This is a genomic window from Pseudomonas sp. NPDC086581, assembly GCF_044746165.1.
Classification (GTDB): domain Bacteria; phylum Pseudomonadota; class Gammaproteobacteria; order Pseudomonadales; family Pseudomonadaceae; genus Pseudomonas.
This window is the reverse complement of sequence record NZ_JBIVBR010000014.1, coordinates 1-57,671: the sequence shown is the minus strand read 5'-3', so window position 1 is coordinate 57,671 and position 57,671 is coordinate 1. Positions and strand designations below refer to the sequence as shown.

Sequence of the window (57,671 nt, the reverse complement as noted above, 5' to 3'; positions counted from 1 at the left end):
GACGCGGGTCGGGGCCAGGTAGGTGAGGTGGCCGCCGCCGTCCACGGAGAGATTCTCGAAGGCCTTGTCCTTGAACTCCTTGAGCTTCTTTTCGTCCTTGCACTCGATCCAGCGCGCGGACCAGACGTTGATCTGCTCGTAGGCGCACTCGACCTTGTATTCCTCCTTCAGGCGGCTGGCGACGACGTCGAACTGCAGCACGCCGACGGCGCCGAGGATGATGTCGTTGTTGCGCTCGGGGAAGAACACCTGGGTAGCGCCTTCCTCGGCCAGTTCCTGCAGGCCCTGGCGCAGCTGCTTGGACTTGAGCGGGTCCTTCAGGCGCACGCGGCGGAACAGTTCCGGGGCGAAGTGCGGGATGCCGGTGAAGCCCAGCGCTTCGCCTTCGGTGAAGGTGTCGCCGATCTGGATGGTGCCGTGGTTGTGCAGGCCGATGATGTCGCCGGCGAAGGCCTCTTCCAGTTGCTCACGCTCGCTGGAGAAGAAGGTCAGCGCGTCGGCGATCTTCACGTCCTTGCCCAAACGCACGTGGCGCATCTTCATGCCCTTCTCGTACTTGCCAGAGCAAATGCGCATGAAGGCGATGCGGTCGCGGTGTTTCGGGTCCATGTTTGCCTGGATCTTGAACACGAAGCCGGAGAACTTCTCCTCGGTCGGCGCCACGGTGCGCTCGTGGGCGCCACGCTCCAGCGGTTGCGGAGCCCAGTCGACGATGCAGTCGAGCACCTGGTCGACACCGAAGTTGCCCAGCGCGGTACCGAAGAATACCGGGGTCATCTCGCCCTTGAGGAAGGCGTCCTTGTCGAACTCGTGGCAGGCGCCCTGCACCAGCTCCAGTTCTTCGAGGAAGTTGTCGTAGAGGTCGCCCAGGTGCGCGCGCGCCTCGTCCGAGTCGAGCTTGTCGATGATCTTCGTCTCGATGCGCTCGTGGCCGTGGCCCGGCACGTAGACGATGATCTTGTCCTGGGCGAGGTGGTACACACCCTTGAAGTCGCGGTAGCAACCGATCGGCCAGGTGATCGGCGCGGCCTTGATCTTTAGCACCGCTTCGATTTCGTCGAGCAGCTCGATCGGGTCGCGGATGTCACGGTCGAGTTTGTTGATGAAGCTGACGATGGGCGTGTCGCGCAGGCGGCAGACTTCCATCAGGGCGATGGTGCGCGGCTCTACACCCTTGCCGCCGTCGAGGACCATCAGCGCCGAGTCCACCGCGGTCAGAGTGCGGTAGGTGTCTTCGGAGAAGTCTTCGTGGCCGGGGGTGTCGAGCAGGTTGATCATGTGCTCGCGGTAGGGGAACTGCATCACCGAGGTGGTAATGGAGATGCCGCGCTGCTTCTCCATCTCCATCCAGTCGGAGGTGGCGTGGCGGTCGGATTTGCGCGACTTCACGGTACCGGCGACGGCAATCGCCTTGCCCATCAGCAGGAGCTTCTCGGTAATGGTGGTCTTACCGGCGTCGGGGTGGGAAATGATCGCGAACGTACGGCGCTTCGCGACTTCGGCGGCTTGGATGCTCATGGATGGGTGCCTGGTCGATTCGGTGAAGACGGGCGGTAAGCGGCCCGAAAAGCGCGGGATTATAGCGTAAACAGCAGCGTCGCCGGCAGACCCGGCGACGCAAGGCGCTTGGCCTTTGAAGGGGCCGTCAGTGGTGGTTGTCGGCGTCGGGCTCGGCGCCCTTGTAGATGCGCCGCACCAGCGGGCCGATGGACAGGCCCTGGAGCAGGATCGACACCAGCACCACCACGTAGGTCAGGCTGAGGATCAGGTCGCGCTGCTCGCCCAGCGGCAGGGACAGTGCCAGCGCCACCGACACGCCGCCGCGCAGACCGCCCCAGACAAGGATGCGGATGGTGCCGGCAGGCACCTGGCGGCGGCCATTCTCCCGCTGGCGCAGCACCAGGATGGCCGGGGCCACGGTGAGCAGGCGCGAGATCAGCACCGCTCCGCCGAGGGCGAAGGCAGCGACCACGTGTAGCCAGTTGAACGGCAGCAGGAGCAGCTCCAGGCCGATCAGGGCGAACAGCAGGGCATTGAGGATCTCGTCGATCAGCTCCCAGAACTTGTCGATATAGCGCCGCGTTTCGTCGGACATGGCGTACTGCCGGGCCTGGTTCCCGATGATCAGGCCGGCCACCACCATGGCGATCGGCGCCGATACGTGCAGCCGTGCCGCCAGTGCTGCGCCGCCGATGACCAGGGCCAGGGTCAGCATGACTTCCACCTGGTACTGGTCGATGCCGCGCATCATCAGGAATACCCCGTAGCCCAGGGCGGCGCCAAAGAGGATGCCGCCGATGGCTTCCTGTACGAACAGCCAGGCGATGGTGGATACGGTGGGCGTCTCGCCGGCCAGCAGGATGCCCAGCAGGATGGTGAAGACCACCACGGCGGTGCCGTCATTGAACAGCGACTCGCCGACGATGGTGGTGGCCAGCGGTTTGGGCGCGCCGGCGGACCTGAGGATGCCCAGCACCGCGATGGGGTCGGTGGGCGAGATCAGCGCGCCGAACAGCAGGCAGTAGATGAAGTCCACGTGCCAGCCGAAGAGGGCGAAGGTGTAGTAGGCCAGGTAGCCGATCACGGTGGTGGCGATCAGCACGCCGAAGGTGGCCAGCAGGCCGATGGGCCACTTGTAGTTGCGCAGGTCGGCGAGGTTCACGTGCAACGCGCCGGCGAACAGCAGGGCGGGCAGGAACCAGGTCATCAGCACGTCGGAGAAGTCGATGCGGCTGATGATCTGCTGCATCTCGACTTCCAGGACCGGGTAGCCGAGCAGCGACATGCCTTGGGCGATGAAGGAGAAGACCAGGGCGGTGGCCATGACGCCGATGGTCGGCGGCAGGCGGACGAAGCGGTAATTGACGTAGGTGAGCAGGGTGGTCAGCGCGATGAACGCCGCAGCCAGATCAAGCATGGCGATGGATCTCCGTGTTAGGCAAGACGCCGGCCCCGAGTGACCTATCCATGGGTCGGGGGCACGCGAAAGGAGCCCGATGATAACCGCTGAGCGAAACCTAATGCGTCTTCACCGGGCGCATTCGGCGTTGGGCAAGCGTAATTGGGTGATGGTTCATCCGAGTCGACGGCTTTCTTGAAAAAAAACTTTGTTGCCCACAGGCCACGGACCATGGGGGGTTACGGCAATTTCGCCTGCGCACGGTGGCACAAGGATGGCAATTTTATTGAACGTAAGCGCACGGACGGGGGTCCACCCCTTCGCGACGGTGATCCGCAAATGCATCCGCAAGTACTTGATTCCCGTCGCGTTTAATCACGGTCCCAACTAGCTTTCTGGACGGGATCGGGAGTCAAGTGAGCGTGGCGATGCCAGTCGCCGCGCACCCGAAGGGAGTCCCCCAACCATGGTGAAGTCCACCACGGGCAAGGCCCTGTTCGGCGTCTGCTTTGCAGTCGTTGTGCTGGCCCTGCTGATCCACTGGATCACCCCTGCCACCTTGTGGCAGTACCGCGATGACCTGCTGTTCTACCTGCAGGCGCACCTGTTCCTGGTGTTCGTGTCCATGCTGGCCGCCGTCGCGGTCGGTATCCCCGCCGGTATCCTGCTCAGCCGGCCCGCCCTGCAGGGGCAGGCCGAACGCCTGATGCAGGTGTTCAACGTCGGCAATACCATCCCGCCGCTGGCCGTACTGGCCATTGCCTTGGCGATTGTCGGGATCGGCAACGGTCCGGCGATCCTCGCCCTGTTCCTCGCCTCCTTGCTTCCCATCGTGCGCAACACCTACGAAGGCCTGCGCGCCGTGCCGGCCTCGCTCAAGGAAGCGGCTACCGGCATTGGCATGACGCCGCGTCAGGTGCTGCTGCGGGTCGAACTGCCCAATGCGGTGCCGCTGATCATGGGAGGCGTGCGTATCGCCCTGGCGCTGAACGTAGGCTCCGCGCCGCTGGCCTTCCTGATCGGCGCCAACAGCCTGGGCAGCCTGATCTTCCCCGGCATCGCCCTGGACGACCAGTCCAAGCTGCTGCTCGGCGCCGTGTGCACCGCGCTGCTGGCGCTGTTGCTCGATGGCCTGGTGGTGCTGTTCAGCCGAACCATGCTGGAACGGGGGCTGACGCAATGAATGCTCTCGATTTCAAAGGAACGGGTATGAAACGACTGCTCGGCGCGCTGGGCTTGCTGCTCACCGTCGCTACCGGGACGGCGCACGCGGCCGATGTGATCCGCATCGGCGGCAAGCCGTTCACCGAACAACGCATCCTCACCGCCATCACCGCGCAGTACCTGCAGAGCAAGGGCTACCAGGTTAAGGTCACCAACGGCCTGGGCAGCACCCTGGCGCGCAGCGCTCAGGAGAGCGGCCAGTTGGACCTGGTCTGGGAGTACACCGGCTCGTCGCTGATCGTCTACAACAAGGTCAAGGACAAGCTGGACGCCCAGCAATCGCTGGCCAAGGTCCGCGAGCTGGACGGCAAGAAGGGGCTGGTCTGGTCCAAGCCGGCGCCGTTCAACAACACCTATGCGCTGGCGATGCCTGAGGAGCAGGCCGAACAGCTCGGCGTGCGCACTCTCAGCGACCTGGCGCGGGTGATGAGGGAGCAGGGGGAGCAGAAAACCCACCTGTTCGCCATGGACCCGGAGTTCGCCGGGCGCCCCGATGGCCTCGGGCCGATGAGTGAGCTCTATGGCTTCCACTTCACCCGCGACGACGTGCGGCAGATGGACGCCGGGCTGGTCTACACCGCGCTGAAGAATCGCCAGGTGTTCGTCGGCCTCGTCTACACCACCGACGGCCGCCTGAAGGACTTCAAGCTGCGCGTGCTGGAAGACGACAAGCACTTCTTCCCCTTCTACAACGCCGCCCCGGTGCTGCGCGCCGATGCGCTGCAGAAGTACCCGGAGCTGAAGACCCTGTTCGAGCCCATCTCCGACCTGCTCGACGACAAGACCATGCAGGCGCTCAACGCCCAGGTCGACATCGAGCAGGAGCCGCCCCAGCGGGTGGCGCAGAAGTTCCTGCGCGAGCACGGCCTGCTGGGCGAAAAAACTCAGCCCACCGGGGAGGAAAACTGACATGGACTTCATGACCGTGATTTCGCGCCTGGACTGGGCGCAGGTCGGGCAACTGACGCTAGAACACCTGATGCTGGTGTCCATCGCCGTGGGCCTGGCGATCGTCGTCGGTGTGCCGCTGGGCGTGCTGATGACGCGCTTCCGCTGGCTCGCGGGCCCGCTGCAGGGTGCAGCCACCGTGGTGCTGACCATTCCGTCCATCGCGCTGTTCGGCCTGATGCTGCCGCTCTACTCGAAGATCGGCCAGGGCCTCGGCCCGCTGCCGGCGATCACCGCGGTGTTCCTCTATTCGCTGCTGCCAATCCTGCGCAACACCTACCTCGCGCTGACCAATGTCGAACCCGGCATCCGCGAAGCCGGCAAGGGCATCGGCATGACTTTCTGGCAGCGCCTGCGGATGGTCGACATCCCCATCGCCGTGCCGGTGATCCTCGCTGGCGTGCGCACCGCCGTGGTGATGAACATCGGCGTGATGACCATCGCCGCGGTGATCGGTGCCGGTGGCCTCGGCGTCCTCATCCTCAATTCCATCAGCCAATCCAACATGCCCATGCTGGTGGTCGGCGCCGTGCTGGTGAGCCTCTTGGCCATCGCCGCCGACCTGCTGCTGCAATGGTTGCAGCGTGCGCTCACCCCGAAGGGCCTGCGCCCGCAGACAGGAGACTGAACATGATCGAACTCGACCAACTGACCAAGACCTTCACCCTCAAGGACGGCAAGGAGTTCCGTGCCGTGGACAAGGTCAGCCTGACTGTGGAGAAGGGCGAGATCTGCGTGTTCCTCGGCCCCTCCGGCTGTGGCAAGACCACCACGCTGAAGATGATCAACCGGATCATCCAGCCCACCTCCGGGCGCGTACTGATCGATGGTCAGGACACCCGCGAGCTCGACGAGGTGACCCTGCGCCGCCACATCGGCTATGTGATCCAGCAGATCGGCCTGTTCCCCAACATGACCATCGAGGAAAACATCATGGTCGTGCCGCGGCTGCTCGGCTGGGACAAGCAGAAGTGCAAGGACAAGGCGCGCGAGTTGATGTCCATGGTCAAGCTCGAGCCCAAGCAGTACCTGTCGCGCTACCCGCGTGAGCTGTCCGGCGGGCAGCAGCAGCGCATCGGCGTGATCCGCGCACTGGCGGCGGATGCGCCGCTATTGCTGATGGACGAGCCCTTCGGCGCGGTGGACCCGATCAACCGCGAGTCGATCCAGAACGAGTTCTTCGAACTGCAGCGCAAGCTGGGGATGACCGTGATCATGGTCAGCCACGACATCGACGAGGCGATCAAGCTGGGCGACAAGGTGGCGGTGTTCAAGAGTGGCCGCCTGCTCCAGTTCGACCATCCGGACACCTTGCTGGCGCACCCGGCGGACGAGTTCGTCAGCGCCTTCACCGGCCAGGACAGTACCTTGAAGCGCCTGCTGCTGGTGCGCGCCGAGGATGCGGCCGACAGCAGCATCGTCACCGCCAGCCCGGACACGCCGGTGGCCGAAGCGCTGGAGAGGATGGAGGAGGACGACCGACGTTACCTGGTGGTGGTGGATGCCAACGGCAAGGGCCTGGGTTACGTGCGCCGCAAGGAGCTGCGTCGCCAGGATGGAGTATGCGGCAACTTCCTAAATGAATTCCGCGTGACGGCCAGCCATGACGAGCACCTGCGCATCCTGTTGTCGCGCATGTACGAGTTCAACAGCTCCTGGCTGCCTGTACTGGATGCCGAAGGGCAGTTCCTCGGCGAGGTGACTCAGGAGTCGATCGCCGATTACCTGAGCTCGGGGCGCTCGCGTGGGCGCAAGACCAACATCGTGTCGCCGGCGGAGGTTGCTCAGGCTTCCTGACTTTACAGGTGAAGGTTGGGCGTCTGATTCTTCGGTGCGAATGCTGATTTCGCTGCGGATGGCTGCCCTCTCCCTGCCCTCTCCCTTCAAGGAGAGGGCACACCCAGCTCCGATTTTCCCCACTGCACTCCTCACGAAATCACCTCTCGCACCACCCATCCCGAAACGCTGAACTCCCCCCTCTGTCACCGGTCGTTAACTCAGTAGGACGATGATGCAGAAACGCGTCGAAAGCCCCGTTCTGTGCGGTATTCCGTGCATTTTGTTGAGTATCCGAAACAGTCAACCGGCAGTGCGACAAAGGGATGTAAAAAAGCGGCAATTCAGGGTTGAACTCACGAACTTCAGGTCCTAAAGTTCGCGCCCGAACGTCCATGCTGGAAACGATCCATCCGGCTCAAGTACTGACGACGAGAGGCACCGGCGCCATTGACCGGTACCGGTGATACTCGGCGACATGCCTTGGGAAGTAGGCGAACCAAAGTGGGGAAACGGATTCGACGTTCAGCTTCACCCCTACGAATAACCTGTTCTGCCATTTGGAGTCCCAACCATGTCCATCAAGGTCGAGGATTACTTCGCCCCCGAAACCTTCCAGCGAATGAAGGCGTTTGCCGACAAGCAGGAAACCCCCTTCGTCGTCATCGACAAGCAGACCATCGCCGACGCCTACGACCAACTGACCGGTTGCTTCCCGTTCGCCAAGATCTACTACGCGGTGAAGGCCAACCCGGCCACCGAGATCACCGAGCTGCTGCGCGACAAGGGTTCGAACTTCGACATCGCCTCCATCTACGAGCTGGACAAGGTGATGAAGACCGGCGTGCGCGCCGAGCAGATCAGCTACGGCAACACCATCAAGAAAGCCCGCGACATTCGCTACTTCTACGAGAAGGGCGTGCGCCTGTTCGCCACCGACTCCGAAGCCGACCTGCGCAACATCGCCAAGGCCGCGCCGGGCTCCAAGGTCTACGTGCGCATCCTCACTGAGGGCTCCACCTCGGCTGACTGGCCGCTGTCGCGCAAGTTCGGCTGCCAGTCCGACATGGCCATGGACCTGCTGGTGCTGGCCCGCGACCTGGGTCTGGTGCCCTACGGTGTGTCCTTCCACGTGGGGTCGCAGCAGCGCGACATCGGCGTGTGGGACGCGGCGATTGCCAAGGTCAAGGTCATCTTCGAGCGCCTGAAGGAAGAAGACGGCATCGAGCTGAAGCTGATCAACATGGGCGGCGGCTTCCCGGCCAACTACATCGCCAAGACCAACAGCCTGGAAACCTACGCGGAAGAGATCATCCGCTTCCTCAAGGAAGACTTCGGCGACGAGCTGCCGGAAATCATCCTGGAGCCGGGCCGCTCGCTGATCGCCAACGCCGGCATCCTGGTCAGCGAAGTCGTGCTGGTGGCGCGCAAGTCGCGCACCGCGGTCGAGCGCTGGGTGTTCACCGACGTAGGCAAGTTCTCCGGCCTGATCGAAACCATGGACGAGTCCATCAAGTTCCCGATCCACGTAGAGAAGGCGGGCGAGCTGGAAGAAGTGGTGATCGCCGGCCCGACCTGCGACAGCGCGGACATCATGTACGAGCACTACAAGTACGGCCTGCCGCTGAACCTGGCCGCTGGCGACCGCCTGTACTGGCTGTCCACCGGCGCCTACACCACCAGCTACAGCGCGGTGGAATTCAACGGCTTCCCGCCGCTGAAGTCCTTTTACCTGTAAGCCTCGCTGTGCTGAAAGAGCCCCGCTGATGCGGGGCTTTTCTTTATCTGCCGGCGGCGCTTTTCGTAGGGCGAATAACCTGGAACAGGTTATTCGCCGCTGCCTGAGCGGCGGATAACGCTGGCGCGTTATGCGCCCTGCAAACTGAGCCATCGGGTCAGAGCAAAGCGAAACGCAACCTGTAGGAGCGAGCTCGCTCGCGAACAGCATGCCCTGCAGGTCGGTGGATTCGCGAGCAAGCTCGCTCCTACAAAAAGCCACGCTCATTCTCGATAGGCACAATGAAAAACGCCCCGCAGGGGCGGGGCGTTTCATGGCATCACGGGAGCCTCAACCCTCCTTGGGTTTCATCTGCTCCGGTGCCTGGGCTGTGGCCGGGGCGTTGGCATCTTTGGCGATTTCCTGCGGCGCGGGCTGGTCCTGCGGCAGCTGGTCGAACTCGTGCAGGCCGTCCTTCTTGTACGGGTCGCCGATCCAGCGCGGGGCAACGGCGAACTGCGGGCTCACCAGGCTCTTTGCCGGCTCGTAACGGTCGTAGCTCAGGCCGGCGAGGTCGGACAGGGTATGGATCAGGTGTGAGCTGCTGTAGGCGCGATCCGCCACCGCCTTCAGGTCGCGCGGGTGCTCGGCCTGCCAGCTTGGCGCGGTCCAGACCATGAATGGGATGGTGTACATCGGCCGGGTCGGGGCCATTTCGTTGCGGCCCAGGCGGTCGTGGTTGCCCGAGCTGTAGACGTCCTCGCCGTGGTCGGAAAGGTAGACCATGAAGCCGTTGGCGTTGGACTCGGAGTAACGCTTGATCAGGCTCGACACCACGAAGTCGTTGTAGCGCACCGCGTTGTCGTAGAAGTTGTAGGTTTCCACCTGGTCATCCGACAGCGCCGAGGGCACGCCCTGGCGGTCCTTGAAGTAGGCGAACTCGTCCGGGTAGCGGTAGCGGTAGTCCATGTGCGTGCCCAGCAGGTGGATCACGATGAACTTCTTCTGCGCCGGGTCCTGGAGGGCCTTCTCGAACGGCGCCAGTACCACGCCGTCGTACTGGCTGGCGTTCTGGTTGCGCTGGTTGTTCAGGTACACCGGCTCGTCCGTCTGCTGCGAGAAGGTGGTGAGCATGGTGTTGCGCTTGGTCATCGTCTGCTGGTTGGTGATCCAGAAGGTCTTGTAGCCCGCCTGTTTCATCAGGTTGATCAGCGACGGATCGGTGAGGAACTTGTCCGGGTTCTGCTCATCGCCGAAGGTGAGGATCTGCTGCATCACCTCGATGGTGTAGGGACGCGGCGCGACCACGTTCTGGAATACCGTCAGGCCCTGGCCGCTGGCCGCGAGGGCGTCGAGGTTCGGCGTGGTGTCGCGGCCGTAGCCGTACAGGTGCATGTGCTGTCGGGTGGTGGATTCGCCCAGCACCAGCACCAGGGTGCGCGGTTCGTCGCCGCTGCTGTCCTTGAGGTTCTGCAGGGGCGGCAGGGAGGCGTTCTGTTGCAGCAGCTTCTGCATATTGTCCAGCTGCTGGCGGTACTGGACGTAGCCCACCACCAGTTGCCACGGCACCGCCGGCTCCATGCGCGACTGCACCTTTTCCAGCGCCTGAGCGAAGGTACGCTCCTGGGTGACCATCTGCTTGTAGAAGGGGTAGAACAGGTTCAGCACGACCAGCAGCACGGCCAGCGGCACGCGGGCATAGGCCGGCATGCTGATCGGGCGAATGCGCTTCCACAGCACCACGGCGACCACGCTGTAGGCCAGCAGCGCCAGGCACAGCCAGAGGCTGAAGTACTGGCTGAAGTACTCGCCGGCTTCGGCGGTGTTCGACTCGAACATCACGAAGATGACGCTCTGCGAGAACTCCTGCTTGTAGATGCCGAAGTAGCTCAGGCCCACCAGCGAGGCGCCCCAGAGCACCAGGCCGATGACGGCGGCGATACCCTTGGTGAAGCGCGGCAGCAGCAGCGGCGGTGCGAGCCACAGGCTGCTGAGGAAGAATGCGTCGCGGAAACCGGCAAAGCCGGTGGTGCCGCTGAACAGGATCAGCGCCTGGGTAACGCCGGAGAAATACCAGAAGAACAGCAGGAGCCAGCCCAGGGCGGCCCAGTCCACGCGTTTGCGCGCTACGGGGGATGTGGTGTTCGACACTTGCGCCTCGTCGTTACGTGGCGGCTGCCGAACACTCCGGCAGCCAGGGTAGCCGGCGAAGCTAGCAAAGCGGGCGTGAAAATTACGTCAAGGGGCGTCAGGCGACGCCCATCTGCTCGGCGAGGTGACGCAGGTCCGACTCGTCGCCCAGTTCGGCGGCGCGCTGGAAGTAGGCCAGGGTCAGCTCGCGTAGGCGCGGCGGCATGGAGGCGGCGAGTTGGTGGCGGGCCACGCGCAGGAAGTTGAGGTTGCCGCCTTCCAGCGCGCGTTCCAGCCAGATGCGCGCGGCTGGCAGGTCGCCGCGCTCGGCGAGCACCGAAGCGTGGCTGAACTGACCACGGAAGTCGCCGGCCTCGGCCGATCGACGGTACCACTGGCGCGCCGTCTCCAGGTCGCGCGGCACCACCAGGCCCTCCTCGTGGAAGCGCCCGACCAGGTTCATCGACTTGGCGTGACCCAGCGTCGCTGCGCTCTGGTACAGCGCCAGTGCGCGGGCGTCGTCGCGTTCCACGCCACGGCCGGTGGAGAGCAGGTTGGCGAGGTTGTACATCGCCCAATCGAGTTTCTGCTGCGCAGCGATGGCGTAATGACGGGCGGCGCCGGCCTCGTCCTTCGCGCAGCCCCAACCATGCTCCAGGCAGCGGCCGAGCATGTTGCGCGCCATGGCGTGGCCGCGCTCGGCGGCAATGCCGAACCAGGTCAGGGCGAGGTCGACATCCTGCTTGATGCCGTGGCCGTCGAGGAGGATCTGACCAAGCAATGCCTGGGCTTCGAGGTCACCCTCGCGGGCGCCGGTCACGATCAGGCGGGCGGTCTGTCGCGGGTCATCGGCAAGCTGGCCGGTGAGGTCTTCGACGTTGATTTCTTCGGTGCGACGCAGGACGAAACTCATGGCGGGTCAGACGTCCACCCAGCGGCGCAGCAGGTTGTGGTAGGTGCCGGTCAGCTCGATCAGCGCCGGATGGTCCGGCACGTCGCGGGTCAGCGCCTGGATCGACTGGTCCATCTGGAACAGCAGGGCGCGCTGGCTGTCCTCGCGCACCAGGCTCTGGGTCCAGAAGAACGAGGCGATGCGGGCGCCACGGGTCACCGGGTTGACCTTGTGCAGGCTGGTGGCGGGGTAGAGCACCAGGTCGCCGGCCGGCAGCTTGACCTGCTGGGTGCCGTAGGTGTCCTGGATCACCAGTTCGCCGCCGTCGTAGTCCTGTGGGTCGCTGAAGAACAGGGTCGAGGAGACATCGGTGCGCACGCGCTCGCGGCCGCCCTGGGTGTCGCGCACGGCGTTGTCGATGTGGAAGTCGAACGAGCCGCCACCGGTGTAGCAGTTGAACAGCGGGGGGAAGACCTTGTTCGGTAGCGCGGCCGACTGGAACAGCGGGTTGTTCCATAGGCGTTGCAGCATGGCCTCGCCGATCTCGCGGGCCAGCGGGTGGTCCTGCGGCAGTTGCAGGTTGTGCTTGGCGCGGGACGACTGGTAGCCGGCGGTGACCTTGCCATCGCCCCATTCGGCCTGTTCCAGGGCGGCGCGGATGCGCGTCACCTCATCGCGGGTGAACACGCCAGGGATGTGCAGCAGCATGGGCCGGTTCCATCTGATTCGATAATTTGCCAATGATAATAATTTGCAACATTCCGGTACAACCGCCATACCCCTGCTTCCGACAGGGCGAAAGTGTAAAAGTTGTAAATCATGTGCGTATGGTAATGAATGTGAATTGATACAAATTCTCAATTGCAATAAATTGCGCGGCCTTCATGAACCCCTGGGGAGGGAGTTTCGATGTCGCGTCAATCCACCGAGTTCACCGGCAGCAAGCCGCGCCTTCTAGTCAGCGCTGTCGGCGTGGCGATCAGCGCCATGTCGGGCACTCATCTGGCCCACGCCGCCGAGGCGTCGCCGAAGCAGTCCGGCGAGGACGTGCTGTCTTTGGACGCCGACACCGTGTTGGGCACCCAGCAGCAGGACCCGACGACCTACAACGTCGAGAAATCTTCCAACGAGAAGTACACCGCGCCGCTGTTGGAGACGCCCAAGACTGTGACCGTGATCCCGCAGCAGGTGATCAAGGACACCGGCGCGCTGACCCTCCAGGACGCCCTGCGCACCACGCCCGGCATCACCTTTGGCGCTGGCGAGGGCGGCAATCCGGCGGGAGACCGTCCGTTCATCCGTGGCTTCAACGCCGAGAGCGACACCTTCCTCGACGGCATGCGCGACGTGGCTTCGCAGACCCGCGAGATTTTCAATATCGAGCAGATCGAAGTCAGCAAGGGCCCGGGCTCGGCCTACACCGGCGCCGGCTCCACCGGGGGCAGCCTGAACCTGATCAGCAAGACCGCCAAGCAGGCCGACTTCAACGACGCCAGCGTCGTGCTGGGCACCGACCAGACCCGCCGTACCACGCTGGACGTCAACCACCGCCTGGGCGACAACGCGGCCTTCCGCCTGAACCTGATGAAGCACGATGCCAACGTCGCCGGTCGAGATGAGGTCAACGTCAGCCGCTGGGGCGTCGCGCCGACCGTCACCTTCGGCTTCGACACGCCGACCCGCGCGACGCTGTCCTACTACCATCTGTCCACCGACGACATGCCTGACTACGGCATCCCGCTGACCCTGGCCGGGCGCAGCGAGCGCAACCCGAGCAAGCCGGTGTCGGTCGACAAGAGCAACTTCTACGGCCTGAACGACCGCGACTACCGCAAGAGCACCACCGATACCGGTACCTTCCGTATCGAGCACGACCTGAACGACAACCTGACCCTGTCCAACAGCTTCCGCCTGGTGCGCACCACCCTCGATTACATCGCCACCAACCCCGACGACAGTCGCGGCAACGTCGCCAACGGGCTGGTGTATCGCTCCTCGAAGAACCGCAACTCCACCTCCAAGGGTTGGGTCAACCAGACCGACCTGAAGTCCACCTTCGATACCGGCTTCATCGGCCACACCCTGGTGACCGGCATGGAGTTCAGCTACGAGGACGTGCACAACCGTCCCTATGTGATCACCCCAGGCGGTGGCGCTGGCAACCTCTGCACGCCGTCGCTGATCGCCAGCGGCGACTGCACCAGCCTGAACAAGCCGACGCCGGGCGACCACTGGACCGGCCGCATCACCGACAGCGCCGCCTTCACCGACACCGACACCAAGACCGCCTCGGCCTATGTGTTCGACACCCTCAAGCTCAGCGAGCAGTGGGACCTCAACCTCGGCCTGCGCTACGACGACTTCGAGACTCGCTCCAGTGGCTACTCCACCGGCGGCCGTGGCTCGCCCGCCGGCGATTTCGACCGTCAGAACAACTCGCATTTCTGGAACTACCAGCTCGGCGTGGTCTACAAACCAGCGCCCAACGGCAGCGTCTACGCCGCCTGGTCCACTTCCAGCAACCCCAGCGGCGAGACCGCCGGTGAAGGTGGCGGCGACTTGGCGCTGGCCAATGCCAACCTTGATCCGGAGCGCAACCGCAACTACGAGATCGGCACCAAGTGGGCGTTCTTCGACGAAGCGCTGTCGCTCAACGCGGCGATCTTCCGCACCGACAAGACCAACGCCCGCGTCGCCTCGCCGGATGACTCCACCGTGCAGGTGCTCGATGGTGAGCAGCGCGTGCAGGGCGTCGAGCTGGGCTTCAGCGGTGCACTGACACCCAAGTGGAAGGTCTTCGGTGGCTACACCTACCTGGACAGCGAGATCCTCAAGTCCAGCGTGGCCAGCGACGAAGGCAATCGCATGCCGCAGACGGCGCAGAACAACTTCACCCTCTGGTCGACCTACGATGTGCTGCAGAACTTCACCGTGGGCGGCGGCGCCACCTACGTCGACGAGCAGTTCGGCAACACCGCCAACAGCACCATGATCCCGTCCTACTGGCGCTACGACGCCATGGCCAAGTACGTGATCAGCAAGAACGTCGATCTGCAGCTCAACGTGCAGAACCTGACCGACAAGCGCTACTTCGACCAGGTCTTCAGCACCCACATGGCGCACGTGGCCCCCGGCCGCACCGCGCTGCTGGGCGTCAACCTGCACTTCTAAGGGGGCGCATCTGGCGACCCGCCCCGGCCGATGCTCCTCGGCCGGGGCTTTTCTTTGTCCGGGGGCAGGGGCCTCTTCGGCGAAGGTCCGGCCAGAGTAAAGATTGTTAAATCGGCTGCGTTTGCGAGCCATTCTCATTAAAATGCCGCCCTGCGTGATGGGTGTCCTAAGGTGAAGCCGCGGTGTTGAAGAAAGTCCTGTTCCAGTTGCATTGGCTGTTCGGTATCAGCGCAGGTCTGGTGCTGGCGCTGATGGGCATCACCGGGGCGATGCTGTCGTTCCAGGATGAAATCCTTCGCGCCATCAACCCCGAGAGTCTGGTGGTGGAAAAGCGCGCCGAAGCCGTGCTGCCGATGGACGAACTGATCCGCCGGGTGGAGAGCGCCGAGCCGGGCAAGAAGGTTTCCTTCCTCTGGCTCAAGACCGAAGGCGTTGAGTCCGCACGCATTTTCTTCACCCCGCCACCGGGCCAGCGCCGTGGCGAATCGCGCTATGTCGACCCGTACACCGCCCGGGCGCTGCCCGCGCCCGTGGGCGAGGGCGCCTTCCAGTTCGTCATGCAACTGCACCGCTTCCTCGCTGCCGGCGAAACCGGGCAGAAGATCACGGGCGCCTGCACCCTGATCCTGATCTTCTTCTGCCTCTCCGGGCTCTACCTGCGCTGGCCGCGCAAGGCGCTGAGCTGGCGCACCTGGCTGACCTTCGACTGGCGCAAGAAGGGCCGCGCCTTCAATTGGGACCTGCACGCCGTCGCCGGAACCTGGTGCCTGGTGTTCTATCTCCTGGCCTCGCTGACCGGCCTGTACTGGTCCTACGAGTGGTACCGCAACGGCCTGTTCAAGCTGCTCGACGATGCCCCCGCCGGCCAGGCCAAGGGCGGCCAGCGCGGCGGCGGCAAACGCGGCCCGGCGCCGGAAGGCCCGCCGCCGGTGGTGGACGCCGCCGCCATCTGGAACACCATCCAGCAGACCGGGGGCGCCGCCATGACCGCCTACAACCTGCGCCTGCCGCCGGTGAAGGGCCAGCCGGCCACCGTATTCTATCTCCTCGATGACGCCGCCCACGAGCGCGCCTTCAACGAGATGACCATCGACCCGGCCAGCGGCAAGCTGCTCAAGCACCGTCGCTACAACGACAGCAGCGCCGGCAAGCAACTGCTCACCAGCGTCTACGCCCTGCACGTGGGCAGCTACTTCGGCCTTACCGGGCGCATCCTGATGATGCTTGCCAGCCTCGCCATGCCGCTGTTCTTCATCACCGGCTGGCTGCTTTATCTCGACCGCCGCCGCAAGAAGCGCGCCGCGCAGGCCGCCCGTGGCGAACTGGACCACAACGCCGGTGGCGCCGACTCCTGGCTGGTGGGCTACGCCAGCCAGAGCGGCTTCGCCGAGCAACTGGCGTGGCAGAGCGCCGGCCAGCTGCAGGCCGCCGGCCTGCCGGTGCGTGTCGAGCCGCTGGGCAAGCTGGATCGTGCGCAGCTGGAGCAGACCCGCAACGCGCTGTTCGTGGTCAGCACCTTCGGCGAGGGCGAGGCACCGGACAGCGCCCGTGGCTTCGAACGCCAACTGCTTGGGCAGACCCTCGGGCTCAACGACCTGCGCTTCGCCATCCTGGCCTTGGGCGACCGCCAGTACGAACACTTCTGCGGCTTCGCCCGACGCATGCAGGGCTGGCTGCAAGGACAGGGCGCGCGCCCGCTGTTCGACGGCGTGGAAGTGGACAACGGTGATGCCGCTGCGCTGCACGCCTGGCAGGTCCGTCTGGGCGAACTTTCCGGCGCTGCGCCGCAAGTCGCGTTCACTGCACCAGCTTTCGAGGTCTGGACGCTGAGTGGTCGCGAGCACCTCAACCCTGGCAGCCAGGGCGAATCCACCTGGCTGCTGCGCCTCACCGCGCTGAGCGATTCGCAGATCGACTGGTCCGCTGGCGACCTGGTGGAAATCGTTCCGCGCCAACCGGACTTCCTCGTTGCCCGATGGCTCGAACGCCTCGGTCTGGATGGTACCGCCCAGATACAGGCCGATGGCCTGGCCCTGCCATTGAGGGACGCCCTGGCCGGCTGCCTGCTGCCGGGCAACCTCGAACACCTGGTCGGCCAGCACGGCCAAGCGGTTTACGACGCGCTGATCAAGCTCTCGGTGCGCCAGTACTCCATCGCCTCGTTGCGCAGCGCAGGCGCCCTGGAGCTGATCGTCCGTCAGGAGCAGCACACCGACGGCTCGCTGGGCATCTGTTCCGGCTGGCTGACCGAGTACCTGCCCGAGGGCGGCAGCCTGCTGCTGCGCCTGCGGCGCAACCGCAGCTTCCACCTGACCGAGGAGGATCGCCCGCTGATCCTGATCGGCAACGGCACCGGTATCGCCGGCCTGCGCGCACTGCTGCAGGCGAGTGTGGCCGAGGGCCGTTCGCGCAACTGGTTGCTGTTTGGCGAGCGCAACATCGCCCACGACTTCTACTGCCGCGCGGAGCTGGAAGGCTTGCTGGCGCGCGGTGAACTGCAACGCCTGGATGTTGCTTTCTCTCGCGATCAGGCTGAGAAGGTCTACGTGCAGGACCGCCTGCGTGCCAGCGGCGAAGTCCTCGCCCAGTGGCTCGACGACGGCGCGGCGATCTACGTCTGCGGCAGCCTGCAGGGCATGGCCGAAGGCGTGGACCGCGCCCTGCGCGAGATGCTGGGCGACGCCGAGGTCGAGGCGCTGCTGGAGAGCGGGCGCTACCGCCGCGATGTCTATTGATCCTGCGTCAGGGGGAGCCCACCGCGCTGGCCTGAACCTGTAGCGGGCCATGCCCGCGACCCGCCGGCACCGCCGGCGTTGGCGTTCCGCACCGCCGTCGCCGGTACCTGCGGATTGCGCGGCCAGCGATGCACCTGCAAACGGATCGGTCCACGATGTCTTGAACGGTCCGCAATCAAAAAGGCCCCCGCGAATGCGGAGGCCTTTTTGATTTCAGGCGCGGCTCATATCCATAAGAACAGTGCCAGCACCGCCGCAAAGAAGCCCCACTTCTGCAGGTAATACAGCTTGCGGTTGCGCTTCTTCAGGGCCTTGCCCTGCAGGCGGATCTTGTACAGCGAAGCGAAGGCGCGGTTGATGCCGCCGGTCTTGTCGCCTGCGTCGTTGGGTGAGGCCGCCGCGGCCATTACGTTGCGGCTGAACCAGCGGTTGAACGCCGTCACCCAGCCGTATTTCAGCGGCCGCTCGATGTCGCAGAAGAGGATCACCCGGTCGTGGTCCGTAGTGTTCTCGGCGTAGTGGATATAGGTCTCGTCGAACACTACCGCCTCGCCGTCGCGCCAGTGGTAGCGCTCGCCGTCCACTTCGATGAAGCAGCCCGGATCATTGGGCGTCAGCAGGCCCAGGTGGTAGCGCAGCGAACCGGCGTAGGGATCGCGGTGGCGGACCAGGCGCGAGCCCGGCGGCAGCTCGGCGAACATCGCCGCCTTCACCGACGGAATCTGCCGCAGCAGCTCGGTGGTCTTCGGGCACAGCGCGTCGGCGGACGGGTGGCTGTCGTCGTACCACTTCAGGTAGAAGCGCTTCCAGCCGGTCTTGAAGAAGGAGTTGAAACCCACGTCGTTGAGCTGGTCGGAGCGCTTGATGCTGCCGGCGTCGCGCAGGTGCAGGGCTTCGCTGCGGATGGCTTCCCAGTTCTCGGCAAGCAGGCGCATCTCGGGGAATTCGTCGGTGGCCAGGTACGGGCGGCTGGGTACCCTGGAGAACAGGTACATGAGGCAGTTGATCGGCGCCAGGAAGCTGGAGTGGTCGCTCAGCTGGCGCGTGAACTTGTGGCGCACCCGCCCACGCAGGTGGACATAAACGATGCTCAGGCCGAAGGCGGCCAGAATGGCGGCTTTGATCATTCCGGAGGAGTTCCCACATCTACAGAGCGGGGATAGTACTCCTCCTGAATGTGACTGAGTATTCTCCGAAGGCCAAAGGCCAGCCGGTGCTTTACCCTGTAGGAAATCCAGAAGGATGGCGAGACCGATGACCGAGCGCAGCACGCGAGTCCTGCTCAACTGCGACATGGGCGAAAGCTTTGGCGCCTGGCGCATGGGCGATGACACCCACGCCATGCCGCTGATCGACCAGGCCAACCTCGCCTGTGGCTACCATGCGGGCGACCCCTTGACCATGCAGCGCACCGTCCGTCTGGCGGTGGAGCAGGGCGTCAGCATCGGCGCACACCCCGCCTACCCGGACCTGGCCGGCTTCGGCCGCCGGCACATGAGCTGTTCGCCCGAGGAAGTCCACGCGCTGGTGCTGTACCAGATCGGTGCGCTGGACGCCTTCTGCCGCGCCGCCGGCACCCAGGTGGCCTACGTGAAGCCCCATGGCGCGCTGTACAACGACCTGGTGCGCGATGACGCGCTGCTTGCCGCGGTGCTCGATGCCTGCGCCGCCTACCGCAAGCGCCTGCCGCTGATGGTGCTGGCCCTGGCCGACAACAATCGCGAGCTGCAACTGGCTGACGCCGCCGACGTGCCGCTGATGTTCGAAGCCTTCGCCGACCGCGCCTACCTGCCCGATGGCCAGCTCGCCCCGCGCCGGCTGGCCAACGCTGTGCACCACGAGCCGCAGCGCATCCTCGACCAGGCCCTGGCCATCGCCCGTGGCGAGCCTTTCCCGGATATCGACGGCAATCCACTGCGCCTGCGCGCCGACAGCCTCTGCGTGCATGGTGATAACCCCGAATCCCTGGCGGTGCTGCGGCGCCTGCGTGGCCTGCTGGACCAGGCATGATTCGCGTCGAGGCCTTCGGCGCCACGGCGCTGCTGATCACCCTCGCGGAGCAGCCCGACGATGCGCTGCCGCTGCGCATCGCCCGACTGGCCGAGCGCCTGCGCGCCGAACTGGGGACGGCGCTGACGGATTGCGTCCCCGGCTGGACCACGCTGTTGCTGCACTACGACTTGATGTGCATCGACCTGCCGCAGTTACAAAGCCGCGTGCAGGCTACGTTGGCGGACTGGCCCGGCGGCTTCCAGGCGAACGACGCCGGGCGGCTGCATGAAATCGCCGTGTGGTATGCCGGCGAAGACCTCAGCGATGTCGCCCGGCTCTGCGGGCTGACTTCTGCTCAGGTGATCGACCTGCACGCCGGCCGCGACTATCGCGTCGGCGCCATCGGCTTCTCTCCAGGCTTCGCTTACCTCGGTGAACTGGACGAACGCCTTGACCTGCCGCGCCGGGCCACGCCGCGCACGCACGTGCCCGCCGGCAGCCTGGCTATCGCCGAACGGCAGACGGCAGTTTATCCACAGGCCTCGCCCGGGGGCTGGCATCTGCTCGGACGCACCGCGCAACGCCTGTTCGATCCGCACCGGCAACCGCCTTGCCCGTTGGCGGTGGGAGATCGCGTGCGCTTCGTGTCCATCGATGAGACGGCTTATCGCGCGGCCGGGGGCGAGCCATGAGCCTGAAAATCGTCGCCTGCGGCCCGCTGTGTCTGCTGCAGGACGCCGGCCGACGGGGCTGGCAGCACCTGGGTGTATCGCCCGGCGGCCCTGTGGATAAACACGCGGCGGCCTGGGCCAATCGCCTCCTCGGCAATACGCCCGGCGCACCTTTACTGGAAATCGCGCTGGGCGGGGTGGAGCTGGAAGTGCAGGCGGACACCTGGCTGGCGCTGACCGGCGCCGAGTTGCCGGCGACGCTCGATGGTGGGCTGCTGCCGGGTTGGTCGCGTTTTCGAGTGCGAGGTGGGCAGCGTCTGAAGCTGAGCTTCGCTCGGACTGGACAACGGGCTTATCTCGCCGCTGCCGGAGGCTTCGAAGTGGAGCCCATACTGGGCAGCGTCGCGACCCAGATGCGGGAAAAACTCGGCGGTCTTACCGGCAATGGCCGGCCGCTCGCCGACGACGATCTGCTGGAATGTGCGGCCCATGACAAACGTTTCACTCGTGGCGCCAGCGTGCCCTGGCCTTATCGGCCGGACTACCGCGAGGCCCCGACCTTGCGCGTGCTACCCGGCCCGGATGCCTTCAGCGAGGAACAGCGTCAGGCTTTCTTCAAGCAGCGTTGGCAGGTCAGCCCGCAATCCGACCGCATGGGCGTGCGACTGCGCGGCGAAGCGCTGAGCGCGCCTCGCCGGCAATGGTCGTTGGGGATAGTGGAGGGCGCCATCCAGGTGCCGCCGGATGGCCAGCCGATTGTCCTGCTGGCCGACCGCCAGAGCATGGGCGGCTACCCGCTGCTGGGCGTGCTGCACCCGCTGGACATCGGTCGACTGGCGCAGTGCCCGGCGCACAGCGAAGTGCAATTCGTTCGAGCAAGCGTGGAACAGACGCAGGCGGACCTGCGCGCGTTCCTGCGGTTCTTCTCAGGCTGATATCAGCCCTCGAAGCGTTCACCGCGAAACACCCGGCGCGGATTGCCGCGTTCCAAGTGGTGATGCACCAGCCGGCGTTCGGCGCGCAGCGCGCTGCTTGCCTGCTCCGCGCGTTCCTCCAGCTTGCGGGCGATCAGCAGCAATGCCAGACGCTTGTTGGCGTGCTGGCTGCGTTCGCTCTGCACCTTCACGCTCAGGCCGCTGGCTACGTGGGTAGCGCGTACCGCCGAGTCGGTGGTGTTGACGTGCTGCCCGCCGGGGCCGGAGGAACGCAGCGTCTCGAAGCGCACTTCACCTTCGAGGCTGGCCGGCGGCGCGCTGAAGCGCGCGCCGCCGAGGTACCAGTTCTTGCGCCCGTGGTTGGGCCGGTAAGGGCTGGCGCAGACCCATTGCAGGGTGCCGCTCCAGTCCTCGGCCAGCGCCGCCGCCGAGTCGCCTTCCAGCGCCAGCAACACCGAGAGCAGGGTGCCGCGGCGCGGGCCGGCTTCTTCCTCGATCACGCGCACCTCGACACCGTTGGCCTCGGCCTCGCGTAGCAGACGCTGCAGGGCCTTGGCCACGACGAAGGCGCATTCGTCCGGGCCCTGAGCGGCGGAAAGTTGCAGCAGGATCATCAGCAGCACTCCCCGCGGGTCTTGTAGGTCAGCACCGGCTTCAGCCGCGCCAGCACCCGCAGCAACCCTGCTTCACGCAACGCACCGACCACCGAGTCGATGGCCTTGTAGGCTTCCGGTGCCTCCTCGTAGATCAGTCCGCGATCGCCGCAGATCACCCGGCTGCCCAGCGCTGTACGGGCCAGTTGCTCGACGCGGTAGCGCGCCGAGAGACGGTCCTTGCACTCGCTGCGCATCCACTTGCGCCCCGCGCCGTGGGCGAGGGAGAAGAGGCTGCGAGGATCGGCGATCGGTTCCACCAGGTAGCTGTAGTCGCCACGGGAGCCGGGGATGACCATCACCCCGCGATCCGCCGGCGTCGCGCCCTTGCGATGCAGCCAGCCGTCGACGCCGTCGACCCGCGCCGGGCTGACGAGGTTGTGGTTCACGTCCAGCACCTGCGCACCGTCCGCCCGCAGGCGGTCGAGCATGCGCAGGGCGATCAGTTGGCGGTTGGCTTCGGCGAAACGCAGTGCGCCGTCGTGGCGTGCGAGGTAGTGCGCGCACTCGTCGGTGCCTTGTTCCAGGCCCTGGTGGCTGAAGCGATCAACCTGCTCGCGCAGGATGGCTTCGCCCAGGCCACGCGAGCCGCTGTGCACCAGCAGGAGCAGGTGACGGCGGTCGACGTCGAGGGCTTCGACGGCGACTTCGTCGTAGAGCTGATCGAGTTGCTGCAACTCGGCGAAGTGGTTGCCGCCGCCGATCGTGCCCAGCGAATGCTCGTGACCGCAGGGCGGCAGGCCGAAGCTTGCAATGCGCTCGCTCCAGTCGTCGTCCAGCGGGCCGTCGAGGTTGCCCAGGCGCTTTTCCAGCTTGTCCAGGTTCAGTTTGGCGGTGGCGATATCGGTGCGCCACAGCGCCATGCCGCAGCCGATGTCGTTGCCCACCAGCGCCGGGTACAGGCGGCCGGTGGAAAAGAACGCCGCGCCGATCGGGTAGCCGCGACCAGGGTGCAGGTCCGGCATGCCGGCGACACGCTGCATGCCCGGCAGGCGGGCGGTGGTTTCAAGTTGCTGGATCGCTTTACCTTCGATCCAGGTGTCGTCCGCGGCGATCAGGGTGATGCCGTCGGACAGATTTTGGATGCAATTGCCCATTGTCCAATCCCATGAGGAATGAAACGAAAAAGAGGATGGGGGCAGGCCGGAGCCGGGCAATGCAATGCCGCCAAAGGGGCGGCGGGGAAGCGATTACGCCAGACGCGACCTGCAAAGGGTGATCAGTGCTTGCATGATGTCTCTCCTTTGCTGTCGGTGGATGGGAAGGTGGCGAATGATAGGCGCACGGTCGCCCGCGCGCAATCCTGCTATTTCGGCAGGTGGCGCAGCGGCAGCGGTGCCGACTCCTTCACCGTCTGGATGGCGAAGTTGCTGCGGATGTCGCTGACGCCCGGCAGCTTGAGCAGGGTGCCGGTGAGGAACTGCTCGTAGGCGCGCAGGTCCGGCAGCACCACTTGCAGGAGGAAGTCCGACTCGCCGCTGACCAGATGCACCGAGATGACTTCCGGCAGGTCGATCACGGCCTGGCGGAAGGCGGCGGCGCTGGTGTCGCTGTGGCGCTCCACCTTCACCCCGACGAACACGGTCAGCCCGAGGCCGACTTCGTCGCGGCCCAATTCGGCATGGTAGCCACGGATCATCCCGGCTTCTTCCAGCAGGCGCACCCGGCGCAGGCAGGGGGAGGGTGAGAGGCCGATCTCCTCGGCGAGCTGCACGTTGGTCAGCCGGCCATCGCGCTGCAGGGCGGCGAGGATGCGGTGGTCGTAGGCGTCTAGTCTTGGGTTTGGCATGAGTGGCTAGTGTTTGAGCTTGAGACTGGCAGAGTATGCCAATTGTTAGCGTCAGGCTGGCTGAATACGCAAGCACCTGCCTCGGCCTTCAGGCATAGAATCCCTATCCGCAATGACTTATCTGGAGTGGCTCTTGTGGATATCGGCGTCTTCCTGCTGGCCCTGGCGATGGTCTACCTGCTGCCGGGGCCGGACATGATTCTCCTGCTGCACACCGGTGCCCGCGACGGTCGCTGTGCTGCCCTGGCAACCGCCCTGGGTCTCGGGCTGGCCCGTGGCTGCCACGTCGCGCTGGCGGCGACAGGACTGGCGCTGCTGTTTCGCACCGCGCCATGGACCCTCGATGTGGTACGCATCGGTGGCGGTCTCTACCTCGCGTGGATCGGCCTGCAACTGCTGCGCACGCCGGTGGGTTTGCCGGTGGCGACCGGCGCGGCTGGGTTATCCACAGTCAGCTATCGGCGCGCCTTTCGCCGGGGCCTGCTGACCAATCTGCTCAACCCCAAGGCGCTGCTGTTTTGTTCGGTGCTGTTGCCGCAGTTTATCCATCCGCAGAACGGCCCACTGGCGTTGCAGTTCGCGCTGCTGGGCGGCGTGCTGGTGGTGGTCGGGCTGGGGTTCGACAGCTTCTACGCCGTCAGTGGCGAGCGCATGGGGCGCTGGCTGGCGCGGCACCGGACGATGCAGCGTGTTCAGCAGTGGGGCTTCGGCGGCATTCTGCTGGGGTTTGGTGTGCGGCTGGCGCTGATCCGCGATTTGTAGAAGCGCGGATCAGAGGTCTTCCGGCTGGATTTTCCACAGCCGCGCCACCGAGGGTTTCTGCGGGTTGCGCGCGACCACCAGCAGGCCCAGGTCCTTGCCGCGCAACTCACGCAGCAGTTGTGCGCCCTTGCGTTGTTGCAGGCTCTCGGCGAGATGCCCGAGGGCGATGGCCGCTGCTGCCGGGTGCGTGGCGACCGGCACATAGCTGCCGCCGTCCATGTCCAGCACCACATGCTTCTCGCCGGGTTCCGGAGTGGGGATGTGCAGGCTGGTCTTGAGCAAATGCGCCATGGCTTCGTCGCGCTGGGCGGCCGTCAGTTGTCCCGGTGGCAGTGCCCGTTCCAGGGCGAAGAATTCGTCCTGCGGTTCGACTTTCGGCTTGGCCTCGGCTGGCGGCTGCGTGGGGGCCCTGGTACGAACAGGAGCGGGCGGCGCGCTGAAATCCAGTTCTTCCTGGTCGAGTCCGTCCCAGTCGATCTCGTCAAGATCGACTTCCTCCGCTGGCGCCTTCTTCTTCGGCGCCGGTTTCTTCCGCGATTTCACGGCTGCGCGAACGTCCATCCGACGCTGACGTTTCCACCTGTGCAGTTGCACGTTGGCGACGATGGCGGTGACGAGGATGAGCAGGAGGTAGAACAGCAGCATGGAAGATCGTGGCCCTGTGGATAACGGCCACGGCGTGCAGGCGGTGGCGGGGTGCCACCCTGGCGGGATTGTCTGGCTCAGGCGATAGGCCTGTTCCGGCTGCGTTGTAGGACGCGGCTGTTTCCGAAAGAGGGGCCGGCCTATGACCGGCCCGTTTCGTATCAGTTCAGGAACTGCTCAGCATGGTGGCAGGCCACCTGGCGCTCATCGAGCAGGCGCAGCTCCGGCACCTCGGTTCTGCAGCGCTCGGTCGCATAGGGGCAGCGCTTGTGGAAGGCGCAGCCGCTGGGCGGGTTGAGCGGGTTGGGGAGCTCGCCCTGGATCTTGATCTTGGGCTTGTCCGGATCGGGGTGGATGGCCGGGGTCGCCGACAGCAGCGCCTGGGTATAGGGGTGCAGCGGACGCTCGTAGAGCTTGTCCGCCGGACCCATTTCCGCTGGGCGGCCGAGGTACATCACCAGCACGTCGTCGGCCACGTGGCGGACCACGGCGAGGTTGTGGGAGATGAACACGTAGGCGGTGCCGAACTCCTGCTGCAGGTCCATGAACAGGTTGAGCACCTGCGCCTGGATCGACACGTCCAGCGCCGAGGTCGGTTCGTCCGCCACCAGCACCTTGGGCCGCAGCATCATGGCGCGGGCCAGAGCGATGCGCTGGCGCTGGCCGCCGGAGAACATGTGCGGGTAGCGCTGGTAATGTTCGGGGCGCAGGCCGACCTGCTTCATCATCGCCTGCACGCGCTCGCGGCGTTCGGCGCGGGACAGGTTGGTGTTGATGACCAGCGGCTCGGCCAGTTGGTCACCGATCTTCTGCCGCGGGTTGAGCGAGGCGTAGGGGTTCTGGAAGACCATCTGCACGTCGCGGCGCAGTTGCTTGCGGGTGTCGTGGTCGGCGCCTTTCACCTCGTGGCCGGCGATCTGCAGGGAGCCGGAGGTGGGTTCTTCGATCAGGGTCAGCGCTCGGGCGAGGGTGGACTTGCCGCAGCCGGATTCGCCGACCACGGCGAGGGTCTTGCCGGCCTGCAGCTCGAAGGACACACCATTCAGCGCGCGGACCAGGGCGTGCGGCTTGAACAGGCCCTGGGAGATTTCGTAGTGACGGGTCAGGTCGCGGGCGGTCAGGACGGCGCTCATCGGGCCACCTCGGTGTTCAGGTTGAGCGGGTAGAAGCAGCGCACGGCGCCGCGCTCATGGGCTTCGAGGGCCGGGCGCACGCTGCGGCAGTTGTCCTGCACGTAGGGGCAGCGCGGCGACAGCAGGCAGCCCTGCGGACGGTCGTACTTGCCGGGGACGATGCCGGGCAGGGTGGCCAGGCGTTCCTCGCCAGCGCTGTGCTCGGGGATCGCCTTGAGCAGCGCCTCGGTGTACGGGTGCGTCGGCAGGTCGAACAGCGCCGGCACCTCGCCGATCTCCACCGCTTGCCCGGCGTACATCACGCAGACGCGCTGGGCGGTCTCGGCGACCACGGCGAGGTCGTGGGTAATCAGGATCAGCGCCATCCCCTGGTCGCGCTGCAGGTTCAGCAGCAGCTCCATGATCTGCGCCTGGATAGTCACGTCCAGCGCGGTGGTGGGCTCGTCGGCGATCAGCAGCTTGGGCTCGCCGGCGATTGCCATGGCGATGGCGACGCGTTGGCTCATGCCGCCGGACAGCTGGTGCGGGTAGGCATCCAGACGCTGCGCAGCGCCGGGGATTTCCACCCGTTCGAGCAGTTCCAGGGCGCGCTGGCGCAGGGCCTTGCCGCGCAGGCCGAGGTGCAGCTTGAGCACTTCCTCGATCTGGTAGCCGACGGTGAAGCTGGGGTTGAGGGCGGTCATCGGGTCCTGGAAGACCATGGCGATGTCCTTGCCGACGATGCGCCGCCGCTCTCGGCCCTTCAGGCGGAGCATGTCGGTGCCGTCGAACTGCATGGTGTCGGCAGTGATGATGCCGGGGGCGTCGATCAGGCCCATCAGGGCCATCATGGTCACCGACTTGCCGGAGCCGGATTCGCCGACGATGGCCAGGACTTCGCCCTTGTCCACCGAGAGGTCGAGGCCGTCCACTACCGGGATGGCGTTGCGGTCGCCGAAGCGGACCGAAAGATTGCGCAGGTCGAGGAGGCTCATACGGCGGTCTCCATCAGGCTTTTCTTGTTGTCGTTGGCGATCTTGAGGCTGTGCATGGTCACTGTCCTCACGCCGCGTTCTTCAGCTTCGGGTCCAGCGCATCGCGCAGGCCGTCGCCCATCAGGTTGATTGCCAGCACGCTGAGCAGGATGGTCAGGCCGGGCAGCGAGACGACCCACCAGGCGCGCTCGATGTAGTCGCGCGCGGAGGCCAGCATGGTGCCCCACTCGGGCGTCGGCGGTTGCACGCCCAGGCCGAGGAAACCCAGTGCCGCGGCGTCGAGGATCGCCGAGGAGAAGCTCAGGGTGGCCTGCACGATCAGCGGCGCCATGCAGTTGGGCAGCACAGTGACGAACATCAGGCGCAGGGTGCCGGCGCCGGCGAGGCGCGAGGCGGTGACGTAATCGCGGTTCAGCTCGCCCATCACCGCGGCGCGGGTCAGGCGCACGTAGGCCGGCAGCGAGACGATGGCGATGGCGATCACGGTGTTGATCAGGCCTGGGCCGAGGATGGCGACGATGGCCACTGCCAGCAGCAGCGAGGGCAGAGCCAGCATGATGTCCATCAGGCGCATGATCACCGGGCCCAGGCGGGTCGGCGAGAAGCCGGCGAGCAGGCCGAGGAAGATGCCGGGGATCATCGAGATCAGCACCGAGGTCAGGCCGATCATCAGCGACAGGCGCGCGCCGTGCATGAGGCGCGAGAGCAGGTCGCGGCCCAGCTCGTCGGTGCCCAGCAGGAACTGCGAGTTGCCGCCTTCGAGCCAGAGCGGCGGGGTGAGCAGGAAGTCGCGGAACTGCTCGCTCGGGTCATGGGGCGCGACCCACGGCGCGAACAGCGCGCAGAAGACGATGACCAGCATGAACAGCAGGCCGCCGACCGCGCCCTTGTTGCGCGAGAAGGCTTGCCAGAATTCTTTCAGCGGGGACGGATAGACCAGGCTCGGGTCGCTGGCGGGAGCTTTAGCGTTGGCATTCATGGCGTCGGCTCCGGTTAGCGTTGATGACGGATGCGTGGGTTGGCGAGGCCGTAGAGGATGTCCACGATGAAGTTCACCAGGATCACCAGGGTCGCCACCAGCAGGATGCCGTTCTGCACCACCGGGTAGTCGCGGCGGCCGATGGCGTCGATCAGCCATTTGCCGATGCCCGGCCAGGAGAAGATGGTCTCAGTCAGTACCGCACCGGCGAGCAGCGTGCCGACCTGCAGGCCGAACACGGTGAGCACCGGGATCATGGCGTTGCGCAGGGCGTGCACGAACACCACGCGGGCCGGCGACAGGCCCTTGGCGCGGGCGGTGCGCACGTAGTCCTCGCGCAGTACTTCGAGCATCGAGGAGCGAGTCATCCGCGCAATTACCGCCAGGGGGATGGTGCCCAGCACGATGGCCGGCAGGATCAGGTGGCGCACGGCGTCCATGAAGGCGCCTTCCTCATCCGAGAGCAGCGTGTCGATGAGCATGAAACCGGTCTTCGGCTCGATGTCGTAGAGCAGGTCCAGGCGCCCGGAAACCGGCGTCCAGCCCAGGGATACGGAGAACAGCATGATGAGGATCAGGCCCCACCAGAAAATCGGCATCGAGTAGCCGGCCAGGGAGATGGTCATCACCCCGTGGTCGAACAGCGAGCCTCGCTTCAAGGCGGCGATCACCCCGGCGAGCAGCCCGAAGACGCCGGCGAACAGCAGGGCGGCCAGGGACAGTTCGAGGGTCGCGGGGAAGAGGGTGAGGAACTCGTGCCAGACGCTGTCGCGGGTGGTCAGCGATTCGCCGAGGTTGCCTTGGGCGAGGTTGCCGACGTAGTCGAGGTACTGCTGGTAGAGGGGCTTGTCGAGCCCCAGGCGGTGCATGGCCTCGGCATGCATCTGCGGATCGACGCGGCGTTCACCCATCATCACTTCCACGGGGTCGCCCGGAATCAGGCGGATCAGCGCGAAGGTCAGCAGGGTGACGCCGAAGAAAGTCGGGATCAGCAGACCGAATCGGCGTGCGATGAAACTGAGCATGATGGTTGGGGGCTCCTCACCGAGCGGCTACCCGTCGGATCACGACGGGCGCCGGTTTCTTATGACTTTGCCGGTTACTGGATCTGAACGTCGGCGAAGTTGTTTTTTGTCAGCGGGCTGATGGTGTAGCCCGAGATATTGCTGCGGCGCACATTGAACAGCTTAGGATGTGCCAGGGGAATCCATGGGGCCTGCTCGTGGAATATGGATGTCGCCTTTTTGTAAAGTTCCGCACGTTTTGCGTTGTCGCTGGTCTGGCGGGCTTCCTGGATCAGCGTTTCGAAGCCCTGATCGCACCAGAAAGCATGGTTTTCGCCTGATTTCGCCGCAGCACAGCTCAGGTTGGGTGAGAGGAAGTTGTCCGGGTCGCCGTTGTCGCCGGCCCAGCCGCCGTAGAGCGAGAGATCGTGCTCGCCGGCCTTGATGCGCTTGATCAGCTCGCCGAACTCCAGTGTGCGGATGTCCAGCGTGATGCCCACCTTGGCCAGGTCCGACTGCAGCATCTGTGCCATTTGCGCTGCGTTGGGGATGGTCGAGGAACTGCCGTTGCGGGTGAACAGGGTCAGCTTGAGGTTCTCCACGCCCGCTTCCTTGAGCAACGCCCTGGCGCGCTCTGGATCGTGGGGCCAGTCCCGGATGTCGTTGTTGTAACCCAGCAGGGTGGCGGGGTACGGATTGATGGCCGGCGTGGCCGCGCCGGCCCCGTAGACGGCATCCAGCATGGCTTTCTTGTCGAACGCCAGATTGATGGCCTGGCGCACTCGCACGTCGTCCAGCGGTTTGTGCCGGGTGTTCAGGGCGACATAGGTCGTGAGCAGGGCGTCGATGCTGTCCACTGCCAGGTTCTTGTCCTGCTCCAGACCGGGGACGTCCGATGGCTTGGGGTAGAGCGCGATCTGGCACTCGTTGCGGCGGATCTTCTGCAGCCGGACGTTGGAATCCGGGGTGATGGCGAAGATCAGGTTGTCGATCTTCGGCTTGCCGCCGAAGTAGTCCGGGTTGGCGCGGAAACGAACCTGGGCGTCCTTGGCGTAGCGGTTGAAGACGAAGGGCCCGGTGCCGATGGGCAGGTTGTTGAGCTGCCCTTGTTTACCGGCGGCCAGCAGCTGGTCGCCGTATTCGGCCGAGTAGATGGAGGCGAAGTCCATCGCCATGTCGGCCAGGAACGGCGACTCCGGGTGGTTCAGGGTGAAGCGCACGGTGAGGTCGTCGAGCTTTTCCACCGACTTGATCAGTTCGCGCATGCCCATGGCGTCGAAGTAGGCATAGCCGCGTGCGGACGATGCATGCCAGGGGTGCTTCGGGTCCAGCGGACGCTCGAAGGTCCAGAGCACGTCGTCGGCATTGAGGGCGCGCGTGGGCTTGAAGTAGTCGGTGGTATGGAACTTCACGTCCGGGCGCAGGTGAAAGGTGTAGGTCAGCCCGTCGGGGCTGACCTCCCAGCTTTGCGCCAGCGAAGGCACCACTTCGGTGGTGCCGGGGCGGAAGTCGGCCAGGCGATTGAAGACGGTCTGGCCGCTGGCGTCGGCGGTGACCGCGCCGGTGTACTGGACGATGTCGAACCCTTCCGGGCTCGCCTCGGTGCAGACCACCAGGTTCTGCGCCAGGGCGGTGCCGCTGCCGAGCGCGAGCAGAAGGGGGAGCAGACGCGGGATGGGCATGCCGGTTCTCCTTACAGCAGGTTGAAGGGGAAGTTGCTGACCAGACGGATCTCGTTGACGCTGCCGTCCGCCTGGTTCTGACTCGCCAGGTGCTTCATGTAGGTCACGCGGAAGCTGCTGCTCTTGAGCGGGCCGTCCTGCAGTGTGTAGCCGGTGGAGAGGCCGAGCTCGTGGTGCTTCTCGTCGTCCATGTTGCGCACGTTGTAGCCGCTCACGCCGTTGCGGTCGCCGTCGTAGTGGGTGCCGTCGATACCCCAGCCCTTGGCGTACCACGCCATGGTGGTCAGGCCGGGCACGCCGAAGGCCGCCCAGTCGGTGCTGTAGCGCAGTTGCAGGGACTTTTCGTTGGGACCGTTGTAGTCGGAGAGTAACGAGTTGGCCAGGTAGATGGCCGCGGTCTCGTGCACGTAGTCGAAGTACTCGTCGCCACGGATCTGCTGCCAGCCCAGCAGCACGGCATGGGCGCCGTGGGTGAGGGTGAAGGCCAGGCTGTAGGCATCGTTGTCGATGTAGCCTGCCTTGCGCTCGCCGGTGTCGCCGGTGTGGTAGTAGTTCAGGCTGGTGTTCAGCGCCAGGCTGGCCGGGTCGCCGAGGTCGTGGGAGGCGCCGAAGTAGTACTGGTTCCAGATGTCCTCGAAGTGCGCGCCGTAAGCGGTGAGTTTCAGCTCCTTCATCGCCTGGTAGCTGCCGCCCAGGTAGCTGAAATGGCTGCCGGTGAAGTCCTGTGAACCGTATTCGGTCGTCAGGCCTTCGGAGCCGGCGCCGGTACGCGGGCTGGCGCGGGTGAAGCTGCCGGCCTGTACCTGAAGGCCTTCCAGCTCTTCGCTGAGGAGGCTGACACCATCAAAGGACGACGGCAGGGCGCGGTTGTCGTTGATGTTGAAGACCGGGGTCTCGGTCTGTTGGCGGCCAGCGCGCAGTTCGGTGTTGGAGGCGCGCAGCTTTACGTTGGCCACGCCCATCTTCGACCACTGCGGCACGGCATCCCCGTCGCTGTCGGTCAAGGTGCGCGTGCCGCCGCCAGCGAGGCGTCCGTGGCCGCGCTCCAGGGCGATCTCGTTGAAGGCGGAGGCGTCCAGGCCGACACCCACGGTGCCCTGAGTGAAGCCGGAGCTGTACTTGAGCTGGCTGCCCTGGGTCCAGGTGTAGCGGCTGTGGGTCGGCTCGGTGTAGCCGTCCTTCTTGATGTTGAAGTGGAAGCTGTCCTTCATCTGCTCGCGGGCGGCGAAGTTGCGGGTGCTGAAGGTCAGGCTCTGGCCTTCGACGAAGCCCTTCGCGCCGGCCTGGCCCTTGACCATCACTTCGCTGTCGCGGCGGGTTTCGTCCGGTGGCAGGTCGCCCTCGTCGGCGAATGCCTGGCCCAACGGGGTGCCACAGACGGCAAGTGCCAGGAGAGTGCGGGTGAATACGTGATGCTGCATGAGTTGCTCCTTGTTGTTGTGGGCTTTCCTAGCAACGAATGCATCCCCTCCACCCATCGGAGAGATGGGGGAGCCGGCAGGCAGAGGGGAAGGCGGGATATGCCGCCCGGTCTGTGCCGGGCTGGCGCTCAGGCGACAGTGGCCGCCGATCTCGAGTTGGCGATCAGGGCTGGTTGGCTACGCCGTAGAACGAATTGCGTCCGAAGGGGCTGATCAGGAAGCCCTGCACCGATTTGCGCATGGGCTGGTAGACGGTGGAGTGGGCGATCGGGCTGATGGGCACCTGCTGCGCGAGGAGCTGCTGGGCCTTTTGGTAGAGGGCCACGCGCTGGTCGTGGTCGGTGGTGGCCTTGGCCTGGCGCACCAGCTTGTCGTAGTCGGCGTTGCACCACTTGGAGACGTTGTTGCCGCTCACCGAATCGCAGCCGTAGAGGGTGCCCAGCCAGTTGTCCGGGTCACCGTTGTCGCCGGTCCAGCCGAACAGCATGACGTCGTGTTCGCCCGCGTGGGCGCGCTTGATGTACTCGCCCCACTCGTAGGTGACGATCTTCGCCTTGATGCCGACTTTGGCCCAGTCGGCCTGGATCATCTCGGCCATCAGCTTGGCGTTGGGGTTGTACGGGCGTTGCACGGGCATCGCCCACAGGGTGATTTCGGTGCCTTCGGCGACGCCGGCTTTCTTCAGTAGCGCCTTGGCCTGCTCCGGATCGTAGACCTGGCCCTTGATCGATTGGTCATAGGACCACTGGGTCGGCGGCATGGCGTTCACCGCCAACTGGCCGGCGCCCTGGTAGATCGCGTCGATGATCGCCTGCTTGTTCAGCGCCATGTCCAGCGCGCGGCGCACATCGGTCTTGTCCAGCGGGGCGTGGGTGACGTTGTAGGCCAGGTAGCCCAGGTTGAAGCCCGACTGCGACGGCATGTTCAGGTTCGGGTCCTGCTTCAGCGTCTCGAAGTCCGCCGGGCGCGGATTCAGGGTGATCTGGCATTCGCCGGCCTTGAGCTTCTGCATGCGCACCGAGGCGTCGGTATTGATGGCGAAGACCAGGTTGTCGACCTTCACGTCCTCGGGCTTCCAGTAATCCTTGTTGCCCTTGAAGCGGATCATCGCGTCCTTCTGGTAGCGGCTGAACACGAACGGACCGGTGCCGATGGGCTTCTGGTTGATCTCGCCGGGCTTGCCCTGTTTGAGCAACTGGTCGGCGTATTCGGCGGACTGGATCACCGCGAAGTTCATTGCCAGGTTCTGCACGAAGGCCGCGTCGACCTCGTTCAGGGTGAAGGTCACGGTGTGCTCGTCGACCTTGCCGACCCTGGCGATGTTGCGGCCCAGGCCCATGTCGGTGAAGTACGGGAACTCGGTTGGGTACGCCTTGCGGAACGGCTGCTCCTTGTCGAGCATGCGGTTGAAGGTGAACAGCACGTCGTCGGCGTTGAATTCGCGGGTCGGCTTGAAGTAGTCGGTGGTGTGAAACTTCACACCCGGGCGCAGGTGGAAGGTCCAGGTCTTGCCGTCGGCGGAGGTTTCCCAGCTTTGCGCGAGGGCCGGCTGGGCTTCGGTGCCGCCGCGCTGGAACTGCACGAGGCGGTTGAACAGGGTTTCCGAGGTGGCGTCGTAATCGGTGCCGGTGGTGTATTGGCCGGGGTCGAAGCCCGCCGGGCTGCCTTCGGAGCAGTACACCAGGCTGGAGGCCGCCTGGGCCGTGGAACCGGCGAGGAGCAGCCCGCCGAGGGCGAGTGCGTGCAGGGGATTACGTCGCATCTTGCGCATTGCCTGACCTCATTCTTGTTTTTCTGAGGGGCCGGCGAACCGATGGGGTTTGCAGCCGGCCTGGTCGGACTGGTCCGGATAAGGCCTATCCATTCATGGTCGGGCTGTGCACGGCCATGCCGCGCCGAAGTTAAGTCAGGCTGAAATTAACTTCAACTTAAAATTCAGTGGCACTGAAAATTTTGCCGATCTGTGAATCAACTGGCGGGATGTTCGCCGAACAGCGGAAGAGTGGTGACGGTGAGCATTTCCGCCACGCTGTCACCGACATTGCGCAGGCAGTGACGCTTGCCGGAGTCGAAGTGTACGGAGTCGCCGGGACCAAGCGGATAGCTGTGGCCATCGATGTCGTAGGCAATGCGCCCGCTGAGGACATAGGCGAACTCCGAGCCGTCATGGGTGATCAGTTCGGATTCGTAGCCCACCGGGACCGTCACCTTCACTGCGTTCAACTGGTTGCCGGGGAAGCTGCTGGACAGCCGCTCGTAGCTCAGCGGCTGGCCTTCGATGGTGTAACGCACGCGCTCGCCTTGGTGCGAGTCCGGTGGGATCTGCTGCGGAGAGTCGAAGAGGGCGTTGAGCGGCACGTCCAGCGCCTTGGCGATGCTGGCCAGGGAGGATAGCGAGACGCCGGTGAGATTGCGCTCGGCCTGGGACAGGAAGCTGGCGGTCAGGCCGGACTCGGCGGCTACCTGGGTCAGGGTCTTCTTCGCTGCGCGCCGATAACGGCGCAGGCGTTCTCCGATACGATCTGCGGACATTGGCAAGGCTCTTGTGGGACGCCGGCAGCATACCAGTGTCGTCGGCCGGTGAAAGCATCGAGCCATCAGCGGACGGAAAATCGGCCGCAAGAAGGCAGGACACCGAAAAGCCTTTGACCGGGAATTTCAGTGCTGCTTAAATTTCGGGTCGTTTCATTCCATTCCTCGGGAGAGTCGCATGACATTGGGAGTTGGGGGCGTGAGCCCCGAGCAGGCGCTGGCGAAATTGCAGGTCATGACGGCCGGCGCTCGCCCCATAGCGATCGAGGAGTACCAGGCGCGCATCGCACAACTGCAGCAACTGATGCAGGCACGGGATATCTCGGCGGTATTCGTCGATGCCGGCAGCACGCTGGTCTATTTCACCGGCCTGAAGTGGAGCCCCAGCGAACGGCTGGTGGGCGCGCTGGTGCCGGCGCGGGGCGAAGTGCGCTACATCGCCCCGGCTTTCGAAGAGGGCACGGTGCGCGATCTGCAGGTGCTGCCCGGCAGCATCAGCGTGTGGGCTGAGCATGAGAGTCCGTTCGCCCTGCTGGCTGGAATGCTGGCGGAAATTGAAGTGCGTGAAGGTGCGCGGGTCGGCCTTTCCCACAGCCTGCCGTTCGGCATGTTCGAGCGCCTGCGCCAGGCGACGGGCAAGCTGCAACTGGTGGACGCCGGTGCGCTGATCGAGCAGTGCCGTCGCTGCAAGTCGCCGGCGGAGCTGGCGCTGATGCAGCGGGCGAAGGAGATGACCCTCGAAGTGCACAAGGCCGCTGCGAGCATCCTGCGCGAGGGCATCACCACCACCGAGGTGACGCGCTTCATCGAGGCGGCGCACCGGCAGGTCGGCGCGCCGGGTTCGACCTTCTGCATCGTGCTGTTCGGCGAGGACAGCGCCTTCCCCCACGGCGTGCGCCAACCACGCCCGTTGCGTGAAGGCGACATGGTGCTGATCGACACGGGTTGCCAGTTGTTCGGCTACAACTCGGATATCACCCGCAGCTACGTGTTCGGCTCGCCCAGCGCTCGCCAGCGCGAGCTGTGGAACCTGGAGAAGGCCACGCAGCAGGCTGCGTTCGATGCCGCTGTACTGGGTGAACCCTGCGAGCAGGTGGACGCCGCCGCCCGCCGTTGCCTGGAGGCCGGCGGCCTAGGGCCGGATTACGCGCTGCCCGGATTGCCGCACCGCACCGGCCACGGTATCGGTCTGGATATCCACGAGGGGCCGTACCTGGTACGCGGCGACAGCACGGCGCTGGACGTCGGCATGTGCTTCAGCAACGAGCCGATGATCTGCGTGCCGGGGGCGTTCGGTATCCGTCTGGAGGACCACTTCTACATGACGGCGGAAGGTCCGCGCTGGTTCACCCAGCCGAGTCATTCAGTGGACGATCCGTTCGGCCTGGATGCCTGAAGTTTGGTTTAGGAGCGCGCCATGCCTGCGATCGCGCGCATGGCGCGCTCCTACAGTCAGGGCGCGAGTTCAACCCGCGAGAAGTTGTTCGACCCCAGCGGGCTCAGGGTGAAGCCGCTCACGCCCGGCCGCACCACGGCGAACTGCTTCGGGTAGGCCAGGGCGATCCACGGTGCCTCGCGCTGGTAGATCGCCAAGGCCTGGCGGTAGAGGCCCGCACGGGCTTCCTGATCGGTAATGGCGCGGGCCTTGCGCAGCAGTTCGTCGAACTCCGCGTTGCACCAGCCCGCCTGGTTCTCGCCACTTTTGGCGGCGGCGCAGGAAAGGTTCGGTGTCAGGAAGTTGTCCGGGTCGCCGTTGTCGCCGGCCCAGCCCATGAAGATCAGGTCGTGCTCGCCCTGCTTGGCGCGTTTGATCAGCTCGCCCCATTCGAACACGCGGATGTCCGCCTGGATGCCGATCTGCCCCAGGTCGTTCTGCAGCATCTGTGCGCCGATGCCGGGGTTGGGGTTGGTCGGCCCGCCGCCGGGGCGGGTCCAGATCAACAGTTTCAGGCCGGGCTTGATGCCCGCTTCGCCCAGCAGCTGTTTCGCCCGCGCCGGATCGTGGGGCCAGACCTTGAGTTGCGGATCGGAGCCCCACAGTGTCGGCGGATAAGGCGCCACCGCCAGCGTCGCGGCGCCTTCGCCGAATTGCGCGCGCAGGTAGGCGTCGCGATCGAAGGCGAGGTTGATCGCCTGGCGCACGCGCACGTCGTCCAGCGGCTTGTGCCGGGTATTGATGCCGACATAGGCGACCAGCAGAGAGTCCAGTTCCTCGACCTTCAGCTTCGGGTCCTGGCGCAGCGCGGGTACGTCGGTGGGTTTGGGATAGACGGCGATCTGACAGTCGCCTGCCTTGACCTTCTGGATGCGCACGTTTGGATCGGGAGTGATTGCCAGCAACAGGCGGTCGATCTTCGGCTTGCCGGCCCAGTAGTCGGGATTGGCGTTGAAGCGCACCTGGGCGTCCTTCTGGTAGCGCTGGAAGACGAAGGGGCCGGTGCCGATGGGTAGGTTGTTCAACTGGTCGGCCTTCTCGGCGGCCAGCAGCAGGTCGCCGTATTCGGCGGAATAGATAGAGGCGAAGCCCATCGCCAGGTCGGCGAGGAAGGGCGCCTCGGGATGCCTGAGGGTGAAGCGCACGTGGTGGTCGTCGAGCTTTTCCACCGCGCTGATCAGGCCGGGCAGGCCCATGGCCTCGGCGTAGGGAAAGCCGCGCGGGGCCAGCTTGTTCCATGGATGTTTCGGGTCGAGTTGGCGCTCGAAGCTCCAGAGCACATCGTCGGCGTCGAAGTCGCGGGTCGGGGTGAAGTAGTCGGTGCTGTGGAATTTCACGCCCTGGCGCAGGGCGAAGGTGTACTGCAGGCCGTCGTCGCTGATTTCCCAGCTCTGGGCCAGCGCGGGTACCACGCGGGTGCTGCCGGGGGCGAACTGCACCAGGCGCTCGAAGACCGTTTCGGCCGAGGCATCGGCGGTGGTGGCGGCGGTGTACTGGGTGATGTCGAACCCTTCCGGGCTGGCCTCGGTGCAGACCACCAGGGATTGGCCGAATGCCGGCGCACAGCCGAGCAGGCTGGCGAGGGTCAGGCGGATGAGCGCTTCGCGCACGGCGGCTGCCGAAAGAAAGGGCCGCCGGGAAACCCGGCGGCCGCTGGCCTTACTTGCCGACGCTGACGCCGTAGAACGAGTTCAGCGCGAACGGGCTGATCTTGAAGTCCTGCACCGTCTTGCGCATCGGCTGGTATACGGTGGAGTGGGCGATCGGCGTGATCGGCACCTGCTCCTTGAGGATGTGCTGGGCCTGCTTGTACAGCTCGGTGCGCTTGGCCTGGTCAGAGGTCCGCTTGGCATCCTTGATCAGCTTGTCGTAGGCCGGGTCGCACCATTTGGAGAAGTTGTTGCCGTCCACGGCGTCGCAGCCGTAGAGGGTGCCCAGCCAGTTGTCCGGGTCACCGTTGTCACCGCTCCAGCCGATCAGCATGGCGTCGTGCTCGCCGCCCTTGGCGCGCTTGATGTACTCGCCCCACTCGTAGGTGACGATCTTCGCCTTGATGCCGACCTTGGCCCAGTCGGACTGCAGCATCTCGGCCATCAGCTTGGCGTTGGGGTTGTACGGGCGCTGCACCGGCATGGCCCACAGGGTGATCTCGGTGCCTTCGGCCACGCCGGCCTTCTTCAGCAGTTCCTTGGCCTTTTCCGGGTTGTAGCCGGCGTCCTTGATGCTGTCGTCGTAGGACCACTGGGTCGGCGGCATGCCGTTCACGGCCAGTTGGCCTGCGCCCTGATAGACGGCGTCGATGATCGCCTTCTTGTTCACCGCCATGTCCAGTGCTTCACGCACTTCGAGCTTGTCGAACGGCTTGTGCAGGACGTTGTAGGCGATGTAGCCGAGGTTGAAGCCCGGCTGCGACGGCATGTTCAGGTTCGCATCCTTCTTCAGCGACTCCAGGTCGGCCGGCCGCGGGAAGAGGGTGACCTGGCACTCGTTGGCCTTGAGTTTCTGCATGCGCACCGAAGCGTCGGTGTTGATGGCGAAGATCAGGTTGTCGATCTTCACCTCGCCCTTGTTCCAGTAGTCCGGGTTGGCCTTGAAGCGGATCATTGCGTCCTTCTGGTAGCGACTGAACACGAATGGACCGGTGCCGATCGGCTTCTGGTTGATATCGGCGGCCTTGCCCTGCTTGAGCAGTTGGTCGGCATATTCACCGGACTGGATCGAGGCGAAGCTCATGGCCAGGTTCTGGATGAACGCGGCGTCGACTTCGTTGAGGGTGAACTTGACGGTGTGGTCGTCGACCTTCTCCACCTTGACGATATTCGCGTCCATGCCCATGTCGGTGAAGTAGGGGAATTCGGTCTGGTACGCCTTACGGAACGGGTGGTTCTTGTCGAGCATGCGGTTAAAGGTGAACAGCACGTCGTCGGCGTTGAACTCGCGGGTCGGCTTGAAGTAGTCGGTGGTGTGGAACTTCACGCCGGAACGCAGATGGAAGGTGTAGGTCTTGCCGTCATCGGATACGTCCCACTTTTCCGCCAGGCCCGGGATGACCTGGGTGCCGCCGCGCTCGAACTGGGTGAGGCGATTGAAGACCGTCTCGGCCGAGGCGTCGAAGTCGGTGCCGGTGGTGTACTGGCCGGGGTCGAAGCCCGCGGGGCTGCCTTCGGAGCAGTAGACCAGGTTGTTGGCGGCGTGGGCGAGCGGGGCGCTGGCGATCAGCCCAGCGGCAATCATGGAGCGGATGACGGCGTTCTTACGCATACGGACCTCTGTTTATTCTGGTTGTCATCGAGGGGCAGCCTCGTGAGCTGCGTTGCGTGAAGCTATGCACGGCACATGCCGGGCGCAAGCGGTCGACCGGGGTGAGTGTAGAAGTTGTGACGCGGGTGCAAGGGAATGTCGCAATTTCGACAATGGGAACCGCGCGGTCGGGTGGCGGCGCCCCGGTCCGAAGGAGGCGCCGCGCTGGAGGAGACCGCAGGTGTTACGGCATCTGCACCTCGATCGTGCCGTCGGCGCTGACGGTGACCTGGCTGGTGCCCGCCTCGATTTCCTGTGCCGGGGCGCCGCCGTAGCTATCGGCCTTCATCGCCGCCATGCGCATCACCGGCATCGGGCGCGGCGCGCCGGAGGTGTTCAGGTTCAGGCTGACCAGCTTGTAACCCTTGCCGCCGAGCGCGTCGGTGAGCACCTGGGCGCGGGCCTTGAAGGCATCCACGGCGCCTTTCATCATCGCGTCCTCGTTCTTCGCGCGGGTGGCGTCGGCGATGCTGAAGTCCATGCTGCCCATCTTCAGCTTGCCCAGCAGGTCGGCGGTGAGTTGGGAGAGGGCGGCGAAGTCGGTGCTTTCCAGGCGGATTTCCGCGCGCTCTCGCCAGGCAGTGATTTTCTGCCCCTTGTCGTCATACACCGGATAGCTGCTGCGGCTGCCCAGGCTGACGGTCACGCCTTTCACCTTGCGCGCCTGCTCGACCGCCGCATTCATCGCGGTGGTGGTCTCGGCGGCCAGCTTCGCCGGGTCGGTGCCCTGGCCTTCGCTGAACAGGGTGACGTGCATCAGGTCGTGAGCGACTTCCTGGCTGACCTCGGCGCGCAGCGAAACCTGGTTGTAGCGAGGTTCGTCTGCCAGGGCTCCCAGGCTGGTGGCGCACAGGGCGATGGCGGCGGCGATGGCGGTGAAGGGTTTCTTCAGTACAGACATGGATGACTCCTTGCTCCAGAAAGTGTCCGGGCCACAGCTTAGTAGAGGCGGTGGCGAGGACTGTCAGACCCTGTGACGGACATTTGTTCGCAAGCGGGTTAAGCTCGGATGTCACCAATTGTTTCGGGCTGAGACCGCCGTCACAGGGTGCTGTGGAGTATGCTGTGGCGCTATGCCGCATAAAGGGGAGGGGGCTCTTGGCTATACTCGCGCAAATTCCGGAATTCACCATGCGCCCACCGGTTTTCCAGCTGTCCGCCAGTCGTCAGAATCTTCTGCATCTGACGCTCATCCGTATTCTCGTCCTTGCCGCCCAGGCCGGTTCCGTCGGGCTCGCCTACAAGGCCCAGCTGATCCAGCTGCCTTGGCTTGCGCTCGGCGTGACCATCGGCGTCTCCCTCGTACTGTGCCTGGGTACTGCGCTGCGCCTGCGCGGCCCGTGGCCCGTCACAGAGCTGGAGTATGCCGTCCAGCTTGCCTGCGACCTGGTCATCCACAGCGTGCTGCTCTATTACTCGGGCGGCTCCAGCAATCCCTTCGTCTCCTATTACCTGGTTCCGCTGACCATCGCTGCGGCAACCTTGCCGTGGCTCTATACCATTGCCCTGGCGGGCCTCGCGTTGGCCAGCTATACGGTGCTGCTGGTGTGGTTCCATCCGCTGGAGATGGCTGCCGGGCAGCGCGACAACCTGCTGATCTATGGCATGTGGCTGAGCTTCGCGCTCGCTGCCGCATTGATCACCTTCTTCGTCGCCCGCATGTCCGAATCGCTGCGTCGGCAGGAGCAACTGCAGGCGCAACGCCGCGAGGAAGGCATGCGCGACCAGCAATTGCTGGCTGTCGCCACCCAGGCCGCCGGTGCCGCCCATGAGCTGGGTACGCCGTTGGCGACCATGAGCGTATTGCTCAAGGAATTGCGCCAGACCAATGCGGACCAGCCGATGTTGCAGGAAGATCTCGCCCTGCTGCAGGAGCAGGTCAAGCTCTGCAAGACCACTCTTCAGCATCTGGTGCGCGCCGCCGAGGCGGATCGTCGCCAGGCGGTGGAAGAGCAGGGTGCCAACGAATGGGTCGAATCGGTGCTGCGTCGCTGGCACCTGATGCGCCCCGAGGCGAGCTATCGCTACCAGACGCTGGGCAAAGGCAAGGCGCCGCGGATGACGCCGCCGACCGACCTGAGCCAGGCGCTGCTCAACCTGCTCAATAACGCGACGGACGCCTGTCCGGACGATCTGGACATCCGCCTGGACTGGGATGCCGGTGAAATCTGCCTGAGCATCCGCGATCAGGGCCCAGGCGTGCCGCTGGCGATTGCCGAACAACTCGGCAAGCCGTTCTTTACCACCAAGGGCAAGGGTTTCGGCCTGGGGCTGTTCCTCAGTCAGGCCAGCGTGACCCGCGCGGGTGGAACGGTGAAGTTGTATAACCATGAAGATGGCGGCACTCTGACCGAGTTGCGTCTGCCCAGAAGCTATGGCGTGGCCTGAGGGCCGCGCCCGCGAGGAAGTACCATGAGCGAAGAGATCCTGTTCGAAGGCGAAGAGCAGCCCCACCTGCTGCTGGTGGACGACGATGCCACCTTTACCCGCGTCATGGCCCGCGCCATGACCCGTCGCGGGTTGCGGGTGTCGGTCGCCGGCTCCGCCGAAGAAGGCCTGGCCATGGCCAAGGAAGATCTGCCCGACTACGCCGTGCTCGACCTGAAGATGGATGGCGACTCCGGCCTGGTGTTGCTGCCCAAGCTGCTCGAGCTCGATGCCGAGATGCGCGTGGTGATCCTCACCGGCTACTCCAGCATCGCGACCGCGGTGGAGGCCATCAAGCGCGGCGCCACCAACTACCTGTGCAAACCGGCCGATGCCGACGACGTGCTCACTGCACTGTTGTCACAACATGCGGATCTGGAAACCCTGGTGCCGGAAAACCCCATGTCGGTCGACCGCCTGCAGTGGGAACATATCCAGCGCGTGCTTGCCGAACATGACGGCAACATCTCCGCGACCGCCCGAGCGCTGGGTATGCACCGGCGCACATTGCAACGTAAGCTGCAGAAACGCCCGGTGAGGCGTTAAGCGATCGATAAGACAAAGGAGCGCCAATGAGCGCTCCTTTTTATTTCCAGCCGTGCGAGCCGAACCCATGACCGACAGCGCCGAATACCGGGCCGCGAACGACGCCGTTCGCAGCCGCTTCTTCCACCGAGTCTGGCAACTCACTGCGCCCTACTGGCGCAGCGAAGAGAAGGGCATGGCCTGGTTGCTGCTGATCGTGGTGATCGCCCTGTCGCTGGTCGGCGTTGCCCTCAGCGTCTGGCTCAACAGCTGGTACCGAGACTTCTACAACGCCCTGCAGAACAAGGACCTTAAGAGCTTCATCCACCTGATGCTGATGTTCTGCGGCATTGCCGCGGTGTTCATCCTCACGGCGGTGTACCGGCTGTATCTCACGCAGATGCTCACCATCCGCTGGCGCCGCTGGCTCACGGAGAAGCACTTCGCCGCCTGGCTGGGCGACAAGAACTACTACCGCCTGGAGCAGCGCGGCCACACCGACAACCCCGACCAGCGTCTTTCCGAAGACCTCAACAGCTTCACCGACACCACCCTGACCCTCGGCCTGGGGTTGATCCGCAACATCGTCAGCCTGGTGTCCTTCTCGGTCATCCTGTGGGGCGTGTCCGGCAGCATCGAGCTCTTCGGCATCAACATTCCCGGCTACATGTTCTGGGCGGCACTGCTCTACGCCGCAGTCGGCAGTTGGCTAACCCACCTCATCGCCCGCCGCCTCATCGGCCTGAACAACCGCCAGCAACGCTACGAAGCGGATCTGCGTTTCGGCCTGGTGCGGGTGCGCGAGAACGCCGAAAGCATTGCTCTGTACAACGGCGAGGCCAACGAAAGCAACCGGCTGATGGGGCGCTTCCGCAACGTCTGGGGCAACTTCTGGGAATTGATGAAAGTGCAGAAGCGCCTGACTTTCTTCAGCTCCGGCTATGCACAGATCGCCACCGTATTCCCCTTTATCGTCGCCGCGCCGCGCTATTTCTCCGGACAGATCCAGCTGGGCGAGCTCATGCAGATCAACTCCGCCTTCGGCAACGTGCAGGACGGCCTGAGCTGGTTCATCGACGCCTACGCCAGCCTCGCCAGCTGGCGCGCCACCTGTGACCGTCTGCTGAGCTTCCGCGAGACCATGGACGAGACGGCCCATGAGTCCGCCAACATCGATGTGCGCAAGACCGGCGACAACCTGCAACTGCACAACCTCACGCTGAACCTGGGCAACGGCCGCGAACTGCTGCAGTCCACCAGCCTGGAGTTGAACCCCGGCGAGCACGTGCTGATCGGCGGCCCTTCCGGCGGCGGCAAGAGCACCCTGTTGCGCGCCATGAGCGGCCTGTGGCGCTACGGCAGCGGCGTGGTGCAGATGCCCGACGCGCGCAGCCTGTTTGTCCCGCAGAAGCCCTACCTGCCCATAGGTTCCCTGGCCGAGGCTCTTTGCTACCCGGAGGCAGGCGACCGCCATACCCCCGAGCAGATGAAGCAGGTGCTACACCTGTGCCGCCTGGACTCGCTGGTACCGCGCCTGGATGAGGCCGATCACTGGCAACGCGTGCTCTCTCCGGGCGAACAGCAGCGTCTGGCCATCGCTCGCGCGCTGCTCTTCGCACCACAGTGGCTGTTCCTCGACGAAGCCACCTCGGCGCTGGACGAAACCGACGAGGCCGTGCTTTATCAAGTGCTGCTCGACCAGTTGCCGGGCGTGACCCTGGTCAGCATTGGCCATCGGGTCAGCCTGAAGCTATTCCACCCGCGCCAACTGCGTCTGGAGGAGCATCGTTTGCAGGAGATCGAGTCCGTTTTGCCAGCGTAGTGGCAGTTTGATTCACTGGGATAATGTGATCGCGTTAGTGGGAAACATCTGAAAGTCTTCTCAGGCGGGATGATTTCTTCTTATTTATTTACATTTTTCAGTGTTTAGCCGCTGCGAAGTTTTCAAGAACAGGTACCCTGTGCACCCGGCGGCCATCCGCCGGGTCGAATGCATTCCAACGGTACCGTCATGAAATCCCTTTCCCCCTCACGGCAAGCCCTGACCCGCTCGGACCTGCGCCTGGTCGACACGCGCCGGTATGTGCTGGGCGCCGCCTGCGCATCGCTGGTCCTCGCCGCGGTCGCCTTCGCTGGCGGGTTGTGGCTCGGGCGAGGCCAGGCCGAGCCGGTGATGGTGCCGGTGACCCAGGCCGACGAAGCGCCGGATGAGTCCGGCGAGCGTTTTGCCGCCGAGCGCATCGGCGAGCTGACCGGCCGCCTGCAGGTCCTGGAAAAGGACGCGGACTACCTGCTCAAGGCCGTCGACAGCCACGAGGAGATCGCCCGCAAGCTGTCCAAGGTCGACCCGGAGCTGGTGCCTGCGCCCAAGTCCAAATCCGACTCCACTCGCAACGAGGGCGGTATCCTGCTGCCGCCGCGAGCCTGCGTCGACCCGTTGCCCGCATCGGCTGCCGATCTCGAGCGCAACGAACAATCGGTCAAGTGCCTGCGCCGCGTCTTCGACCTGCTGATGGACCAGGTGGCCCGCCGCAATGCCGCCTTCATGGCCATCCCCGCGCGTCGTCCGATGGAGCAGGCGCGACTGGGTTCGCCTTTCGGCAATCGCGTCGATCCGTTCAACCGCCATCTCGCCTTCCATTCCGGGCAGGACTTCTCGGCGCCTTCTGGCAGCCCGATCCATGCCGCCGCTGGCGGCCGGGTAATCGTTTCCGGCCGGCACGCTTCCTATGGTAATCGCGTGGAAATCGACCATGGCAATGGCCTGGTGACACGCTACGCCCACGCCTCGAAGCTGCTGGTGAAGGTCGGCGACGTTGTGTTGCCGGGGCAGGAGATCGCCAGGGTCGGCTCCACCGGACGCTCCACCGGCCCGCACCTGCATTTCGAAGTGCTCTACCACGGCGAGTTCGTCGACCCGCAGAACTTCCTATCCTTGGGCGGCATGGAGATCGACAGCGATGGCCTGGCCACGGACTAAACGGCCCTCTACCCGCCAGCTGCTGCGCGCCGAGCACCGCCCCCACGTTCCCCGTGGCTTCGCCTGGCTGGGCTGGACGGCGCTGGTGCTCGTCGTGCTGACAGCCCTCGCGCTAGGTGGCTGGCAACTGCGTGCCCGTGACGACGGACAGGTGCGCGAACGCATCGATGCGCTCGAGGCGCAGAACGCCGAGCTGACGCAGGAGCTGGAAGAAAAGCGCCTGCAAGCCGAAGAGGAGCGCGCCAACCGCGAGCAACTGATGCTGCGGATCGACGCGATGTCCGCCGAAATCAAGAAACTCAAGACCGAGCTGGCCTTTTTCCGCCAGCAGAAACCTGGCAAGTAGTACGCGCGAGGAATTGCGATGTTCAGCAACAGCAAGAAGAAAGGCCCGCAGGTGTCGGTGGACAAGTTCTCCAGCCTGCTCTCGGGCAATGTCGATCTGGTCGGCGATATGCAGTTCCAGGACGGCCTGAAGATACTCGGCACGGTGAAAGGCAACGTCAGCCACAAGCCCGGCGCGGCCAGCCTGCTGGCGCTCAGCGCGGAAGGGCGGATCGAAGGCAACGTCAGCAGCTACGACGCACTGATCGACGGCACCATCATCGGCGACCTCTATGTCGAGCACCTGCTGGAACTGCACTCCAACGCGCGGGTGGTCGGCAACATCCAGTATCGCCAGCTGAGCATGGAAAACGGCGCCACCGTGGACGGCAAGCTGACCCGCCTGGCCGACGGCGAAGCCCCCAAGCCGCTGGAGCTGCCGGCTCCGGTGCGCGAAGAGGTAACTGACGCCTGATTTGCCCCGTCGCGGTGGGTACTTAGCTTGCTATGATTGTCGCTCCTCCCGCCCAGACCCTCCCGCGCCATGCTCGCACTCCTGCTCCAGACGTTCAGCATCACCGCCCCGGTCTTCGCCATGCTGTTCCTCGGAGTGCTGCTGCGCCGCGTGGGGGCGATCAATCCGGAGTTCATCCAGACGGCGTCGGCGCTGGTGTTCAACGCCACCATGCCGGCGATGCTGTTCCTCGGCATCTACCACTCCGACCTGCACAGCGCGGCGCGCCCGGAAGTGCTGCTGTACTTCTGCGCGGCGACCCTGGCGGGTTTCCTGTTGGCCTGGGGCTGGGCAGCCTGGCGGGTGCCGCGCGAGGAGCGCGGCGTCTACGTGCAGGGCTCGTTCCGCGGCAACAACGGCATCATCGGCCTGGCGCTGGCCACCAGCCTCTATGGTGACCATGGCTTGGCGCTGGGCTCGGTCCTCGCTGCCTTGGTCATCCTCTGCTACAACACGCTGTCCTCGGTGGTGCTGGCGATCTACAGCCCGAGCATGAAGTCCGACCCGCTGAGCATCGCCCACAACGTCATCTGCAATCCGCTGATCATCAGCGTGCTTGCGGCACTGCCGTTCTCCTGGTTCGGCATCGGCTTGCCGAAGTGGCTGCTGACCTCCGCCGACTACTTCGCGCAGATGACCCTACCGCTGGCGCTGGTGTGCATCGGCGGTACCCTGTCGCTGGCGTCGTTGCGCGAAAGCGGTGGGCTGGCGATCAGCGCGAGCCTGATGAAAATGGTCTGGCTGCCGCTGATCTGCACCTCCGTCGCCTGGGCATTGGGCTTCCGCGGGGCTGAACTGGGCGTGCTGTTCCTCTATTTCGCCAGCCCCACGGCGGCAGCCAGCTATGTCATGGCCCGTGCGGCCAATGGCAATCACGAGCTGGCGGCGTCGATTATCGTCATCACTACCCTGGTGGCGACGCTGACGACCAACATCGGCATCTTCGTCCTGCAGTGGGGCGGCTGGATGTGACTTGGGGGAAGTCGAGATTCTTCAAATGGGTGTTGCGAAAAAGGCTATTCGGTTTGTAGGAAATTTCTGAAAGATCGCCCTGAGTCGCAACGCCGCGCGAACGCCGTTCCGCGCGTCGACAAGACCGGTTACATTTGGCTCCCCCCGCTATGCACGATCAAGGAATGTTCATGCAGCTCACGCGTCGGATGGTTCGTGCCGTCTTTTTTCTGTCAGCCAGTCTCCTGGCTGCGACGGTCGCTGCCGAGCCGAGTGCGGACCTCTCCAGTCCCACCGCCGGCTGGCGCTATTCCGGCCTGACCGATGATCCCAGCGTGCCCCGCGTGGCCTATCCCACACCACCCATCGACCGGGGCGGTTCCCGTGGCCGCAGCCTGATCGAAGGCCACCTGCGCGAAGTGGCCGGCGTCGACCGCGCCCAGCGCCTTGTAGTCAACGGCAACCCGCTCCCTCTCTATACCGACGGCGAAGGCAGGTTCGTCCGTCCGTACAATTTCGGCGCCGGCAGCAACAGCGTCGAGGTGGCCAGCGCCGAGGGCAAATCCCTCAAGCGCATCCAGTTCTACGAGGCCAACAACCACCGGGTCGCGCCGCGCCTGCGCCTGGCGCTGGGCTGGAACGACCCCAAGGCCGAGCTCGACCTGCATATCGTCACGCCCGACGGCCAGCATGCCTTCTGGGCGCGGCCGCGCCTGAGCAATGGCGGCGGCCTCGACCCGGACGGCGTCGATGGCCCCGGTCCGGAAATGTTCACCATGGCCGCGCCGCTGCACGGCACCTACCTGGTCTACGTGAACTACTGGGGCAACTACAACGCCAGCCAGGGTTACAACTTCCAGGAAGGCAACCACGAGCAGGACGTGATCACCGCCGAGATCAACCTGGTGTTCAACGAAAATACCGTCAACGAGAAGCGCGAGACCTTCGTGGTGCCTATGCGCACCATCGGTGATCTGGTGCTGGTGAAGACCTTCAACTACTGAATTCGCCCCTCGCAGGGATGACACGGGACAAGCGATCCATGAGCGACAATACGCCCTCCAGCAGCCAAGACAGCACCTCCACGCCGACGCCGGCCCAGGCCCCGGGCCGTGGTCCGCTGATCGCCATCGGCGCGCTCGCCGCCGCGCTGGTCGCCGGTGGCCTGGCCCTGGCCTTCGGCTTGATCCCGGCTTTCCATTCGGCGCCGGTGGGGACCCTGGAAGCGCCGGAAAGCCCGGAAGTGGTCCGCGACCTCAAGCGCCCCGACGCGCTGATCGAGAGCGCCTCCCTCAGCCAGTTGCCCAAGGCCGTGCTGGAAGTGCCGCTGCTGCGCGACGTGCTCACCGAGGACTTCGTCTTCTACTACGAGAACAACGCCGACCGCCTGGGCCTGACCGGCACCCTGCGGCGCATCGTCTACGAGCACGACCTGACCCTGAAGGACAGCGTGATCGAGGAACTGCTCGACCAGCCGGCCCAGGTCGCCCTGTGGCGCGGTGCCGATGGCCGTCTGCGCGACTTCATGGTGGTGCTCAAGCGCGGCGGCCTGGCCAAGGTGCTGGAGCCGCTGGCCAGGATCGCGGCCGATGACAGCCAGCTGAAGAAGGTCGCGGAAATCCAGGTGAAGAGCAGCGCCACGCCGGTCTACAGCCTGCGCTATGGCGCCGAGAAGACCCTGCTGTTCGTCTCCCGTGGCGACCAGATGCTGGTTCTGTCGAACCCGAAGATGCTCTTCCCCAACCCGGATTACGACAACCTGGGCGAGCCCGATGCCGCCGTCGCCAAGGACCTGGGCAGCGCGCTGGAAGGCGAGCCTTTGTTCGCCAAGGACTTCTCCCTGGAGCCGCGTGGCGAGATGAAGCAGCGCATCACCCTGGGCGCTGGTGTTCTCGCCATGGGCTACCAACGCTTCATCCCGACCTTCGCTGGCGTGCGCTTCGAACAGGGCAAGGACGGCTGGCACAGCTACCTGGCGCTCAACGAGGTTGCCCGCCAGCCGGACCTGGACTTCACCCCTGTCTGGCAGGCCATGCCCATGGGCGCCAGCGCCTGCGTCGCGCTGCCGGTCACGCCGGGCCTGTACGACAACATGCTGGTGAAGCTGGGCGCCGAGCAGAAGATGGCCGCCGCCTTCTCCGAGCACCTCTCCGGCGCTGCCGGTCTGTGCTGGTACCCGGACTCGCGCCTGCACTCGCCGCTGCTCGCGGTGAAGCTCGACGCGCCGGCCAGCCCCGAGCTGGACGAGCAACTCGGCAAGCTGTTCGGCAGCATGATCGGCGCCTACGAGGCCAACGTGGAGGCCGGCGCCTTCGAGGTTGAAAGTCGTGCCGAGGGCGAAGGTCACCTGTGGCAGCGTCAGGTCAGCTCGCGCTTCGGCCAGTACCCGGCCAGCGAGGCGGAGAATCCCGACCAGGTCAGCGGCAACGGCTTCTTCCGCGTCAGCCTGCTGCGCGATGGCAACACCCTGCTGTTCTCCATCGACGACAAGCTGCTCGACAAGGCCCGCAACACCCTGGCCAAGCGCTACCCGCCGCTGGCCGACGTGCTGCCCAAGGACGCCCTGGTGCCCGCGTACCTGGCGCCCAAGACGCTGTCCGCACTGCTCCAGCGCGAGACCCTGGACAGCCTGCCGCAGGACATCGAGCCGGTATTCCGCAACGCCGCCGACACGCTGCTCCTGCCGCGCCTGAAGACTCTCGCCGGCAACGGCTCCTACGCCCTGACCCTGCCGGCTGGCAGCGAGCCCAGCGGTGAGTGGGAGTGGTTGCCGCTGGAATGGAAGGCGCTGTGATCCGCAAACCCCTCATGCTGCTGGCCAGTCTGCTTGTCGCCACGCTGGCGCACGCAACGGAGCCGGCGCTGGATGCGCAGCAGACCCAGGTGTTCCGCGCCTGGTTCGTGCGCATCGCCGAGGAGCAACTGCGTCGCGGGCCGAACCCGCGCTGGTACCAGCAGGACTGCGCCGGCCTCGTGCGCTTCGCCGCCAACGAGGCGCTGAAGGTGCATGACGCCAAGTGGCTGCGCGCCAACGGCATGTCCAACCGCTACCTGCCGCCGGAGCTGGAACTGTCCGACGCACAGCGCAATCTCGCGCAGACCTGGCAGCAGGGCGGCGGCAAGACCGGCCCCTACGTCAACGCGATCAAACTCATTCAATACAACAGCCAGCTCGTTGGTCGCGACCTCAACCAGGCGCGTCCCGGCGACCTGATGTTCTTCGACCAGGGCGATGACCAGCATCTGATGATCTGGATGGGCCGCGACATCGCTTATCACACCGGCACTCGTACGGCGACCGACAACGGCATGCGCTCGGTCAGCCTGCAACAACTCATGACATGGAAGGACACCCGATGGATACCCGACGAATCCAATCCCAACTTTATCGGCGTCTATCGCTTGTCCTTCCTGACCCGATGAACGCGCTGCGCGGCATTGCCGCTGCCCTGGCCTGCGCCGGCCTGTTCGCCGCCGCGCCCGCGATCGTGCAGGCGGACGATGACGTCCCGGCGAGCAACTACGCGCCCATGGCTGGCGAGTCGTTCTTCCTGCTCGCCGACTCAAGCTTCGCTTCCGACGAGGTGGCCAAGGTGCGCCTGGAAGCGCCAGGCCGTGACTACCGCCGCTACCGCATGGAGCCATACGGTGGCGCGGATATCCGCGTCTACCGCATCGACAAGCCGCTGGACTTCCTCAAGCGCCAGAAGAACCTGCACCGCGTGCTGTCCGAAGGGCAGTTCAAGGGCGAGGGCCTGTCCAACACCCTGGCCTACCTGTGGGACAACTGGTACCGCAAGTCGCGCCGGGTGATGCAGCGGACCTTCTCCTACGAGTCGCGCCAGCAGGTCACCGAGGTGGTGCCCGAGCTGAAGATGGGCAATGCCATGCGCGCGCCGACGCCCTATGACGCGCAGCCGCAGTACGCGCCGATTCCCGGCCTGCCGATGGTCAGCCAGTTCCGCTATCCATTGTGGGACGCCAAACCGATCCAGCCGCCGAAGGAAGTCAGCCTCGCCGGCTCTTCCAGCGAGTTCATCAATGTCGCACCGGGCAACGTCTACGTGCCGCTGGGCAAGCTGAAGCCCGGCCTGTACCTGGTCGAGGCGCTGGTCGGCAAATACCGCGCGACCACCGTGGTATTCGTCTCCAACAGCGTTGCGGTGAGCAAGATCGCCGGCAATGAGCTGCTGGTGTGGACCGCGCGCAAGCACGAAGGCACGCCAGTGGGCGGCGCCAAGGTGCTGTGGACCGATGGTCTGGGCGTGATGAGCAGCGGCAGCAGCGACGCCGACGGCCTGCTGCGCCTGCAGCACGTCAGCCCCGAGCGCTCCTTCGTGATCGGCGAGGACGAGGAGGGTGGCGTCTTCGTCTCCGAGAACTTCTACTACGACAGCGAAATCTACGACACCAAACTCTACGCCTTCACCGACCGCCCGCTGTACCGTCCGGGCGACTGGGTATCGCTGAAGATCGTCGGTCGCGAATTCAAGAACTCCCGCGAGTCGCAGTCGCCGCAGAGCGCGCCGCTGCGCCTGTCGGTGATCGACGCCGCCGGCACCACGCTGCAGACCCTCGACCTCAAGTACGACGCCAGGAGCGGCACCAATGGCCGCTTCCAGCTGCCGGCCAACGCCGTCGCCGGCGGCTACGAGCTGCGCTTCGACTACCGCGACCAGACCTACAGCAGCGCCTTCCGCGTCGCCGAGTACATCAAGCCGCACTTCGAGATTTCCCTCGACCTGGCCAAGCCGGACTTCAAGACCGGCGAGCCGGTGAAGGGCAACCTGATCCTGCTCTACCCGGACGGCAAGCCGGTGGCCAATGCGCGCCTGGAGCTGAGCCTGCGCGCCCAGCAGCTGTCGATGGTGGACAACGAGCTGCAGTACCTCGGCCAGTTCCCCGTGGAGCTGACCAGCGCACAGATCACCACCGACGAGCAGGGCCGCGCCGCGCTGGACCTGCCGGCGGCGGAGAAACCCAGCCGCTACATGCTCACCGTGTTTGCCAGCGATGGCGCCGCGTACCGCGTGAAGACCAGCAAGGAAATCCTCATCGAGCGTGGCGCCGCGCGCTACCGCGTGAGCGCGCCGCAGCGCTTCAGCGCCGCCGGTGACAAGGTCGAGTTCAGCTACGCCGCCGAACAGCAGACCCAGATCCAGCCCACAGCCTACCGCTGGCTACGCCTGGAAGACCGCAGCAGCGGCGACGGCGCAGTCGAAGGCGGCAAGTTCGCCATTACCTTCGACAAGCCCGGCACCTACAGCGTCGAGCTGCGCGACAAGGCCGGTCAACTGCTCGGCGGTACCGGCCACTCGGTCAGCGGCGATGGCGTGAAGGCCGTCCCGGGCACCGTGGAAATCGTCCTCGACAAGGCCGAGTACCAGACCGGCGAAGAAGCCTTGGCGCTGATCACCTTCCCCGAGCCGGTGGACGACGCGCTGTTGTCGCTGGAGCGCGACAAGGTCGAGGCCACCGCGCTGCTGTCCAAGGGCGGCGACTGGCTGAAGCTGGAAAAGCTCAACCCGACCCAGTACCGCGCCCGCATTCCGGTGAAGGCCGAGTTCTCGCCGAACCTGACCTTCTCCGTGCTCTACACCCGCAGCGGTGACTACAGCTTCCAGAACGCCGGCATCAAGGTCGCCGTGCCGCAGGTGGAGATCGCCGTCAGCACCGACAAGGAACGCTACGAGCCGGGCGAGACGGTCACCGTCAACCTCGACACCGCCTACGCTGGCAAGCCTGTCTCCAGCCACCTCACCGTGAGTGTGGTGGACGAGATGATCTACGCACTGCAGCCGGAGATCGCGCCGGGTATCGACCAGTTCTTCTACCACCCGCGCCGCAACAACGTGCGCACCAGTGCCAGCCTCGCGTTCATCAGCTACGACGTGGCACTGCCCGGTTCGCCCAGCGCGCCCGGCCGCGCCAACCGCAGCGAGCGTGGCGTGAAGGTGCTGGAGCGCCCGCGCCGCGAGGAAGTCGACACCGCAGCCTGGGAGCCGGAACTGGTCACCGACGCCAACGGCAAGGCCCAGTTCAAGTTCCGCATGCCCGACTCCCTGACCCGCTGGCGCATCACCGCCCGTGCCATGGATGACCAGGGGCAGGTCGGCCAGAAGAAGCAGTTCATTCGCTCTGAGAAGCCGCTTTATCTGAAGTGGAGTGGCCCGAAACGCTTCCGCACGGGCGATGCGCCGGACCTGGGACTGTTCGTCTTCAACCAGGGCGAGCAGGACACCAAGGCCGAGTTGCTGATCCGCGCCAATGGCGCGGAGAAGACTCAGGCGCTGGACCTCAAGCGTGGCGTCAACTACATCGCCCTGCCGCAACAGCCGCTCAGCGATGGCGACTGGAGCGTCGAACTGCGTCAGGAAGGCCAGGTGCGCGACAGCCTCGGTGTGCACTTCAGCCTCGTGGCGGACAGCTGGCAGGTGCTGCAGTCCAGGCCGCTGCAGGTCAACGCGCAGAACACCCCGCTGCAGCTGCCGGCAGATGCCCGCGACGTCAGCCTGCGCCTGGATGACAGCGCCCAGGCCCTGCTGCGCGGCAATCTCGACTCGCTGCTCGACTACCCCTGGGGGGGCGTCGAGCAGACCGCCAGCCAATTGCTGCCGCTGAGTGTGGCCTACCCGATGCTGGCCAACGGCGAGCCGCGTGTGCGCGACCGCCTGCGGCTGATCATGCAGACCAGCCGCCTGCGCCTGGTGCAGATGGCCGGCCCGGACGCCTACTTCACCTGGTGGGGCGGCGAAGACTACGACGCCTTCCTCACCGCCTATGCCTACTACGCCGACTGGCACGCCAGCCGCGCCCTGGAAATCCAGCTGCCGCCGGACCACTGGCAGCGCGTCCTGGAGCTTTACTCCGCACGCGCCAGCGCCACGCCGCTGCTGCAGCGCGCGCTGATCCTGGCCTTTGCCCGCGACATGAAGTTGCCGGTGCAGACCCTGGTCAGCGGCCTGCTCACTGACCTGGAGAACGCCGGCAACGGCGAGGCGGCGAAGTCGGTGAACGACTTCGACAGCGACGACAGCCTGGTCATGGGCCAGCCGGACTCCGAGCTGGGCCTGGCAGTGGCCCGTGTACTGACGGCCAGCCTGGCCGAGCAGAACAAGGTTGCGCTGCCGTCCGGGTTCGCCAGGCAACTGGATGGTGCGCGCCTGAAGCTCAATACCAGCGACCAGCCGTTCGCCCGTGCCGTGCAGCTCTACAGCGGTACTGTCGATGCCAGCCGTGCCCGCGCCCTGCTGCAGAGCCTGGCGCCGCAGCAATCCACCGTCGAACGCGCCCTGGCGCTGACCTGGATGCAGCGCGCCGTGGCCGATGCCCCGGCTGCCGAGCTGCCCAAACCGGTCGCGGACTGGAAGGAAAGCCACAGCACTACCGGCGATGCCTTCTGGCAATGGCAGGGCAAGGACGTGCCTGCGCAGCTGGACCTGAGCGCCGCGCCTTCGCGTCCGCTCAACGCTTCCGTGACCTTCCGCAGCGCCGAAGCGCCGGCCAGCCAGCTGCCCGTGACCATCAAGCGCCGCCTGCTGCGCCTGGTGCCGGGCGAGGACGCCTTCGCCTTCAGCGCCGAGGAACTGGGCGACAAGCCGCTGTCCAGCGACGAGCTGTACCTGGATGAAGTGACCCTGACCACCGAGCAGGCCCAAGCGCTGCGCTACGGCATGCTGGAAGTACCGCTGCCGCCGGGCGCGGACGTCGAGCGCACCACCTGGGGCCTGCAGATCAGCGGCCTGGGCGGTGTCGAGGCGACCAGCCTGGAGCGCGCCCGCAACGAGCCGGGTGACCTGTTCTATGGCGTGCCGGTGGACACCCTGGGCGGCGAGCTGCGCTTCCGTCATCTGGTTCGCTTCTCGCAGAAGGGCGAATTCGTCCTGCCGCCGGCGCGTTACCAGCGCCTCTATGCGCCGCAGGAGCAGGCGCTGGAGCAGCAGCCGGCCCTGGCGAAGATCAAGGTTCAGTAATCGATGCGCGCGCGTCTGGTCGGGCTGATCCTGCTGTTGCCGCTGAGTGCCCTCGCGGCGCCCGGCTCGCAAGAGCAGGCGCAGCTGGCCTGGCGCACCGCGCAGGGCGACGAACTGCTGCGGCTCGGGCCGCAGCAGGTGCTCGATCGCCAGCCATTGCCGGCCGACCTGCAGGCTCCGCTGGGCAGCCTGTGGAAGCTGTTCGTCTACGCCTGGCTGAACGACACCGAGCAGCAGGAGCCGGCTTATCAGTGCCGCGGCGAAAGCAAGGAAGAGGTGTATTGCTGCACGGCGGGGCAGAGCATCGAGCGCGACGCCGCGCTGGTGAAATCCTGCGGCCTGTACTTCCAGCCGCAGCGCCTGGGCATCGATGCTGCGGACTGGCAGCAATATTGGCAGGCCCGCCACGCGCCGGCCTGGATCGCCCTGCTGGACAAGCTGGCGCCGCAGACCCAAGTACCGGTCGCCGAACTGCTCGATCAACTGCAGCACCTGCCGGCCCAGGAGCAGGCGCGCAAGGTGCTGCTCGATGTCAGCCTGGCCGCCGACGAAGGCCGCGCACCTGCCGCTTTGGGTGGGCGCCTGCGGGTGAAGACCTGGAGTTGGGATGAAGGCGGTCGGCGCGAGGGCGGCTTCGCCGGTTGGCTGGTCGACGGCACGCCGCTCTGGGCGCGCGGGCCGGGGACCAGCAAGACAGTGCTGGCCGGGTACGGCAACGCCATCGGTGCCGCGCTGCCGGCGCCGTGGCCCAGCGATCCGGGGCGTTGCGTCGAAGTCGGGCTGTTCAGCCGCTATCCGCTGAAAGAGGTCTACGACGTGCGCAATCAGCCCGCCGCCGAAGGCCTGCTGGCGGGCCGGCAGAATGTGTTGTTCGCCAATGGCGTTCGACTCGACGTGAACAGCAGCGGCGACCTTTTCCTCGAGCGCGATGCGCAGGGGCCGCGCCTGACTGCCCGCCTGTCCCGCGAGGAGTACGTCGCCCGCGTGCTCGACCGCGAGGCTTCCGCTACGCCGCCGGAAGCGGCCAAGGCGCTGGCGGTGACCATCCGCACTTATCTCTTGCAGAACGGCGCCCCGCGCGGCGACTGCCTGAGTATCGACGACAGCAGCCAGCGCCAGCGTGTGGCGCCACGTCCGGCCAGCGAGGCGGCGCGTGGCATAGCGGCCTGGACCGACGATCTGGTGCTGGCTGGCGGCACCGTCACTTACCATTCGGACGAGGCGGGGCAGTCGAAACTGTCCTGGCGCGACGCCCAGGAGCAGGCCGCCAAAGGCCTGCGCTACGACGCGATTCTCGCCCGCGCTTTCCCACGCACCAGCCTCAGCCGCTGGAGCAACCCGACTGCTGCCTGCCAGCCACTGCCTGAGGCCGAGCGCTGGCTGAAGGCGCAGCGCCGCGACTGGCGCCCACGCCTGGAAACCGAGGCTGGCTATGAGGAACTGCAGTCCTTCGCCGTGTGCCGCCTGAGCAGTGGCCGGCCCTACGTCGACCGCGAGCGCCAGCGCATCTATGTGCGCGGCCTTTACTCCCAGCAGGACCGCCTCGACCTGGCTCATGAATACCTGCACCTGGCCTTCCAGGCGCACCCCAATGGACAAGACGAGGGCTACGTGGAAAGCCTGGCCCGTCGCCTGATACTGGAATGATCAGCATGAAACTCGCCCACATGCTCCGCCTGTCCCTGTTCGCCAGCCTGATCCCGCTGGGCGCGCATGCTGCCGAATCACCGATCAGCCTGGATACTCCACTGGGAGGCTGGCGCTCGGGCGATGGCGACAAAGCCGACTTTCGACAGACGGTGAACTATCCGGCGTCATCGGTGAACTCGCGGGAGGAGCAGTCCGATACCGCGCGTATTCGTGGCGAAATCCGTGGCTTGCCCAAGGACAGCAAGGAGCCGGCGCGTCTGGTAGTCAACGGTGTGGCCATGCCGATGCGGGTGGAGAGCGACGGCAAGTTCGACCGTCCGTTCGCCTTCCCGGCGGGCTCCAACAGCGTCGAAGTCGTCAGCCCGGACGGCCAGCAGCGCAAGCGCGTGCAGTTCTACCACGGCGGTGGTGGCGGCGAGGTGGCGGCCAAGCTGCGGGTCATGCTGTCCTGGGATTCGGACAACACCGACCTTGACCTGCACCTGGTGACGCCCGATGGCGGGCACGTCTGGTACGGCAACCGGTCGCTGCCCAATGGTGCTGCCCAGGACGTCGACGTGACCACCGGCTACGGCCCGGAAATCATCGCGAGCCCGACGCCGCTCAAAGGCCAGTACCTGGTCTACGTGAACTACTACGGTGGTGGCTGGAGTTCGGATGAGAGCTCCGGCGACGTGAACGCGGCCAAGCCGCTGACCACAGCGCAGGTGACCATCGTCACGGAGGAGGGGGCGGTGAACGAGAAGCAGGAGTCTTTCCTGATCCCGATGCGCCAGCCGGGGGAGCTGACGCTGGTCAAACGGTTCAGTTACCCGTAAGGCCAGAATCGCTTTCGTAGGAGCAACTGTCTTCACACGGCACCTGTCCTCCAACCGGTGCCGTCTCTCACCATCGCGTTGATCCGCACGATCAGTACGCGCATGCATGC

General features: G+C 65.4%; 46 protein-coding genes (1 of these 46 running past the window's edge). 25 read left to right on the top strand and 21 right to left on the bottom strand.

Annotated features, from left to right (window positions below; translation table 11 throughout):
• On the bottom strand, window positions 1-1,518 hold the 5' portion of the coding sequence (locus tag ACIPK7_RS25080; RefSeq protein WP_017517575.1) for a peptide chain release factor 3. 66 nt of this gene lie to the left of the window's left edge; the window shows 1,518 of its 1,584 coding nt (coding positions 1-1,518); it begins with the start codon at window positions 1,516-1,518; its stop codon lies beyond the left edge, outside the window.
• A gap of 127 nt (window positions 1,519-1,645) precedes the next feature.
• A complete protein-coding gene (locus ACIPK7_RS25075; RefSeq protein ID WP_401090868.1) occupies window positions 1,646-2,917 on the bottom strand; it encodes a cation:proton antiporter in 1,272 nt (423 codons plus the stop codon).
• Between the two features lie 448 nt (window positions 2,918-3,365).
• Here ACIPK7_RS25075 and ACIPK7_RS25070 point away from each other — a divergent pair, with 448 nt between their 5' ends.
• The 5 genes from ACIPK7_RS25070 (at window position 3,366) to ACIPK7_RS25050 (ending at window position 8,585) form a co-directional block, all read left to right on the top strand.
• A complete protein-coding gene (locus ACIPK7_RS25070) occupies window positions 3,366-4,082 on the top strand; it encodes an ABC transporter permease (protein ID WP_401090866.1) in 717 nt (238 codons plus the stop codon).
• A 26-nt stretch (window positions 4,083-4,108) separates the two neighbouring features.
• Entirely contained in the window at window positions 4,109-5,032 is a 924-nt protein-coding gene (locus ACIPK7_RS25065) for a glycine betaine ABC transporter substrate-binding protein (protein WP_401090864.1), read from the top strand.
• Between the two features lies 1 nt (window position 5,033).
• Entirely contained in the window at window positions 5,034-5,699 is a 666-nt protein-coding gene (locus tag ACIPK7_RS25060; RefSeq protein ID WP_401090862.1) for an ABC transporter permease, read from the top strand.
• Window positions 5,700-5,701: 2 nt separating this feature from the next.
• Complete coding sequence (locus ACIPK7_RS25055; protein ID WP_401090860.1) at window positions 5,702-6,868, top strand: betaine/proline/choline family ABC transporter ATP-binding protein; 1,167 nt, start codon at window positions 5,702-5,704, stop codon at window positions 6,866-6,868.
• Window positions 6,869-7,421: 553 nt separating this feature from the next.
• Window positions 7,422-8,585, top strand: a complete 1,164-nt coding sequence (locus tag ACIPK7_RS25050; protein ID WP_192431619.1) for a type III PLP-dependent enzyme — start codon at window positions 7,422-7,424, stop codon at window positions 8,583-8,585.
• A 330-nt stretch (window positions 8,586-8,915) separates the two neighbouring features.
• Here the strand turns inward: ACIPK7_RS25050 and ACIPK7_RS25045 are convergent, their stop codons facing one another.
• From ACIPK7_RS25045 to ACIPK7_RS25035, 3 genes are all read right to left on the bottom strand, one after another.
• Window positions 8,916-10,715, bottom strand: a complete 1,800-nt coding sequence (locus tag ACIPK7_RS25045) for a phosphoethanolamine transferase CptA (protein WP_192431618.1) — start codon at window positions 10,713-10,715, stop codon at window positions 8,916-8,918.
• Window positions 10,716-10,812: 97 nt separating this feature from the next.
• A complete protein-coding gene (locus ACIPK7_RS25040) occupies window positions 10,813-11,607 on the bottom strand; it encodes a tetratricopeptide repeat protein (RefSeq protein ID WP_192431617.1) in 795 nt (264 codons plus the stop codon).
• Window positions 11,608-11,613: 6 nt separating this feature from the next.
• Entirely contained in the window at window positions 11,614-12,294 is a 681-nt protein-coding gene (locus ACIPK7_RS25035) for a Fe2+-dependent dioxygenase (protein WP_192431616.1), read from the bottom strand.
• A gap of 201 nt (window positions 12,295-12,495) precedes the next feature.
• On the opposite strand from ACIPK7_RS25035, the gene ACIPK7_RS25030 reads away from it, so the two are divergent.
• A complete protein-coding gene (locus ACIPK7_RS25030; RefSeq protein WP_401090858.1) occupies window positions 12,496-14,757 on the top strand; it encodes a TonB-dependent receptor in 2,262 nt (753 codons plus the stop codon).
• A gap of 185 nt (window positions 14,758-14,942) precedes the next feature.
• On the top strand, window positions 14,943-17,492 hold the full coding sequence (locus tag ACIPK7_RS25025) for a PepSY domain-containing protein (protein ID WP_401090998.1): 2,550 nt from the start codon (window positions 14,943-14,945) through the stop codon (window positions 17,490-17,492).
• A 224-nt stretch (window positions 17,493-17,716) separates the two neighbouring features.
• Here the strand turns inward: ACIPK7_RS25025 and lpxO are convergent, their stop codons facing one another.
• Window positions 17,717-18,616, bottom strand: a complete 900-nt coding sequence (gene lpxO, locus ACIPK7_RS25020; RefSeq protein WP_401090996.1) for a lipid A hydroxylase LpxO — start codon at window positions 18,614-18,616, stop codon at window positions 17,717-17,719.
• Window positions 18,617-18,746: 130 nt separating this feature from the next.
• Here lpxO and ACIPK7_RS25015 point away from each other — a divergent pair, with 130 nt between their 5' ends.
• Genes ACIPK7_RS25015 through ACIPK7_RS25005 form a run of 3 tightly spaced genes read left to right on the top strand, consistent with a single transcriptional unit; the run spans window position 18,747 to window position 21,090 of the window.
• Entirely contained in the window at window positions 18,747-19,502 is a 756-nt protein-coding gene (locus tag ACIPK7_RS25015) for a 5-oxoprolinase subunit PxpA (protein WP_401090856.1), read from the top strand.
• Window positions 19,499-20,176, top strand: coding sequence for a 5-oxoprolinase subunit PxpB (gene pxpB / locus ACIPK7_RS25010; protein ID WP_401090855.1), 678 nt, complete (start codon window positions 19,499-19,501; stop codon window positions 20,174-20,176). The genes ACIPK7_RS25015 and pxpB overlap by 4 nt, the downstream gene beginning before the upstream one ends.
• Entirely contained in the window at window positions 20,173-21,090 is a 918-nt protein-coding gene (locus ACIPK7_RS25005; protein ID WP_401090853.1) for a biotin-dependent carboxyltransferase family protein, read from the top strand. The genes pxpB and ACIPK7_RS25005 overlap by 4 nt, the downstream gene beginning before the upstream one ends.
• Before the next feature lie 2 nt (window positions 21,091-21,092).
• Here ACIPK7_RS25005 and prfH read toward each other — a convergent pair whose 3' ends face one another.
• The 3 genes from prfH to ACIPK7_RS24990 all read right to left on the bottom strand — a co-directional run bounded on the left by prfH (window position 21,093) and on the right by ACIPK7_RS24990 (window position 23,532).
• Window positions 21,093-21,704, bottom strand: a complete 612-nt coding sequence (gene prfH, locus ACIPK7_RS25000; protein WP_401090851.1) for a peptide chain release factor H — start codon at window positions 21,702-21,704, stop codon at window positions 21,093-21,095.
• The gene (locus ACIPK7_RS24995) at window positions 21,704-22,840 is read right to left on the bottom strand and encodes an RNA ligase RtcB family protein (protein ID WP_401090849.1); all 1,137 of its coding nucleotides are present in this window, start codon (window positions 22,838-22,840) and stop codon (window positions 21,704-21,706) included. The genes prfH and ACIPK7_RS24995 overlap by 1 nt, the downstream gene beginning before the upstream one ends.
• A 209-nt stretch (window positions 22,841-23,049) precedes the next feature.
• Complete coding sequence (locus tag ACIPK7_RS24990; protein WP_138212243.1) at window positions 23,050-23,532, bottom strand: Lrp/AsnC family transcriptional regulator; 483 nt, start codon at window positions 23,530-23,532, stop codon at window positions 23,050-23,052.
• A gap of 135 nt (window positions 23,533-23,667) precedes the next feature.
• Between ACIPK7_RS24990 and ACIPK7_RS24985 the strand changes: the two genes are divergently transcribed.
• Window positions 23,668-24,294, top strand: coding sequence for a LysE family translocator (locus ACIPK7_RS24985; RefSeq protein WP_401090847.1), 627 nt, complete (start codon window positions 23,668-23,670; stop codon window positions 24,292-24,294).
• A 9-nt stretch (window positions 24,295-24,303) separates the two neighbouring features.
• Here ACIPK7_RS24985 and ACIPK7_RS24980 read toward each other — a convergent pair whose 3' ends face one another.
• The 9 genes from ACIPK7_RS24980 to ACIPK7_RS24940 all read right to left on the bottom strand — a co-directional run bounded on the left by ACIPK7_RS24980 (window position 24,304) and on the right by ACIPK7_RS24940 (window position 34,664).
• Window positions 24,304-24,939 (bottom strand): hypothetical protein, encoded by a 636-nt coding sequence (locus ACIPK7_RS24980; protein ID WP_401090845.1) that lies wholly within the window; start codon window positions 24,937-24,939, stop codon window positions 24,304-24,306.
• Window positions 24,940-25,100: 161 nt separating this feature from the next.
• A complete protein-coding gene (locus ACIPK7_RS24975) occupies window positions 25,101-26,072 on the bottom strand; it encodes a peptide ABC transporter ATP-binding protein (RefSeq protein WP_401090843.1) in 972 nt (323 codons plus the stop codon).
• Window positions 26,069-27,046 (bottom strand): ABC transporter ATP-binding protein, encoded by a 978-nt coding sequence (locus ACIPK7_RS24970; RefSeq protein WP_184588904.1) that lies wholly within the window; start codon window positions 27,044-27,046, stop codon window positions 26,069-26,071. Before ACIPK7_RS24970 ends, ACIPK7_RS24975 begins: the two co-directional genes overlap by 4 nt.
• Window positions 27,047-27,113: 67 nt before the next feature.
• On the bottom strand, window positions 27,114-28,025 hold the full coding sequence (locus ACIPK7_RS24965) for an ABC transporter permease subunit (protein ID WP_253449603.1): 912 nt from the start codon (window positions 28,023-28,025) through the stop codon (window positions 27,114-27,116).
• 14 nt (window positions 28,026-28,039) lie between these two features.
• On the bottom strand, window positions 28,040-29,050 hold the full coding sequence (locus ACIPK7_RS24960; RefSeq protein WP_045209546.1) for an ABC transporter permease subunit: 1,011 nt from the start codon (window positions 29,048-29,050) through the stop codon (window positions 28,040-28,042).
• Window positions 29,051-29,124: 74 nt separating this feature from the next.
• Complete coding sequence (locus ACIPK7_RS24955; protein WP_192431602.1) at window positions 29,125-30,711, bottom strand: ABC transporter substrate-binding protein; 1,587 nt, start codon at window positions 30,709-30,711, stop codon at window positions 29,125-29,127.
• Between the two features lie 11 nt (window positions 30,712-30,722).
• Window positions 30,723-32,132, bottom strand: a complete 1,410-nt coding sequence (locus ACIPK7_RS24950; RefSeq protein WP_401090840.1) for an OprD family porin — start codon at window positions 32,130-32,132, stop codon at window positions 30,723-30,725.
• A gap of 163 nt (window positions 32,133-32,295) precedes the next feature.
• The gene (locus tag ACIPK7_RS24945) at window positions 32,296-33,903 is read right to left on the bottom strand and encodes an ABC transporter substrate-binding protein (RefSeq protein ID WP_401090838.1); all 1,608 of its coding nucleotides are present in this window, start codon (window positions 33,901-33,903) and stop codon (window positions 32,296-32,298) included.
• Between the two features lie 197 nt (window positions 33,904-34,100).
• Entirely contained in the window at window positions 34,101-34,664 is a 564-nt protein-coding gene (locus tag ACIPK7_RS24940) for a helix-turn-helix domain-containing protein (RefSeq protein WP_192431599.1), read from the bottom strand.
• A 178-nt stretch (window positions 34,665-34,842) separates the two neighbouring features.
• On the opposite strand from ACIPK7_RS24940, the gene ACIPK7_RS24935 reads away from it, so the two are divergent.
• Complete coding sequence (locus ACIPK7_RS24935) at window positions 34,843-36,060, top strand: M24 family metallopeptidase (protein ID WP_401090836.1); 1,218 nt, start codon at window positions 34,843-34,845, stop codon at window positions 36,058-36,060.
• A gap of 56 nt (window positions 36,061-36,116) precedes the next feature.
• Here ACIPK7_RS24935 and ACIPK7_RS24930 read toward each other — a convergent pair whose 3' ends face one another.
• The 3 genes from ACIPK7_RS24930 to ACIPK7_RS24920 form a co-directional block, all read right to left on the bottom strand.
• Window positions 36,117-37,709 (bottom strand): ABC transporter substrate-binding protein, encoded by a 1,593-nt coding sequence (locus tag ACIPK7_RS24930; RefSeq protein WP_401090834.1) that lies wholly within the window; start codon window positions 37,707-37,709, stop codon window positions 36,117-36,119.
• A gap of 49 nt (window positions 37,710-37,758) precedes the next feature.
• Window positions 37,759-39,360, bottom strand: a complete 1,602-nt coding sequence (locus ACIPK7_RS24925; protein WP_401090832.1) for an ABC transporter substrate-binding protein — start codon at window positions 39,358-39,360, stop codon at window positions 37,759-37,761.
• Window positions 39,361-39,583: 223 nt separating this feature from the next.
• Window positions 39,584-40,300: an SIMPL domain-containing protein gene (locus ACIPK7_RS24920; protein WP_401090830.1), complete on the bottom strand. Its 717-nt coding sequence runs from the start codon at window positions 40,298-40,300 to the stop codon at window positions 39,584-39,586.
• A gap of 230 nt (window positions 40,301-40,530) precedes the next feature.
• On the opposite strand from ACIPK7_RS24920, the gene ACIPK7_RS24915 reads away from it, so the two are divergent.
• The 13 genes from ACIPK7_RS24915 (at window position 40,531) to ACIPK7_RS24855 (ending at window position 57,561) form a co-directional block, all read left to right on the top strand.
• Complete coding sequence (locus ACIPK7_RS24915) at window positions 40,531-41,787, top strand: ATP-binding protein (protein WP_045209553.1); 1,257 nt, start codon at window positions 40,531-40,533, stop codon at window positions 41,785-41,787.
• Between the two features lie 24 nt (window positions 41,788-41,811).
• Window positions 41,812-42,372 carry a response regulator transcription factor gene (locus tag ACIPK7_RS24910; protein ID WP_017518181.1) on the top strand — a complete coding sequence of 187 codons (561 nt, stop codon included), beginning with the start codon at window positions 41,812-41,814 and terminating at the stop codon, window positions 42,370-42,372.
• A gap of 67 nt (window positions 42,373-42,439) precedes the next feature.
• Window positions 42,440-44,173 carry an ABC transporter ATP-binding protein/permease gene (locus ACIPK7_RS24905; RefSeq protein WP_401090827.1) on the top strand — a complete coding sequence of 578 codons (1,734 nt, stop codon included), beginning with the start codon at window positions 42,440-42,442 and terminating at the stop codon, window positions 44,171-44,173.
• A 189-nt stretch (window positions 44,174-44,362) separates the two neighbouring features.
• Window positions 44,363-45,331 (top strand): M23 family metallopeptidase, encoded by a 969-nt coding sequence (locus ACIPK7_RS24900; protein WP_192431593.1) that lies wholly within the window; start codon window positions 44,363-44,365, stop codon window positions 45,329-45,331.
• Complete coding sequence (locus tag ACIPK7_RS24895; protein WP_401090825.1) at window positions 45,312-45,677, top strand: hypothetical protein; 366 nt, start codon at window positions 45,312-45,314, stop codon at window positions 45,675-45,677. Before ACIPK7_RS24900 ends, ACIPK7_RS24895 begins: the two co-directional genes overlap by 20 nt.
• Before the next feature lie 18 nt (window positions 45,678-45,695).
• Window positions 45,696-46,130 carry a polymer-forming cytoskeletal protein gene (locus tag ACIPK7_RS24890; RefSeq protein WP_192431592.1) on the top strand — a complete coding sequence of 145 codons (435 nt, stop codon included), beginning with the start codon at window positions 45,696-45,698 and terminating at the stop codon, window positions 46,128-46,130.
• 69 nt (window positions 46,131-46,199) lie between these two features.
• Window positions 46,200-47,141, top strand: a complete 942-nt coding sequence (locus ACIPK7_RS24885; protein WP_401090823.1) for an AEC family transporter — start codon at window positions 46,200-46,202, stop codon at window positions 47,139-47,141.
• A gap of 188 nt (window positions 47,142-47,329) precedes the next feature.
• The gene (locus ACIPK7_RS24880; RefSeq protein ID WP_401090994.1) at window positions 47,330-48,124 is read left to right on the top strand and encodes a YfaP family protein; all 795 of its coding nucleotides are present in this window, start codon (window positions 47,330-47,332) and stop codon (window positions 48,122-48,124) included.
• Between the two features lie 38 nt (window positions 48,125-48,162).
• On the top strand, window positions 48,163-49,914 hold the full coding sequence (locus tag ACIPK7_RS24875) for a DUF2138 domain-containing protein (protein ID WP_401090821.1): 1,752 nt from the start codon (window positions 48,163-48,165) through the stop codon (window positions 49,912-49,914).
• Between the two features lie 14 nt (window positions 49,915-49,928).
• A complete protein-coding gene (locus tag ACIPK7_RS24870; RefSeq protein ID WP_225594755.1) occupies window positions 49,929-50,543 on the top strand; it encodes a DUF1175 domain-containing protein in 615 nt (204 codons plus the stop codon).
• The gene (locus ACIPK7_RS24865; RefSeq protein ID WP_401090820.1) at window positions 50,540-55,093 is read left to right on the top strand and encodes an alpha-2-macroglobulin family protein; all 4,554 of its coding nucleotides are present in this window, start codon (window positions 50,540-50,542) and stop codon (window positions 55,091-55,093) included. Before ACIPK7_RS24870 ends, ACIPK7_RS24865 begins: the two co-directional genes overlap by 4 nt.
• Before the next feature lie 3 nt (window positions 55,094-55,096).
• A complete protein-coding gene (locus ACIPK7_RS24860; RefSeq protein WP_401090818.1) occupies window positions 55,097-56,740 on the top strand; it encodes a DUF2300 domain-containing protein in 1,644 nt (547 codons plus the stop codon).
• 20 nt (window positions 56,741-56,760) lie between these two features.
• Window positions 56,761-57,561 (top strand): YfaP family protein, encoded by an 801-nt coding sequence (locus ACIPK7_RS24855; protein ID WP_401090992.1) that lies wholly within the window; start codon window positions 56,761-56,763, stop codon window positions 57,559-57,561.
• The last annotated feature ends 110 nt before the right edge of the window (window positions 57,562-57,671 follow it).

Coding starts and splice junctions, on each gene's coding strand:
- ACIPK7_RS25060 (WP_401090862.1), top strand. CDS start 5,034: ATGGACTTCATGACCGTGATTTCGCGCCTGGACTGGGCGCAGGTCGGG.
- ACIPK7_RS24915 (WP_045209553.1), top strand. CDS start 40,531: ATGCGCCCACCGGTTTTCCAGCTGTCCGCCAGTCGTCAGAATCTTCTG.
- ACIPK7_RS24865 (WP_401090820.1), top strand. CDS start 50,540: ATGAACGCGCTGCGCGGCATTGCCGCTGCCCTGGCCTGCGCCGGCCTG.
- ACIPK7_RS24885 (WP_401090823.1), top strand. CDS start 46,200: ATGCTCGCACTCCTGCTCCAGACGTTCAGCATCACCGCCCCGGTCTTC.
- ACIPK7_RS24975 (WP_401090843.1), bottom strand. CDS start 26,072: ATGAGCGCCGTCCTGACCGCCCGCGACCTGACCCGTCACTACGAAATC.
- ACIPK7_RS24990 (WP_138212243.1), bottom strand. CDS start 23,532: ATGCCAAACCCAAGACTAGACGCCTACGACCACCGCATCCTCGCCGCC.
- ACIPK7_RS25055 (WP_401090860.1), top strand. CDS start 5,702: ATGATCGAACTCGACCAACTGACCAAGACCTTCACCCTCAAGGACGGC.
- ACIPK7_RS24870 (WP_225594755.1), top strand. CDS start 49,929: ATGCTGCTGGCCAGTCTGCTTGTCGCCACGCTGGCGCACGCAACGGAG.
- ACIPK7_RS24950 (WP_401090840.1), bottom strand. CDS start 32,132: ATGCAGCATCACGTATTCACCCGCACTCTCCTGGCACTTGCCGTCTGT.
- ACIPK7_RS24960 (WP_045209546.1), bottom strand. CDS start 29,050: ATGCTCAGTTTCATCGCACGCCGATTCGGTCTGCTGATCCCGACTTTC.
- ACIPK7_RS24890 (WP_192431592.1), top strand. CDS start 45,696: ATGTTCAGCAACAGCAAGAAGAAAGGCCCGCAGGTGTCGGTGGACAAG.
- ACIPK7_RS25065 (WP_401090864.1), top strand. CDS start 4,109: ATGAAACGACTGCTCGGCGCGCTGGGCTTGCTGCTCACCGTCGCTACC.
- ACIPK7_RS24905 (WP_401090827.1), top strand. CDS start 42,440: ATGACCGACAGCGCCGAATACCGGGCCGCGAACGACGCCGTTCGCAGC.
- ACIPK7_RS25015 (WP_401090856.1), top strand. CDS start 18,747: ATGACCGAGCGCAGCACGCGAGTCCTGCTCAACTGCGACATGGGCGAA.
- ACIPK7_RS25030 (WP_401090858.1), top strand. CDS start 12,496: ATGTCGCGTCAATCCACCGAGTTCACCGGCAGCAAGCCGCGCCTTCTA.
- ACIPK7_RS24965 (WP_253449603.1), bottom strand. CDS start 28,025: ATGAATGCCAACGCTAAAGCTCCCGCCAGCGACCCGAGCCTGGTCTAT.
- ACIPK7_RS24875 (WP_401090821.1), top strand. CDS start 48,163: ATGAGCGACAATACGCCCTCCAGCAGCCAAGACAGCACCTCCACGCCG.
- ACIPK7_RS25040 (WP_192431617.1), bottom strand. CDS start 11,607: ATGAGTTTCGTCCTGCGTCGCACCGAAGAAATCAACGTCGAAGACCTC.
- ACIPK7_RS25050 (WP_192431619.1), top strand. CDS start 7,422: ATGTCCATCAAGGTCGAGGATTACTTCGCCCCCGAAACCTTCCAGCGA.
- ACIPK7_RS24925 (WP_401090832.1), bottom strand. CDS start 39,360: ATGCGTAAGAACGCCGTCATCCGCTCCATGATTGCCGCTGGGCTGATC.
- ACIPK7_RS24895 (WP_401090825.1), top strand. CDS start 45,312: ATGGCCTGGCCACGGACTAAACGGCCCTCTACCCGCCAGCTGCTGCGC.
- ACIPK7_RS24860 (WP_401090818.1), top strand. CDS start 55,097: ATGCGCGCGCGTCTGGTCGGGCTGATCCTGCTGTTGCCGCTGAGTGCC.
- ACIPK7_RS24880 (WP_401090994.1), top strand. CDS start 47,330: ATGGTTCGTGCCGTCTTTTTTCTGTCAGCCAGTCTCCTGGCTGCGACG.
- ACIPK7_RS24920 (WP_401090830.1), bottom strand. CDS start 40,300: ATGTCTGTACTGAAGAAACCCTTCACCGCCATCGCCGCCGCCATCGCC.
- ACIPK7_RS24955 (WP_192431602.1), bottom strand. CDS start 30,711: ATGCCCATCCCGCGTCTGCTCCCCCTTCTGCTCGCGCTCGGCAGCGGC.
- ACIPK7_RS24995 (WP_401090849.1), bottom strand. CDS start 22,840: ATGGGCAATTGCATCCAAAATCTGTCCGACGGCATCACCCTGATCGCC.
- ACIPK7_RS25035 (WP_192431616.1), bottom strand. CDS start 12,294: ATGCTGCTGCACATCCCTGGCGTGTTCACCCGCGATGAGGTGACGCGC.
- ACIPK7_RS24945 (WP_401090838.1), bottom strand. CDS start 33,903: ATGCGCAAGATGCGACGTAATCCCCTGCACGCACTCGCCCTCGGCGGG.
- ACIPK7_RS24900 (WP_192431593.1), top strand. CDS start 44,363: ATGAAATCCCTTTCCCCCTCACGGCAAGCCCTGACCCGCTCGGACCTG.
- pxpB (WP_401090855.1), top strand. CDS start 19,499: ATGATTCGCGTCGAGGCCTTCGGCGCCACGGCGCTGCTGATCACCCTC.
- ACIPK7_RS24940 (WP_192431599.1), bottom strand. CDS start 34,664: ATGTCCGCAGATCGTATCGGAGAACGCCTGCGCCGTTATCGGCGCGCA.
- ACIPK7_RS24910 (WP_017518181.1), top strand. CDS start 41,812: ATGAGCGAAGAGATCCTGTTCGAAGGCGAAGAGCAGCCCCACCTGCTG.
- ACIPK7_RS25075 (WP_401090868.1), bottom strand. CDS start 2,917: ATGCTTGATCTGGCTGCGGCGTTCATCGCGCTGACCACCCTGCTCACC.
- ACIPK7_RS25005 (WP_401090853.1), top strand. CDS start 20,173: ATGAGCCTGAAAATCGTCGCCTGCGGCCCGCTGTGTCTGCTGCAGGAC.
- ACIPK7_RS24970 (WP_184588904.1), bottom strand. CDS start 27,046: ATGAGCCTCCTCGACCTGCGCAATCTTTCGGTCCGCTTCGGCGACCGC.
- ACIPK7_RS25070 (WP_401090866.1), top strand. CDS start 3,366: ATGGTGAAGTCCACCACGGGCAAGGCCCTGTTCGGCGTCTGCTTTGCA.
- prfH (WP_401090851.1), bottom strand. CDS start 21,704: ATGATCCTGCTGCAACTTTCCGCCGCTCAGGGCCCGGACGAATGCGCC.
- ACIPK7_RS24980 (WP_401090845.1), bottom strand. CDS start 24,939: ATGCTGCTGTTCTACCTCCTGCTCATCCTCGTCACCGCCATCGTCGCC.
- ACIPK7_RS24935 (WP_401090836.1), top strand. CDS start 34,843: ATGACATTGGGAGTTGGGGGCGTGAGCCCCGAGCAGGCGCTGGCGAAA.
- ACIPK7_RS24855 (WP_401090992.1), top strand. CDS start 56,761: ATGCTCCGCCTGTCCCTGTTCGCCAGCCTGATCCCGCTGGGCGCGCAT.